54 protein-coding genes and 1 pseudogene (2 of these 55 only partly in view) are annotated in these 57,671 nt (G+C 46.6%); 39 read left to right on the top strand and 16 right to left on the bottom strand.

The features are described 5' to 3' along the window. The 4 genes from ACR1R9_RS21410 to ACR1R9_RS21395 form a co-directional block, all read left to right on the top strand. On the top strand, positions 1–664 hold the 3' portion of the coding sequence (locus tag ACR1R9_RS21410; protein WP_433922771.1) for an alpha-L-fucosidase. It extends 623 nt beyond the left edge of the window; only the last 664 of its 1,287 coding nucleotides appear in the window; its start codon lies off the left edge, out of view; its stop codon occupies positions 662–664. Between the two features lie 61 nt (positions 665–725). Then, entirely contained in the window at positions 726–1,748 is a 1,023-nt protein-coding gene (locus tag ACR1R9_RS21405) for a carbohydrate-binding family 9-like protein (protein ID WP_099855732.1), read from the top strand. 7 nt (positions 1,749–1,755) lie between these two features. Next, on the top strand, positions 1,756–4,389 hold the full coding sequence (locus tag ACR1R9_RS21400) for a transglutaminase domain-containing protein (protein ID WP_433922773.1): 2,634 nt from the start codon (positions 1,756–1,758) through the stop codon (positions 4,387–4,389). A 6-nt stretch (positions 4,390–4,395) separates the two neighbouring features. Continuing rightward, positions 4,396–5,442, top strand: coding sequence for a glycoside hydrolase family 18 protein (locus ACR1R9_RS21395; RefSeq protein WP_099855736.1), 1,047 nt, complete (start codon positions 4,396–4,398; stop codon positions 5,440–5,442). Between the two features lie 113 nt (positions 5,443–5,555). Here ACR1R9_RS21395 and ACR1R9_RS21390 read toward each other — a convergent pair whose 3' ends face one another. Further along, positions 5,556–7,856 carry a helix-turn-helix domain-containing protein gene (locus ACR1R9_RS21390; RefSeq protein ID WP_433922774.1) on the bottom strand — a complete coding sequence of 767 codons (2,301 nt, stop codon included), beginning with the start codon at positions 7,854–7,856 and terminating at the stop codon, positions 5,556–5,558. A 390-nt stretch (positions 7,857–8,246) separates the two neighbouring features. Between ACR1R9_RS21390 and ACR1R9_RS21385 the strand changes: the two are divergent. Together ACR1R9_RS21385 and ACR1R9_RS21380 are read left to right on the top strand one after the other, a co-directional pair. Continuing rightward, positions 8,247–8,351: pseudogene (locus tag ACR1R9_RS21385) on the top strand (helix-turn-helix domain-containing protein); the annotation flags it as partial. A gap of 43 nt (positions 8,352–8,394) precedes the next feature. Next, positions 8,395–8,754, top strand: a complete 360-nt coding sequence (locus tag ACR1R9_RS21380; RefSeq protein WP_076290174.1) for a winged helix-turn-helix transcriptional regulator — start codon at positions 8,395–8,397, stop codon at positions 8,752–8,754. Positions 8,755–8,839: 85 nt separating this feature from the next. Here ACR1R9_RS21380 and ACR1R9_RS21375 read toward each other — a convergent pair whose 3' ends face one another. Both ACR1R9_RS21375 and ACR1R9_RS21370 read right to left on the bottom strand, forming a co-directional pair. Next, positions 8,840–9,367, bottom strand: coding sequence for an NAD(P)H-dependent oxidoreductase (locus ACR1R9_RS21375; RefSeq protein WP_179087183.1), 528 nt, complete (start codon positions 9,365–9,367; stop codon positions 8,840–8,842). Between the two features lie 307 nt (positions 9,368–9,674). Continuing rightward, a complete protein-coding gene (locus ACR1R9_RS21370; RefSeq protein WP_076290172.1) occupies positions 9,675–10,592 on the bottom strand; it encodes an ArsR/SmtB family transcription factor in 918 nt (305 codons plus the stop codon). 351 nt (positions 10,593–10,943) lie between these two features. Between ACR1R9_RS21370 and ACR1R9_RS21365 the strand changes: the two genes are divergently transcribed. The 7 genes from ACR1R9_RS21365 (at position 10,944) to ACR1R9_RS21335 (ending at position 19,305) form a co-directional block, all read left to right on the top strand. Beyond that, on the top strand, positions 10,944–11,903 hold the full coding sequence (locus ACR1R9_RS21365; RefSeq protein ID WP_179087193.1) for a glycoside hydrolase family 43 protein: 960 nt from the start codon (positions 10,944–10,946) through the stop codon (positions 11,901–11,903). 132 nt (positions 11,904–12,035) lie between these two features. Beyond that, positions 12,036–13,376 carry an ABC transporter substrate-binding protein gene (locus ACR1R9_RS21360; RefSeq protein WP_076290171.1) on the top strand — a complete coding sequence of 447 codons (1,341 nt, stop codon included), beginning with the start codon at positions 12,036–12,038 and terminating at the stop codon, positions 13,374–13,376. Positions 13,377–13,624: 248 nt separating this feature from the next. After that, positions 13,625–14,515, top strand: a complete 891-nt coding sequence (locus tag ACR1R9_RS21355) for a carbohydrate ABC transporter permease (RefSeq protein WP_062324023.1) — start codon at positions 13,625–13,627, stop codon at positions 14,513–14,515. Between the two features lie 26 nt (positions 14,516–14,541). Further along, positions 14,542–15,384 carry a carbohydrate ABC transporter permease gene (locus ACR1R9_RS21350; RefSeq protein ID WP_076290170.1) on the top strand — a complete coding sequence of 281 codons (843 nt, stop codon included), beginning with the start codon at positions 14,542–14,544 and terminating at the stop codon, positions 15,382–15,384. Positions 15,385–15,440: 56 nt separating this feature from the next. Next, positions 15,441–16,862: an arabinan endo-1,5-alpha-L-arabinosidase gene (locus ACR1R9_RS21345; protein ID WP_433923671.1), complete on the top strand. Its 1,422-nt coding sequence runs from the start codon at positions 15,441–15,443 to the stop codon at positions 16,860–16,862. 415 nt (positions 16,863–17,277) lie between these two features. Continuing rightward, on the top strand, positions 17,278–18,258 hold the full coding sequence (locus ACR1R9_RS21340) for a glycoside hydrolase family 43 protein (RefSeq protein ID WP_433922775.1): 981 nt from the start codon (positions 17,278–17,280) through the stop codon (positions 18,256–18,258). 198 nt (positions 18,259–18,456) lie between these two features. Beyond that, a complete protein-coding gene (locus ACR1R9_RS21335) occupies positions 18,457–19,305 on the top strand; it encodes an EcsC family protein (RefSeq protein WP_413027606.1) in 849 nt (282 codons plus the stop codon). A 230-nt stretch (positions 19,306–19,535) separates the two neighbouring features. On the opposite strand, the gene ACR1R9_RS21330 is transcribed toward ACR1R9_RS21335, so the two are convergent. Continuing rightward, on the bottom strand, positions 19,536–20,810 hold the full coding sequence (locus ACR1R9_RS21330) for an MFS transporter (protein ID WP_433922776.1): 1,275 nt from the start codon (positions 20,808–20,810) through the stop codon (positions 19,536–19,538). Between the two features lie 528 nt (positions 20,811–21,338). On the opposite strand from ACR1R9_RS21330, the gene ACR1R9_RS21325 reads away from it, so the two are divergent. Together ACR1R9_RS21325 and ACR1R9_RS21320 are read left to right on the top strand one after the other, a co-directional pair. After that, positions 21,339–22,223 carry a hypothetical protein gene (locus tag ACR1R9_RS21325; protein WP_433922777.1) on the top strand — a complete coding sequence of 295 codons (885 nt, stop codon included), beginning with the start codon at positions 21,339–21,341 and terminating at the stop codon, positions 22,221–22,223. Positions 22,224–22,236: 13 nt separating this feature from the next. Next, entirely contained in the window at positions 22,237–22,449 is a 213-nt protein-coding gene (locus ACR1R9_RS21320; protein WP_408894262.1) for a hypothetical protein, read from the top strand. 150 nt (positions 22,450–22,599) lie between these two features. Here the strand turns inward: ACR1R9_RS21320 and queF are convergent, their stop codons facing one another. The 6 genes from queF to ACR1R9_RS21290 all read right to left on the bottom strand — a co-directional run bounded on the left by queF (position 22,600) and on the right by ACR1R9_RS21290 (position 26,674). Next, on the bottom strand, positions 22,600–23,091 hold the full coding sequence (gene queF, locus ACR1R9_RS21315) for a preQ(1) synthase (protein ID WP_063564570.1): 492 nt from the start codon (positions 23,089–23,091) through the stop codon (positions 22,600–22,602). 121 nt (positions 23,092–23,212) lie between these two features. Beyond that, the gene (gene queE / locus ACR1R9_RS21310) at positions 23,213–23,965 is read right to left on the bottom strand and encodes a 7-carboxy-7-deazaguanine synthase QueE (protein WP_433922778.1); all 753 of its coding nucleotides are present in this window, start codon (positions 23,963–23,965) and stop codon (positions 23,213–23,215) included. After that, complete coding sequence (queD, locus tag ACR1R9_RS21305) at positions 23,958–24,449, bottom strand: 6-carboxytetrahydropterin synthase QueD (protein ID WP_099855749.1); 492 nt, start codon at positions 24,447–24,449, stop codon at positions 23,958–23,960. Before queD ends, queE begins: the two co-directional genes overlap by 8 nt. Beyond that, positions 24,446–25,135: a 7-cyano-7-deazaguanine synthase QueC gene (gene queC / locus ACR1R9_RS21300; protein WP_099855951.1), complete on the bottom strand. Its 690-nt coding sequence runs from the start codon at positions 25,133–25,135 to the stop codon at positions 24,446–24,448. The genes queD and queC overlap by 4 nt, the downstream gene beginning before the upstream one ends. 360 nt (positions 25,136–25,495) lie before the next feature. Then, positions 25,496–26,200, bottom strand: coding sequence for an AIM24 family protein (locus tag ACR1R9_RS21295; RefSeq protein WP_063564567.1), 705 nt, complete (start codon positions 26,198–26,200; stop codon positions 25,496–25,498). An 18-nt stretch (positions 26,201–26,218) separates the two neighbouring features. Further along, positions 26,219–26,674, bottom strand: a complete 456-nt coding sequence (locus ACR1R9_RS21290) for a hypothetical protein (RefSeq protein WP_024632428.1) — start codon at positions 26,672–26,674, stop codon at positions 26,219–26,221. Between the two features lie 340 nt (positions 26,675–27,014). On the opposite strand from ACR1R9_RS21290, the gene ACR1R9_RS21285 reads away from it, so the two are divergent. From ACR1R9_RS21285 to ACR1R9_RS21275, 3 genes are all read left to right on the top strand, one after another. After that, positions 27,015–27,182, top strand: a complete 168-nt coding sequence (locus ACR1R9_RS21285; RefSeq protein WP_433922779.1) for a hypothetical protein — start codon at positions 27,015–27,017, stop codon at positions 27,180–27,182. A 207-nt stretch (positions 27,183–27,389) separates the two neighbouring features. Next, a complete protein-coding gene (locus ACR1R9_RS21280) occupies positions 27,390–28,094 on the top strand; it encodes a hypothetical protein (RefSeq protein ID WP_125477267.1) in 705 nt (234 codons plus the stop codon). 162 nt (positions 28,095–28,256) lie between these two features. Then, on the top strand, positions 28,257–29,222 hold the full coding sequence (locus ACR1R9_RS21275) for a helix-turn-helix transcriptional regulator (RefSeq protein WP_076291440.1): 966 nt from the start codon (positions 28,257–28,259) through the stop codon (positions 29,220–29,222). A gap of 55 nt (positions 29,223–29,277) precedes the next feature. Here the strand turns inward: ACR1R9_RS21275 and ACR1R9_RS21270 are convergent, their stop codons facing one another. Further along, the gene (locus ACR1R9_RS21270) at positions 29,278–29,949 is read right to left on the bottom strand and encodes a 3'-5' exonuclease (RefSeq protein WP_076291441.1); all 672 of its coding nucleotides are present in this window, start codon (positions 29,947–29,949) and stop codon (positions 29,278–29,280) included. 442 nt (positions 29,950–30,391) lie between these two features. On the opposite strand from ACR1R9_RS21270, the gene ACR1R9_RS21265 reads away from it, so the two are divergent. Both ACR1R9_RS21265 and ACR1R9_RS21260 read left to right on the top strand, forming a co-directional pair. Beyond that, on the top strand, positions 30,392–32,338 hold the full coding sequence (locus ACR1R9_RS21265; RefSeq protein ID WP_433922780.1) for an FAD-dependent oxidoreductase: 1,947 nt from the start codon (positions 30,392–30,394) through the stop codon (positions 32,336–32,338). Positions 32,339–32,753: 415 nt separating this feature from the next. After that, entirely contained in the window at positions 32,754–34,523 is a 1,770-nt protein-coding gene (locus tag ACR1R9_RS21260) for a proline--tRNA ligase (protein WP_433922781.1), read from the top strand. A 586-nt stretch (positions 34,524–35,109) separates the two neighbouring features. Here ACR1R9_RS21260 and ACR1R9_RS21255 read toward each other — a convergent pair. The 3 genes from ACR1R9_RS21255 to ACR1R9_RS21245 form a co-directional block, all read right to left on the bottom strand. Next, on the bottom strand, positions 35,110–36,909 hold the full coding sequence (locus ACR1R9_RS21255; protein WP_433922782.1) for a 5'-nucleotidase C-terminal domain-containing protein: 1,800 nt from the start codon (positions 36,907–36,909) through the stop codon (positions 35,110–35,112). 191 nt (positions 36,910–37,100) lie between these two features. Next, positions 37,101–37,508 carry an ImmA/IrrE family metallo-endopeptidase gene (locus ACR1R9_RS21250; RefSeq protein WP_062323893.1) on the bottom strand — a complete coding sequence of 136 codons (408 nt, stop codon included), beginning with the start codon at positions 37,506–37,508 and terminating at the stop codon, positions 37,101–37,103. 42 nt (positions 37,509–37,550) lie between these two features. Then, positions 37,551–37,997 carry a helix-turn-helix domain-containing protein gene (locus ACR1R9_RS21245; RefSeq protein ID WP_076291444.1) on the bottom strand — a complete coding sequence of 149 codons (447 nt, stop codon included), beginning with the start codon at positions 37,995–37,997 and terminating at the stop codon, positions 37,551–37,553. Between the two features lie 942 nt (positions 37,998–38,939). Between ACR1R9_RS21245 and ACR1R9_RS21240 the strand changes: the two genes are divergently transcribed. From ACR1R9_RS21240 to ACR1R9_RS21210, 7 genes are all read left to right on the top strand, one after another. Then, the gene (locus ACR1R9_RS21240) at positions 38,940–39,422 is read left to right on the top strand and encodes an ArpU family phage packaging/lysis transcriptional regulator (RefSeq protein ID WP_064640192.1); all 483 of its coding nucleotides are present in this window, start codon (positions 38,940–38,942) and stop codon (positions 39,420–39,422) included. A gap of 95 nt (positions 39,423–39,517) precedes the next feature. Further along, complete coding sequence (locus tag ACR1R9_RS21235) at positions 39,518–41,188, top strand: GAF domain-containing sensor histidine kinase (RefSeq protein ID WP_433922783.1); 1,671 nt, start codon at positions 39,518–39,520, stop codon at positions 41,186–41,188. Positions 41,189–41,206: 18 nt separating this feature from the next. Next, positions 41,207–41,929: a response regulator gene (locus ACR1R9_RS21230; protein ID WP_433922784.1), complete on the top strand. Its 723-nt coding sequence runs from the start codon at positions 41,207–41,209 to the stop codon at positions 41,927–41,929. A 181-nt stretch (positions 41,930–42,110) separates the two neighbouring features. Further along, complete coding sequence (locus ACR1R9_RS21225) at positions 42,111–42,686, top strand: NADPH-dependent FMN reductase (RefSeq protein WP_310852153.1); 576 nt, start codon at positions 42,111–42,113, stop codon at positions 42,684–42,686. An 18-nt stretch (positions 42,687–42,704) separates the two neighbouring features. Then, positions 42,705–43,175, top strand: a complete 471-nt coding sequence (locus ACR1R9_RS21220) for a VOC family protein (RefSeq protein WP_433922785.1) — start codon at positions 42,705–42,707, stop codon at positions 43,173–43,175. Further along, entirely contained in the window at positions 43,172–43,807 is a 636-nt protein-coding gene (locus tag ACR1R9_RS21215) for a VOC family protein (RefSeq protein ID WP_433922786.1), read from the top strand. Before ACR1R9_RS21220 ends, ACR1R9_RS21215 begins: the two co-directional genes overlap by 4 nt. A gap of 105 nt (positions 43,808–43,912) precedes the next feature. Further along, entirely contained in the window at positions 43,913–44,899 is a 987-nt protein-coding gene (locus tag ACR1R9_RS21210) for a hypothetical protein (RefSeq protein ID WP_433956460.1), read from the top strand. A 55-nt stretch (positions 44,900–44,954) separates the two neighbouring features. Here the strand turns inward: ACR1R9_RS21210 and ACR1R9_RS21205 are convergent, their stop codons facing one another. Together ACR1R9_RS21205 and ACR1R9_RS21200 are read right to left on the bottom strand one after the other, a co-directional pair. After that, positions 44,955–45,437 carry a hypothetical protein gene (locus ACR1R9_RS21205; protein ID WP_433922788.1) on the bottom strand — a complete coding sequence of 161 codons (483 nt, stop codon included), beginning with the start codon at positions 45,435–45,437 and terminating at the stop codon, positions 44,955–44,957. 48 nt (positions 45,438–45,485) lie between these two features. Continuing rightward, complete coding sequence (locus ACR1R9_RS21200; protein ID WP_433922789.1) at positions 45,486–45,626, bottom strand: hypothetical protein; 141 nt, start codon at positions 45,624–45,626, stop codon at positions 45,486–45,488. A 391-nt stretch (positions 45,627–46,017) separates the two neighbouring features. Between ACR1R9_RS21200 and ACR1R9_RS21195 the strand changes: the two genes are divergently transcribed. From ACR1R9_RS21195 to ACR1R9_RS21140, 12 genes are all read left to right on the top strand, one after another. Then, the gene (locus ACR1R9_RS21195; RefSeq protein WP_433922790.1) at positions 46,018–47,871 is read left to right on the top strand and encodes a DUF4127 family protein; all 1,854 of its coding nucleotides are present in this window, start codon (positions 46,018–46,020) and stop codon (positions 47,869–47,871) included. A gap of 381 nt (positions 47,872–48,252) precedes the next feature. Next, positions 48,253–49,152 (top strand): hypothetical protein, encoded by a 900-nt coding sequence (locus ACR1R9_RS21190; RefSeq protein ID WP_310852158.1) that lies wholly within the window; start codon positions 48,253–48,255, stop codon positions 49,150–49,152. Between the two features lie 181 nt (positions 49,153–49,333). Next, positions 49,334–49,534 carry a hypothetical protein gene (locus ACR1R9_RS21185; protein WP_083679086.1) on the top strand — a complete coding sequence of 67 codons (201 nt, stop codon included), beginning with the start codon at positions 49,334–49,336 and terminating at the stop codon, positions 49,532–49,534. After that, entirely contained in the window at positions 49,534–50,997 is a 1,464-nt protein-coding gene (locus tag ACR1R9_RS21180) for a phage tail sheath family protein (RefSeq protein WP_433922791.1), read from the top strand. The genes ACR1R9_RS21185 and ACR1R9_RS21180 overlap by 1 nt, the downstream gene beginning before the upstream one ends. 177 nt (positions 50,998–51,174) lie before the next feature. Beyond that, positions 51,175–51,582, top strand: a complete 408-nt coding sequence (locus ACR1R9_RS21175) for a phage tail tube protein (RefSeq protein ID WP_064640174.1) — start codon at positions 51,175–51,177, stop codon at positions 51,580–51,582. A gap of 158 nt (positions 51,583–51,740) precedes the next feature. Next, positions 51,741–52,982, top strand: coding sequence for a right-handed parallel beta-helix repeat-containing protein (locus tag ACR1R9_RS21170; RefSeq protein ID WP_433922792.1), 1,242 nt, complete (start codon positions 51,741–51,743; stop codon positions 52,980–52,982). Between the two features lie 95 nt (positions 52,983–53,077). Beyond that, positions 53,078–53,512, top strand: coding sequence for a phage tail assembly chaperone (locus ACR1R9_RS21165; RefSeq protein WP_072734388.1), 435 nt, complete (start codon positions 53,078–53,080; stop codon positions 53,510–53,512). 183 nt (positions 53,513–53,695) lie between these two features. Then, positions 53,696–55,495 carry a hypothetical protein gene (locus ACR1R9_RS21160; protein WP_433922793.1) on the top strand — a complete coding sequence of 600 codons (1,800 nt, stop codon included), beginning with the start codon at positions 53,696–53,698 and terminating at the stop codon, positions 55,493–55,495. Positions 55,496–55,549: 54 nt separating this feature from the next. Next, complete coding sequence (locus ACR1R9_RS21155; protein WP_433948961.1) at positions 55,550–56,179, top strand: LysM peptidoglycan-binding domain-containing protein; 630 nt, start codon at positions 55,550–55,552, stop codon at positions 56,177–56,179. After that, complete coding sequence (locus tag ACR1R9_RS21150) at positions 56,176–57,162, top strand: XkdQ/YqbQ family protein (protein ID WP_433922794.1); 987 nt, start codon at positions 56,176–56,178, stop codon at positions 57,160–57,162. Before ACR1R9_RS21155 ends, ACR1R9_RS21150 begins: the two co-directional genes overlap by 4 nt. Then, entirely contained in the window at positions 57,155–57,565 is a 411-nt protein-coding gene (locus tag ACR1R9_RS21145; protein WP_433922795.1) for a hypothetical protein, read from the top strand. Before ACR1R9_RS21150 ends, ACR1R9_RS21145 begins: the two co-directional genes overlap by 8 nt. Next, on the top strand, positions 57,558–57,671 hold the start of the coding sequence (locus ACR1R9_RS21140) for a DUF2634 domain-containing protein (RefSeq protein WP_433922796.1). Its footprint extends 342 nt past the window's final position; 114 of the gene's 456 nt are visible here — the first part of the coding sequence; the start codon lies at positions 57,558–57,560; its stop codon lies off the right edge, out of view. The genes ACR1R9_RS21145 and ACR1R9_RS21140 overlap by 8 nt, the downstream gene beginning before the upstream one ends.

Raw genomic sequence — 57,671 nt, 5'->3', positions numbered from 1 at the left:
GCAATCTTTTAACCCAGATGTCATCATCAACTCCCGCCTTCAAGGTTATGGGGATTATAAAACGCCAGAGCAAGGCATCCCGATTACAAGACCGGAGGGACCATGGGAGTTCTGCACCACGATCAACACATCATGGGGCTATGTGCCAACAGACCATAAATACAAATCGTTAAATCAGATCATTCGGATGTTCTGTGATTGTATTTCGATGGGTGGCAACATGTTGCTGGATATCGGTCCGCGCGAGGATGGCACCATTGATAAGAGGCAGGAGGATATTCTGCTTGGACTGGGAGCTTGGATCCGAACCCATGAAGAGGCCGTCTTTGGAACGGGCGAAGGTATTATGCCTCGCTATTATCTGGGGGGAAGCACCGTATCCGAGGACAGAAAGACATTATATCTGTTTGTTTATGACGATCCAAAAGAGAATGTATGCATCAAGGGACTATGCAACAAGATCAAGAAGATTACTGTGCTGCACTCGGGCAAAGAACTTAACCATGAGATTCATGGGGGTGTGCCTTGGTTCAATATCCCGGGGACAACGTGGATCAAAATGACCCCGGAGGACACACATGAGCAGGTGACGGTTCTTAAGCTCGAATTCGACGAGGAACTGGAAATGTACGGCGGTTCAGGAGCCGTTGTTACCCATAACTAACATTACGGGAGGGCATGCACTTATAGATGCATGCCCTCCCTCATGAAGCGGAGAGAGCGATATGAACCAAAGTGGAGTACCTGAGCCGAAGATTGAGTATGCTCCCAAACATTATATATGCAAGCGTGCGCAGGAACCGCTGATGCTGGACGGCCGCGTAGATAAGGCATTCTGGGATGCAGCTCATTGGACGGATGATTTCGTTGATATCGAAGGGGATCTTCGTCCGAAACCAGCAAAACAGACTCGGGTAAAAATGCTGTGGGATGACGACTATTTCTACTTTGCTGCCGAACTGATTGAAGATCAGATATGGGCTACGTTGACCGAGCGGGACTCTGTTATTTTCTATGACAATGATTTTGAGATTTTTATCGATCCCGACGGGGATACCCATCAATATTATGAGTTCGAGATCAATGCGCTGAATACGGTGTGGGACCTGTTATTGGTGAAGCCGTATCGGGATGGTGGACCTCCGGTCAACGGTTGGGATATCAGCGGTCTTAAGACGGCCGTACATATCGATGGGGAGCTGAACACACCTGGCGCCGATAACCGAAAATGGAGCGTCGAGGTCGCGATTCCGTGGACCAGCCTAAAGGAATGTGCAGAAGGCAACCGTCCTCCTGCACCGGGTGAGTTCTGGCGTGTCAACTTCTCACGGGTGGAATGGCAGACCGAGGTGCAGGATGGTGAGTACCGCAAGGTGGTGAATCCGGATACAGGCAAACCTTATCCGGAGGACAACTGGGTCTGGTCACCCATGGGTATTATCAACATGCATTATCCGGAGCTATGGGGATATGTCGTATTTTCGGATGACGGAATGGATCAGCCCTTTGAGCTGCCAGAAGACGAACGAATCAAATGGGAACTTCGCAGACTCTACTACCGTGAACGCAATTATTTTGAAGCACATGGTGAATTTACACAGGATGTGAAGTTACTTATGGGTGAGGAAACATTGATTTGCCAGCCTGTAATTGAAACGACCCGTAGCCTATTCCAGATTAGTACGCCTTCCTCGGACGGCACCACCTTAATCTGTATTCGGGAAGACGGAAAGCTGTGGAAGGAGTGAGCTAGCGATGACCAGCCAAACCTTAGTGTTCTCGATGGATGCACAGTCCCTGGAGCGGATCGAGCAGAAATTCCAGGAGAAGTTAAACTTTGCGGATACCCGCAAAGATAAACTGTTTCATGTGTTTCAGCAGCCATTAACTGAAGAAGAGGCATGGGCTTTAAAATATGTGTATGCCTACATGCCGGTGAACGACCTAGCTGATTATGATGGGGAACTGTTCCTCAGTCATGTGCGTCGGGCACTGGACATTCGCAAGCGTGTGCCTTGGGGGGAACGCGTACCAGATCATCTGTTTCTGCATTTTGTGCTCCCCTATCGAATCAATACAGAGAATATTGAAGATTTCCGTGGCATTATCTTTGACGAGTTGGCCGACCGGACAGCGAAATTATCCATGGCGGATGCCATTCTGGAGACCAATTACTGGTGTCATGAAAAAGCGACTTATATTGGCAGCGATCTGCGAACGATATCGCCGCTGACGATGATTCGGAATGCCCGCGGCCGTTGTGGAGAAGAATCCACGCTGGCGGTAGCCGCTCTTCGTAGCATTGGCATACCTGCCCGTCAGGTCTACACACCACGCTGGGCTCACTGTGACAGCAATCATGCTTGGGTAGAAGCCTGGGCGGACGGCCAGTGGTATTACATTGGGGCATGCGAGCCGGAAGCCGGATTGAATCAAGGGTGGTTCAGTCCACCAGCCCGCAGGGCCATGCTGATTAATACAAGGATATTTGCCGACTATCCGGGACCGGAGGATATAACACTCTCCGAGAAGGGATATACGGAGATCAATTTACTGGAGAACTATGCGCCAGCGCATACCATCTGCGTGAAGGTGGTAAATGAGCAGGGAGCGCCCGTGCCTGAAGCGAGTGTCCGCTTTGAGCTATACAATAGTGCTGAGTTTTATCCCATTGCCGAAATCAAGACTGATGAGCAAGGAGAAGCTTCCTTTAAGACAGGCCATGGCGACCTAGTGATTCGTGCGGTTAGTGGTAGCAAGTGGGGTGAAATTCTATTCAAAGCTCAGGACGGTGCTCATGTTGAGCTTGTGTGGAAATCGTTAGAGCAGCCATCAGGGATCGTGGATTTTGATATGGTTCCTCCTCCGGAAGGGGAGGGAGAAGTAGTGGCTTCGTTACCAGAAGAGAAGATCCGGGATCACAACCGCCGCCTGGAGGAAGGTACGAAGATTCGGAGTGGATATGAGGATACATTCCTGAGTGAGGAAGATGCATTTGCATTGGCTCATACAACTGGACTGCCTCCGGAGCGCGTATGGGATATTCTACAGAAGGCACGAGGTAACAGCCGCGAAATCGCTGCTTTCCTAGAGGAACGTTCCGGTGAATTTGGAGAGTGGCCACTACAGTTGCTGGAGTCGATGAACGAAAAAGACTTGATTGATACTTTTCGGCCGACACTGGACGATCATCTTATAGGTGCACTTTCGCAGCGTGGACGATGGGCAGAAGAGACGTTTGTGAAGTACATCCTGTGCCCGAGGGTCTCTTATGAAATGGTGGTGCCTTATCGATCCGTATTCCAGAATGCTTATTCCGAGGAAGAAGCAGCGGCGTTCAGGGAAGATCCTTCGATGCTTGCATGCAATCTGGAACAGAGCTATTCGTATTATGAGGATCTCCCTAACCTGAAAGGCAAGGGAAACCCTGTAGGTACGTACAGCCTGATGAAGGGAGATCCACAGTCGCTCGATATACTATTTGTCGCTGTGTGCCGCAGTTTGGGCATTCCGGCCCGATTGCATCCGAGCGAGCAGAAACCGCAGTATCTTAGTGACAAAGGCTGGGAGGATGCGGTGTTCAGTCTCACCTCTTCGCGAAATCAGGAGAGCTCAAGCTGGGGAATGCTGCAACTTCTCAAGGATTCAGAGGCTCGGGAGGATGCGCCGTCAGCATCCTATGCGGAGAATTTCTCGTTGGCCCGTCTGGAGGATGGCGTGTACAAAACGCTGATTTATCCATATGGTCACACTGATATCTATAGCGATCCATTTGAGGTTGAACCGGGAGCTTATCGCTTAACGACTGGCATCCGTCTGAAAGATGGAACGGTAAGAGTCCGTTTCATTTACTGCATCGTGCGGGCTGGAGCCACCACGGAGGTAGTACTGACTTATCGCGAGACGGTGGTAGACATCCCTGTGCTGGGTAAACTGGCAACCGGCAATGAACTGACTCGTTTGGATGGTTCAGAGGTGGTGCTGAAGGACCTTCTGGGATCAGAGGGGGCCATTGCCGCGTGGATTGAACCAGAACGGGAACCGACCAAACATCTGATTCGTGAGCTGTGTGAGCTGGCTGAGCCGTTGGATAAGCTGGGCGTGCCAATCGTGCTGGTGATCGGAGATACAGAATGGAACGCCTCCTTTGACTCTGGGGCTTATCCGAAGCTGCCGGTACGTACGATTTTTGTACGGGATTCAAGCTATGCGGCCTTGTCCGGTTTCATTTCGAAACCTGCCGCTCACGAAGCGGGCTATCCGCATCTGTTCGTGTTGGATAATCAGGATCGAATCCGATACTCGGCCTCAGGGTACAAGATTGGTACAGGCAAGGAAGCTCTGCAGATTGCTGCTGCGATATCTCAATCATTGAATGGATCGGAGTGAAAGCGGATGACGAAATATATTGCTGCTGGTTATGTCGTCGATTCTGTTCTTCCCGACATGACGGATAAGGATCTGTTGAAATTAACACATCTGAATGTAGCCTTTGGACATGTCAAGAATGATGAAATCTCCACCGAGCATTTAAAAAACGGAGAGGTTATCCGTAATATTAAGCGGGAGCATCCGAATCTAACGGTGCTGCTTTCCGTAGGCGGATGGAGCGCTGGTGGTTTCTCTGAAGCCGCCTCAACCCAGTCGGGAAGGGACAGTATGGCCGCATCAGCGGTTAGGGTGCTGGAGGAATACCCTTTTGACGGAATCGATCTGGACTGGGAGTATCCTTGTTACGGTGAAGCCGGTATCGCATCCAGTCCTGATGATAAACGGAATTTCACCTTACTTCTCAAAACGATCCGGGAAACGCTGGATGCCAAGGGCTCCGAGGATGGCCGTCATTATCTGCTCACCATTGCGGCAGGGGCTGATCAATACTACGTAGACGGTACAGAGATGGCTGAGGTGCAGCAGTACCTGGACTTTGTGCAGTTGATGACCTATGATATGCGCGGCGGTTTTCAGGTTCTGACCGGACATCATACGAATCTGTATACACCAACCGGTGATCTGTTCCGAATTAGTACAGATGCTTCCGTAAATGTGTTCGTCCGTGCCGGCGTTCCGAAGGAGAAGATCGTTATCGGCGCTGCGTTCTACTCCCGGATCTGGACTGAGGTTCCTGACCGAAACCACGGCCTTCACCAAATGGCCGGTAGCACAGGCGGCTATGGTCCGGCATTTGCCGAACTGGAAGCGAAGTACATCAACAAGAATGGTTATATCCGTTATTGGGATGAGGAAGCCTGTGCACCGTTTCTGTTTAATGGGTCGAGCTTAATATCTTATGATGATGAAGAATCGATTCAGTGCAAATGTGATTACGTGAAGGATCAGGGACTGGCCGGCATCATGTTCTGGGAATACGGCTGTGATCCGACTCATCGTCTGCTGGGTGCAATACATCAAGGGCTTCAAGATGTTCCTGTAGAGAAATAGAAGAAGAGAGTCGGTTGCGAAGGATCGGCTTGCCTATATGAGCCGAAAACATACAAAACCTCCCCTAACCAAAAGGTTGGGGGAGGTTTCTATTTATTTTACGAATCCATCCACTAACCAAGGCATTCCTCGTCATCGTCATCCGGGGAATCGGAGGAGTCGTTGGGACGGTGCATTTTGCGGTACTGCCCTGGGGTATAACCCGTCTCTTTCTTGAATTTACGGATGAAGTTCGGTGTGTCCAGATAACCGACGCGAGTGATGATATCTTTTAACGGGTCGGTCGTATGCAGCAGCAGTCGGATAACCTCATCCATCCGTTTCTGCCAGATATATTGGGTGAAGTTCATACCGATCTTCTCTTTGAATGAACGACTGAAATACGATGAAGAGATCGTGAATTTCGATGAAATCGTACCCAGGCTGAGGTCATAATCAGAGAAATTGGCATCAATATAAGCAACGATTTCATCCATCAGGGAGCTTTCTTCCGTCTCGCTCTTCGCCTCGACATGAGCACAGATCTCGGCGGCAAGTCCTGTCAGTTTTTTCTCCAAATCCTCCAATGAATCGTAGGAAGTGATTCTTGGAAGTTGATTAACCACGTGATGTATGCCAAGCTCCGAGGCCGTTTTCAGCATCGTATTCAGAATATCGAAGCAGATGCAGCGCAGCAGCGGTACAGATGGCATTTCGGATTTCAGGGTATTTAACGCAGTCGATACCATTTGAACCGCCACATCGTAACTGCCCTGTTTCAAGCTCTGAACTAGTTTCAGCAGAACATCCTTAGGGACCCAGAAGGAAGAATCCTCTTCACTAGAGCCGAAAAGGGCGTTGAAGAAGGTGCTGCTGCCTTGTCCGTGCAGCATGGACGCTTCCAGCGCGGTTGATGCCTCGATATAGGATTGGTTCAGCTGTAATGGAGAACTATAGCTGTTGCCAATCCCGATCGCGGGAGCAACTCCGACGTGCTCTGTTACCATCGATTGTAGTGATTCAACAATAGGCTCCATACGAGCATTCAAGCTGGATTCATGCCCGACTTCGGCATTAAATCCAACGATAAGGGCCACTTGGTTTGGCTGTGGAAGCTCCACGCCATAAGCATAAGCAGACAACTCTGGCAGTTCCATATCGTTGATCAGCTGCATGATAGTACGCTGTTCAGGATGATCTACGATGGGAAAAGCATGCATTTCCCATCCCAAGGTCATAACAAAATAATGGGATCGGTTAAAGCGTATACCGAGATTATCCGTAAACTCAGAGGGGAGCTCTCCGGTATGACCATGTTTCAGTAACATAAGCAGAATATGATTACGAGCGTAGGGCTCCTGAAGGTCCACACGCTGGCTGTAATCATGCAGCGTTTTCTTGATCCATTCCAGCTCGTTGCTGGTTGTGGAAGGTTCAGGATTATTCTTTAAACGGATAAACTCCATCAAGTCTGAAATCGGATGGTATTGTCTTCGGGCCAACAAAATGGCGAGGAAGGTGCCCATCACCACCATGAAGGAGAAAACAAGAACAACAAAGGTACGAATATGGACGATTCGGCTGAAAAATTGATTGCTTGGCATAGCGGTTACATAAGTCCAGCCCGCGTCTGATTTGACGGATACCACCGAATGCGGTTCTTGATTCAAGGAGAGGCTGTGTGTTCCCGGCTCAAGTTCAAACAGGGATTTGACTTCCTGTTCGGTAATGGTTTCCCCCTTATAATTAGCGGCCAGCACCTGCCCATAATTATCGAAAATATAAGTCATCCCATGGTAGTCGCTGAGAATGGAATCAATCAATCCGGTCAGATTGGACTCGTGAATCAGGTACATGACAGTGCCGTGGGCGGGTGTATTGTTAGGTGCAATCGGTACAAGGTAGGCCAGCATGGAATTGGGTACTTTGGTTCCTTGAACGACTTGTTCAGCTGGTCGTATCGTGGGAAACTGAACGTTATTCAAATCTCGGATCATATCCGTTTTGTTCCATGTATTAAATTTGTAGCGGCCCGTGAATACATCCAGGTTCTCAGAGCCCTGAGACGAGTAGATGCTATCATCTCCGCGGAAGAACAGAAATAGCTCATCGATAATGGAACTGGTGGCTTTGTATTTGACCAAGGCAGCAATTGATTCCCGGCTATAGTAGGGATGGTGAGTCCAATAGCGGGTCAGCTGCTCATCGTAGGCGATACGAAATGCGATGTCCTGCAATTCCTTCATGCGGTCATCAATGACCGTTTTGGCTTGGGTCAACTGATTAACATTAGTCTGTTCAATCTCTGAACGGAGCGTGTCCACAGCATTGTGATAAATAATAATAGTTAATATAACAAGAGGGATAAGGAAAATGGAGATATAGGATAGTGTGTACTTAAACAGAAGCTTGGACTTGAAGTGGTTCCATTTCATATCTGCAACCTCCCGTTTTTCTTTAGAGCTGCAGCGATAGCGCTCTCATAAAGACAGTGAAGTATTACCATGATGCCGAGCTGCTGGGTGTTCCTACTAAAAATATTAGGAGAACTTCTCTAATAAATCAATGAATCTTTTCTGAGTTTCAGAGCAATCAGGAAGAAAGTCACATGAAAGAATAGGAACTCGGTGAGAATAACAGGTGTAAAGCTATAAAAGGGCTTTTTTTATGAGAGGTTCATTTGCTTCAGTACATGAGGAATTATATCGATCCAAGGATCAGCAAACCTTGATTTTTCGGCCATGGAGTAGCATGATATAGACATTCATTCCAACATGAATCATTGAGGGCGAATTGTTGAGCAACGCCTATTTGAATTAGTTTAAAGCCAAATTTCTTATGAATGCGGCTTTAACGATAGCAATTATTTTACCCGGCAGTTCACAAAGGTGTATGGCGTGTCTCCCAAAACGTATAGGCAATCTCTATAACATGCCGCTGTGGTGTGATTGAACAAAAGAAGGAGGGGTGAGTGTGAGAGAAACCTGTGTTCCAACTGGCGTGGCACTAAAAGATACCGGCTTTGGATATACGCTTTCCCTGGTAAACGGTAAATATAAAATGGTTATTCTATATTGGCTGTCTGAAAACAAAGTGATGCGACATAATGAGCTGAAGCGAAGTATCGGTACTATTTCCTACAAAACATTGAGCGTCATGCTTAAGGAGTTAGAGGAACATGATCTGATTCTACGCAAAGAATATCCCCAAATTCCGCCCAAAGTTGAATATTCATTGTCGGAACGAGGAAAATCAATAATGCCACTGTTAGATATGATGTGTGACTGGGGAGAAGCCAATATGGTGTCTGCCCCGGGGTTAATGCAACGCTAACGGTCAGATTGTGAGATGAAAAAGCAAAAAGCAGTATCTTCCTGAATCGGAGATACTGCTTTTTTTGATTTGCTTGAAGTGAGTGTTACAGGTTATCCATGAAACGTAAGTAGTTTTGTACGTTTTGTTCTAAATCACTTGCCGCAGGCTCGTGTTCTGCCCCGTAGAAGGCAAAAAATGATCGATAATCCGCACCGCAGTAAAGGAAGGTCGTCTCCAAAGGAGATAACATTTGTTCAACGGTATAGCGATATTTGGCCTCTTGCGCGTAATCCTCTTCTTTGATTCCGGCAGATACGGCCAAGGCAACTTTGCGTTGTTGCAATTTGTCCCCCTTGGAGCCGTAAGCCCAGCCATACGTAAAAACTTCATCCAGCCATTGTTTAAGAAGAGGTGGGCTGCTGAACCAATAGAACGGAAATTGCAACACAAGATGGTCATGACTTTCAATGAGCTGCTGTTCTTGCTGCACATCAATATGTCCATCGGGGTAAACTTTATATAGTTCATGTACCGTATATTTTTCCGGATATTGTTGGAGTTCTTCTATCCACCGTTTGTTGATGACCGACGTTTCCAGGTTGGGATGTGCTACGATGACAAGTGTTTTCAAAATGAATTCTTCCTCTCTAAGCTATAATGTTTCTTGAGTATAAAGGGAGATTTCCAAAGATGTAAGTATGCACTTTTAGTTCAGGTACTTACCTTAAGGTAAGCACCATCCGTCGTTTTATATGTTCCATAGAGGCCTCCAAACAGTCATGGATATGGGATTTTGCAAAGAATTGCGGAAACATGGGTCCGTCTCGCAGAGCGTCTAGGCAGGTTTAGTAATCGAAATAAAAATAGCCGCCAGGCTTATGCTTGGCGGCAGTTTTTGATGTTTAAGTAATAACACGGGTGTGTTCGTAATGGCGTCATTATTCTTCTTGCACATTATAGAGCACACGGGCAAGCAAGTTCTGACCGTAATTGCCGAAATTTTTGCCAAAGATCGTCAATCCGCGTTTGTTCACTGGTCCGTCTGTTACAGCGATTCGAAAGTGGATATCGCTTTTGTAATCCAGGCCAATCTCGTCCAGAGTTACATCGGAGATACGGCATCCATCAATGTAGCTGCCCTCTTGGGTGATACGGATCAGCTTCAGCATCCCGTATTGATTCAGATGCGGCGGCCACCAATCCGGATTGAACGTACCCCGGGTATTGCCAAAATCTCCTGGGCTTGTCCAACAGCCAATCTCAATGCCGTTAACGTAGAAATAAATATCCGAAGGGTAGTTATCGCAAAAACCTGGTGCTTCCGAACCCAATTCCATGGACAACTGGATTTCGCTGAACGTCTGGTTAGGCTTAAGGTAGTTGGGAATTCGATATTCCAGATAACCTTCGGCCAGCCAAATCATCTCCGCATCAATACGGAGCGGGTCAGCAAAGTAGCGCGGATCATCGAACTCACCGACAATGCTGTCTCGGGTAGCGAGACCACATGTAGGAGCTGCCTGATAATCGCTATAATGACCTACCTGAATTTCAACCTCGTATCGGTTATAAATCTCCTGTGAGCGCAGGTCTACCATTAGTTTTTCCTCATTGAGATAACATATCTTCTGAATTCCATGTTTGCCAACCGCAGTATTGATCTCAATCAGGCCGCTTTCTTCCAATTTCTTAATATGCATTGTAATGGCGCCATTGCTGAGCCCCAGTTTGGTTGCGAGATCATTGAGGTTAAGACTCTGGTTCTTGGCAAGCAGTTCAATAATCTGGATCCGAATTTCTGAACTGAGTGCCTTGAAAATATTAACGCCAGACATCAGATCTTTAATATAAATCATAAGTGGTTTTCCTTTCCACGTTCTGAACAAAGCCCTTCTGATCCAGGCTTCTGCACATTTATATGGTTTGTTTTAGATAATTATAAATGATTCCCCGTTGGAAGGGAAGGGCGGAGTAAAGGAAGCCAAATCCCTTATATACATAGCATAAATGGGCGGGATATTCATAAATTGATGAATATTTACTTTAGAAAATAACTTGAATCATTTCATATATATTTGAAATATACCATTGAAATGTGATGTAACCGCTTTTATAATCCTAGTATACCTAAATTGATTTAATACTTCATGAACCAAATTAACTATTTGATCAGGAGAGGTGGACTCGATTTGGAAAAGGTCAAAGGAATGACAGGATTCAGGAAGAAACGTTGGGCATTACCTGCACTACTTGTACTTGTGTTGCTATTGGCGGGTCAGTCCCGGGCATTCGCGGCATTTTGGAATCTGAGCGGAGATATTGCCGTGCACGATCCATCCATCATCAAAGAAGGAAACTCATGGTATACCTTCTCAACAGGTCCTGGCATTCAGGTACTGAAATCGGATAACGGGTCCTCATGGTATCGGGTTCCGCAGATTTTTCTGAGCAAGCCATCCTGGTGGGCCTCTGCTGTTCCGGGACAGAGCGGTCTGGATGTATGGGCACCTGACGTTGAGCAGTACAACGGAAAAGTGTGGCTGTATTATTCCATCTCTACTTTTGGCTCCAACAGATCTGCGATCGGGCTTGCGTCTGCAACCAGCATTGGGGCAGGTCAGTGGAAGGATGAGGGATTAGTACTTCAAACCACAACCGCCAACAATTATAACGCTATTGATCCGAATCTGGTCATCGATGCTTCAGGCAATCCATGGCTAGCTTTCGGTTCTTTCTGGAGCGGTCTGAAGATTGTGAAACTCGACAAAAACACAATGAAACCGACCGGAAGCATATCCTCCATTGCGGCGCGTCCGAATAATGGTGGTGCCATTGAAGCTCCAAGTATTGTGTATCGAAATGGCTATTATTACTTGTTTGCCTCCATTGATTCTTGCTGCCAGGGCGTAAATAGCACGTACAAAATGGTCTATGGACGTTCAACGAGTATTACAGGTCCGTTTGTGGACAAAAACGGTGTGAGCATGTTGAATGGCGGAGGAACTATATTGGACTCTGGGAACGTCAAGTGGAAGGGACCCGGTGGTCAGGATGTGTATAACGGTAATGTGATTGCGCGCCACGCCTATGATGCTGATGATAATGGCAATCCGAAATTGCTAATTAACGACCTGCTGTGGGATTCCAGCGGATGGCCAACCTACTAATTTATTTTAAATAAATATAAAATGTTTTAATAAAGCATTGACTAAAGTGATCTGGATTTGATAAATTTAACAACAGAAATCTTATTTTACTGAATTGAATACGGTTACAAATCCAGATCAGGAGGGGTTCAGATGGTAAAGAAAAAAAGATTGGTCACACTTATGCTTCTAATGCTGGTAAGTGCACTTGTGTTTGCGGGCTGCGGAGGAAGCAGCGGATCAAGCGGGGACAAGGAATTGACATTCATGTTCCGGGGGGGCACGGATGAACAGAAGGCATATCAAGCCGTTGTTAAAAAGTTTGAAGAAGAGCATCCAGGTGTCAAAGTCAAAATTATCGTAACAGCTGCGGATCAATACGCAACCAAATTGAGAGCTGCCATTACAGGCAACAGCTTGCCGGACGTATTTTATTTTAACCCTGGTGATATAAAAGCCTATGTAAACAGCAATGTGCTAATGAACCTGACACCTTACATTGAAAATAATGCAGACGTAGATTTGGATAACATCTGGAAATATGGTGTGGACCTGTACCGCTATGATGGCAAAATGGCAGGTCAGGGTGATCTCTACGGCATGCCGAAAGATCTGGGTCCGTTTGCACTCGGTTATAACAAGACATTATTTGAAAAAGAGGGCATCCCATTCCCTGATAAGGACAAGCCTTACACATGGGATGAATTCATCAAGGTCAACCAACAAGCAACCAAGGATACGAATGGAGACGGTAAACCGGACGTATTTGGTACAGGCTTCAACGTACAATGGGCGCTGCAGTCCTTTGTATGGAGCAATGGTGCAGACTGGTTGGATGATAGCAAAACAAAGGTAACCATTGATGATCCGAAATTCGCGGAAGCACTGCAATTCTTTGCGGATATGCAAAACAAATACAAAATCACGCCTTCCATTGAGGAAGCGCAAACATTGGATACGTACCAACGCTGGATGAAAGGGGAAATGGCTTTCTTCCCAGTAGGTCCGTGGGATATGAGTACATTTGAGAAACTGCCTTTCGAATATGATTTGCTACCTTTCCCAGCCGGCTCTACCGGAAAATCCGCAACGTGGATCGGTTCCCTGGGTATCGGTGTATCGGCCAAAACGAAACATCCGGAAGAAGCAGCAGCGTTGGTTAATTACCTCACAGCTTCCAAAGAAGGCATGCAGCAGTTGGTTGATGCCAAAGTGCAAATTCCGAATCTGCTTGATATGGCAGACGAATGGGCCAAGGATACTTCAACGAAACCGGCCAACAAACAGGAATTCATTGATATCGTAGAAGATTACGGCCGCGCACTTCCAGGTAACTACACGTACAATGCGGAGTGGTATGACATGTTCTTCACCGACATTCAACCTGTTCTGGATGGCAAGATTACAGCCGCAGAATATGTGAAGCAACAGCAGCCAAAAATGCAAAAGCTGTTAGACAAAGCGGTAGAACAAGAGAAGAAATCTCAGAAATAAAACATTTATCAACATGCTGAAATAATGGGACTGAAAAGATTGAAGGGTAGGTTCTAGAGAGAAGCAGCCTACACCAAATGGATAGAGCAATAGATTCCGTGTTCAAAAAAAGGCGGTGCCAGCAGCCTGCTATCACGCTGCTGGCATCATTTTTGGATTCCATACGGGCATGTTGCATGAATTGATCAAGAATGCAGGCATCCATCGATTCATGCAACATGCTGATATTAGAAACAGGGGTGAGCGCAGTGATTACAAAATCTAGTTTGTATCGCAAAGAGAGGCTGTACGGATATTTGTTTATTTTGCCTCCGGTTCTTGGTTTGCTGATCTTTGTTTTGTTCCCTTTCCTTTATTCCTTGTACGGTTCGTTTACGGATTGGGATGGATTAGGACAAATGAACTTTATCGGTTTAGCCAATTTTAAGGATTTGCTCACAGATGATCTTTTTTACAAAGCGATGTTCAACACCTTTTATCTGATGCTGGGTATACCGATTGGTTTGTTGCTTGCGTTACTGCTGGCGATGGGTCTGAATCGTAAAATTCCCGGCACAACGACGTTCCGTGTAATCTACTATATTCCGGTCATTTCTTCCCTCGCAGCGGTGTCCATCATGTGGAACTGGGCGTACAACGGGGATTACGGATTAGTGAACCAATTCCTTGATCTATTCGGTATTGAAGGCCCTAACTGGCTCGCTAACAAAGACACAGTTAAACCAGCCCTGATTATTATGACGGTGTGGAAAGGCCTCGGTTACACGATGTTATTGTATCTGGCTGCATTGCAAAGTGTATCACGTACATATTACGAAGCGGCAGAGCTCGATGGAGCGAACGGGTTCCAGATCTTCCGCAACATCACCTGGCCAATGGTGAAGCCGGTTACCTTTTTCCTCGTCGTTACGAATATTATTGGTGGTTCCCAAATCTTCACCGAAATGAACATTATGACGCCTACGGGTGGTCCTGAATATTCTTCCGCATCTATTGTCTTCTACATCTGGCAGAAAGCATTCAGTAACCTGCAAATGGGTTATGCCTCTGCGATGGCCATGATTCTTGGTATTTTCATTTTTGTCATTACCTTGGTGCAATTCAAAATGAACGAAAAATCAGCCTATGATGGGGATTAATGGTCTAGGAAAGGAGTGAACCGGAGATGTCTTACAGTCAAAAGAGGAAATTAACGAACTCTATCATTTTTATCGTTTTGGCGCTTGGTGCGATTGCGATGATTGCACCACTGATCTGGATGTTATCCACTTCCGTGAAGGAGAAACAAGATGTGTTCGCACTTCCACCTGTGTGGATACCTGAAGTGTTCCAATTCGGAAAGTATAAGGAAATCTGGGAAGCAGGTCCGCTTCTCAGCGGGATCAAAAACAGCTTGATCGTGGCGGTCAGTGTTACTGTTGTCGGGACGTTTACGTCGAGTATCGCTGCCTTTGCTTTTGCTAAATTGAGATTTCCGCATAAAAACAAACTGTTTCTAGCATTGCTCGCATCGATGATGATTCCGTATCCGACAGTCATGATTCCGCAATTCATCATGTTCTCGAAGCTCGGGTGGGTGGACACACTGTTACCGCTTATCGTTCCAGGATTATTTGGTAACGTCGTCATGATCTTCTTCCTTCGTCAATACCTGCTTAGTGTACCTGATGCCATTATTGAAGCAGCGAAAATTGATGGTAGCTCCTATTTCCGACTGTACTCGAGCATTACGTTCCCGCTCATTAAACCGGCGATTGCAGCTCAGCTGATTCTCTGGTTCATGGGCATCTGGAACGATTATCTGGCACCAATTATTTATTTGAATTCACCAGAGAAGCAGACCTTGCAGCTCGTTATAGCGAACTTTAATGCCACGTATGCGATTCAGACGGATTATCCGCTTATTATGGCAGCGTCCATTGTTGCTCTGTTACCAGTATTGATCATCTTCCTGATCTTCCAGAAACAGATTATTGAATCGGTAGCGATCTCTGGAGTAAAAGGATGAATCAGCGGAGAACATTCCGCGGGTGGATGAATTCAGGAAAAGGAGTTGTTGCTTCCATGTTGCTTATGCTGCTGGTTGGGGCTACAGGCTGTTCTGGAGATGGAGCAGGGGAATCAGTTTCCCCGCCAGTCTTTCCGGATGCTCCCCAAGATACTCAATTGTATGACACCTCCATTCTGGACGACGAATCCCGTTGGACGGTGAACAATGCGCATGATCCGGCCATTATCAAAACAGATCAGGGATATTACGTTTATTCCACAGACGTTCGTGTAGCAGGGGAAGCGAAACCTGGTGTCATGGTACGCAAATCGGATGATCTGATCAACTGGTCATGGGTAGGTCAAGCGTTGCCAGGCATCCCCAAGGAAGCCCTCGATTGGACAGGTGCAGTTAACCTGTGGGCACCGGATGTGATTCAGGTTGGTGATACCTACCGAATGTATTATTCGGCATCGACCTTTGGTAGTACGCGGTCGGCTATTGGTTTGCAGACATCCTCGTCCCCGGAGGGGCCTTGGACAGATGAAGGGCTGGTTGTTAAAACATCCGAGAATGAAAAGGATAAGCTGAATGCTATTGATGCCAATCCAGTCTTGGATGCCGAAGGAAATTCATGGATGGTTTACGGTTCCTTTTTTGACGGGATATACATTGCACCTCTCGATCCGGAAACCGGAAAGTTCAAGGAAGAGGGGTATGGTACCCGCATTGCCGTCCGTGATCGTGCTACGGAAGAAGGTGCGGTGGAGGGTCCATATATTGTGTATAACCCGGAGTTCAAAAAGTATTATCTATTCGTCTCGTATGATTCCTTATTCGAAGATTATAACGTGCGTGTAGCCCGTGCTGATTCCATTACAGGCCCCTACACGGATGTAAATGGCATGAACATGCTGGATACGGAGCATCTGCCGCAATATGAAGTGGGGACCAAAATTCTAGGTGGTTATCGTTTCACCGAAGGTGAGGGCTGGGTTGCACCTGGACATAACTCCGTCCTTAAGGATGGCGACGATTATTATATCGTGCATCATGCGAGAGGTGAGACGGATAAAAACTGGCCGTATCTGCATGTACGTAAAATGCTGTGGACCAAGGACGGCTGGCCTGTTGTGTCACCAGAACGTTATGCAGGTGAGTACGCACAGGACATTCCGAAGTCGATGATCGCCGGGGAGTGGGAAGGCCTGGCTGTTGACCCATCGGTGGACGGACAGGTGCAGGCAGTGCCTTACACTTTGCAAGCCAACGGCAAATTGAAAAGCGAAAACGGTTCAGGCAAATGGACGTTTGACGGCAAACAAACACTGACGCTGGAGTGGAAAGAAAGCCCGTGGGGCGGAGCTTCCACAGAGGAGCTCAAGCTGCTCCCGTCCTGGGACTGGGAGCGAAGCCAGCCTGCGCTTGTGGTTACTGGCCTGAACGACCACGGCATTGCCGTCTGGGGCAAGCAGATTAGCGCAGCGGAGAAGTAGAGAGCCGCAGATATGGCTCGAAGTTTGGAATTGGAGCTGGCCAAGAAAATACGGTCAGCCAAGCATTTAGTGGGGAGAGTCGACCGGGCAAAGCGGTCGACCCCATAGAGACAGAGCCACACCGATGGCTCGGAGTTTGGATTTGGTTCAGCGAGCGCGGGAAGAGCGAAGCTGTTGCTTTTGAGGTGCACAAGCAGCGAAGGGGGAGGAAGGAGCCGAAGGAGCGACTTTGGCATCCGATTTCAACCGCCAAGAGCGGTGGGAAAAAGAAATCGGAGGACAAGAGAGCGACAAGGCCCTGCCACCCCCGGAGCGTCCGCGGTGCACCAGCAAAATAGTCTTTGCACTTTATCCATCAGCTTTTACAAATCTTCACTCCGAGCCATACACACACATTTGAAAGGGGAGCATTCCCATGACTGATTCCATTACATTTACCAATCCCATCCTGGAGCAACGTGCTGATCCGTGGGTGTACCGTCACACCGACGGGTACTATTATTTTTCAGCTTCGGTGCCAGCCTTTGACCGGATAGAGATTCGGCGTGCACAAACGCTGGAAGAGTTAAGAGAGGCTGAGCCGGTAACGGCATGGCGCAAACGTGATACAGGACCGATGAGTGCCAACATATGGGCACCAGAAATTCATTATATCGATGGAAAATGGTACATATATTACGCAGCAGCTCATACCAGCGAGACGAATGAAGGCCTTTTCGACCACCGGATGTATGTGTTGGAGAATGATTCTCCGAATCCACTGGAAGGTGATTGGGTGGAGAAAGGACAGATTCATACGCGCTGGGAGACATTTGCATTAGATGCAACGACTTTTGAGCATAAGGGAATTCGTTATCTGGTCTGGGCACAGAAAGATCCGGACATTGTGGGTAACTCGAACTTGTACATTTCCGCAATGGAAAATCCGTGGACGCTGCGTGGAGAACAGGTCATGATCGCTACACCAGAGTACGATTGGGAGATCATTGGCTTCAAGGTAAATGAAGGGGCAGCAGTGTTGCATCGCAATGGCCGGATTTTCATTGGTTACTCTGCGAGTGCGACGGACTATAATTATTGTATGGGTTTGCTTACTGCGGATGAAGATGCCGACTTGCTTGATCCAGCGAGTTGGGTGAAATCGCCAAAACCAGTATTCCAAACGTGTGAAGCGAATGGTCAGTATGGTCCGGGTCATAACAGCTTTACGGTATCACCGGACGGCAAAACGGATATTCTGATCTATCACGCACGAAACTACAAGGACATCGAGGGTGACCCTCTCTACGATCCAAATCGTCACGCCCGCGCGCAGGTCATTCACTGGAACGAAGATGGTACGCCTGACTTTGGAGTCCCTGTTCCAGATGGGAAGGCTGCGTCTGAAGCAAAATAATAATACTGCTAGAGTTTTATAGTAAGCCCTTAGTCAGCGAGCCATGCTGATTAGGGGCTTTTACTTATGTACACATTGAAAAGGGAGACATGAAGACATAAAGACGGATACGAGGGTCTGCATATTAGCAACCATCCCCTGACCTCTGCGTATGAGGAGTATACAATTCGCTATACACATAACATTAGGAGGCCATATATGGATTCGCGCGAGACATTGGACCGGGAGCTAGAACAGATTTTAAAATGGGAAAAAGGGCAGAAGGACTTGTTTATTTGGGACAAAATTGGTCGTTTGCCATTTGCCATGCTGGATAAAGTTATGCCCAAAGCGCTGAAACAGAAGATTGGAGACTCGCTGAACGAAGTCGGTCAGTATGTGCAGAATGGTGGGAAATTTCTCGTTCAGAAAAAGAAGGTGGCGGAGCTACTGCAAGAGGAAGCAATCAAATCCGGTTATTCCATGAAGGCCGATACCTCTTACGATGAACAGGATGGAGAGGCAAAGGATACGACGAAAATTCACAGTGTGGAAGGATTACCGCTTGAAGTACTGGATCGCACTGCTGATAACATTACGGACAGTCGAACGAGGTTTGCTGCTGCACAAGGGGCCGCAACAGGTATCGGTGGCATTGTAACGATTGCGGCGGATATTCCGATGGTGATGGGGCTTTCCCTGAAGGTGCTGCAGGAGATGGCGTTATGCTACGGATATGATCCTGACGAACCTCAAGAGCGCATATTTATCGTCAAATGTCTGCAATTCTCCTCCGCCGATATTGTGGGCAAGAAAGCAATTATTGATGAACTCGCCGATTACGATAACCCGGACAAGCAGGTTGAGGTTATCTCTCAAATGCAGGGCTGGCGGGAGGTTTTTAATTCTTACAGCGAATCTTTTGGGTGGAAAAAGCTGTTCCAGCTCATTCCGATTGCCGGTATGGTATTCGGTTCGGTGAGCAACAAAAATACGATTCGTGATGTTGCCGAAGCAGGAAAAATGTTGTACAAAAAACGACTAATCCTTCAGCGCCTTTCACAATGATGTCCATCACCAAAATTGGCAATGGGATGACAGATACTTGGCTCTGATCCTACGCTAACAAAACAAAAACGGGATGAAGCCCTAAAGGTATAGGCTTCATCCCATTTGCATTTGCATATGCTGGCGTTAATTCCAGCTTGGTTAACGATCTGACGTTACTTTTCATTAGGCTGTCTTAACAGCGTACTTTTGTTTCATTGTATATTGGAGCTTAGATTATATAGGATCTGTTATTCTTCGCTACCGTTCTCTTCCGCCCAACGGTTCAACAGCTTATCCGATGGAAGCAGGAAGGTGAAGATACCGATCAGTGGCAGGAAGCTGCACATTTGCATAACTGGAGATACGCCGAACACGTCGATCCAGTTCCCCAGCACGAGTGCCCCCAGACCGCCCATACCAAATGCCAGACCAGTAATCAGGCCGGAGACGGTCCCGATTTTACCTGGAATCAGCATTTGTGCATACACAACGGTCACCGAGAAGCTGGACAACATGATGAACCCAATAATACTCAGCAACACGGCTGTCCAGAACAGATTCGCATAAGGCAGCAGCAGCGCCAGTGGAGCGGCTCCAGCCATTGACAGGAAGATCATGTTGCGTTTACCGAAGCGATCTGCCAGTGGACCACCAAAGAACGTACCAAGAGCCCCAGCCGCCAGGAACAGGAAGATATAGATCTGTGCGTCCTCTGTGGACAAGTTAAATGTATCCTTCAGGTTAAACGCATAGAAGCTGCCGATCGAAGCGACATACCACGAACGGACAAAGACGAGCAGAATCAAAATGGTTATGGCAGCAGCAATCTTTTTACGTAATGCTGGATTGGGAGCACGACGAGCTGCAGCTTGTCTGCGCAAATATCCTCCCGATTGCAGCATGCGTCCATACCAGCGAGCAATGTAGATTTGAACCGCGATTCCCGCAGCTGCAATGCCTGTGAATCCGATGGCACCGAACAACCCAAACGGGATGAAAATCCATCTGGTGAGCAATGGAGCCAAGGATTGACCGGCGTTACCACCCACCTGGAAGATTGACTGAGCGAGACCCCGACGAGGCCCTGCGGCCATATGGGATACCCGTGAACCCTCTGGATGGAAGGCCGCCGAACCGAGACCCACAAAGATGACAGAGATCAGGACAGCCATATAACTGTCGGCGAAGGCAAGCAATAACATACCGGTAAACGTAAAGCCCATACCGATGGGCAGAATGGATGGTGTCGGTTTTTTATCAGCAAACCAGCCTACAACAGGCTGCATGATGGAAGCAGTAAAGTTAATAGCAAACGAAATCCATCCGATCTGCGTATACGTGAGATGCATGGAGTCTTTCAGAATTGGAAAAATAGCTGGAATGACAGATTGGATTGAATCGTTGAACAAATGGACCAGACTGATGGCAATTAAGATCCGGTAAACGGTACCTTGAGCATCCAATCCGGGTGGAGCTTTCGAACGCGCAGCGGCGTCTTTGGATAATGCATTTTGCATGGACATGAACAGTTCTCCTTTGGTCGCGGTCACGAGGGATCAGCGCCTGATGATGTGATGTGCCTAAGCATATTGTTACATAATAGGACAGATTTGAAAGGTCGACAAGGGGAACAGGTGAAATTAACGTTCTCTTTATAATGTAAACTATTGATATTCTTTAAAAAATCTACTATTAGAACTCTACTGAAGATTAATAGATTTCACGAAAACTTATGAAATGTGGATTGGAAAAGTAGGGGACTACACAAAAGTTACTGAATTTCTGAAGTACTTAAATTATAGAAAGAAAATGCTGCAGGATCTTAATTTATAATTATAAAAATGTGAAAAATTCTTATATGAATTTTTACAGAGGCAAAGGTCTTATAAGGAGGTGCTACAATTTCTAATTAATAATTATTTATAGTTATATAGTACCTTTTATGGTTTATTTGTTTAATATAGGATTTTTTTCGTGTAACATCGTATCTACGATCGGATATTCTGTATTGGCATTCCGACGAAAAATACAAGAGATAAATAGGAGGCTCTATGAAAAAAATAGCGGTTGCTGTTTCTTCTGTCCTGTTGTTATCCACGTTATCGTCATTTTCTGCAAATGTTTATGCTGAAAAAATTATAAGTTTTCAGGATGATGAAATTCGATATAATGTTTCTGAAAGTGGTAATAGGGTAGAGTATAGTACATCTTATGAAGAAAAAGAAACGGGTCTGGATGTTGAACTGAAAATTACTGAAGAAGGTAACATTCGTACTGTAGAGCATTATGTTGATAATAAGTTTTTTTCTGAAGCAACTTATAATAAAGCTGAAGATAAAGTGGTAACTACAATGGCAAATGGTGATGTAATAGAACAAAAAGCAAGTGACCTCGTTAAAGAGATATCTGAGCAAGAAATTCCTTTGGAAGAGCGATTAAGATCAGATTCTAATGAAGATGGGAATACAATTGATTCAATGACAGAGTTTGCTTTAAATGCATCCCCAGGCTACAATTTTGTGAGGACAAAATATAATACAGCTTGGAATCAGTATGGTTCAATATATCAGAAGCAGTCACTTGTTGATACAAAAGTTTATCGATTGAATATTTCAGCAGGGACAGTTGTATCTACCATTGCGTCGATTATAGATATTTTTGCAACCAAAGGTAAGGTGACAGCTTTATTTAGAACATTGTTATATTCAGCGTCTGGAGTAATAGTAGATTCAGTTGTTGGCCAAATGGATGCTAAAAAACATTTGACGCAAGTTGAAGTATATTCGCAAGGCTTGCTTGGTCTTAGATCAGAAAGGTATATCGTCACTGCAAATATTAATGGTAGGACAGCACAGATTATTGATACTGGGGATGAAAGAACGTACGACGAGTTGATCGATATTGGTGTATATAATGTGGTACTTCAGAAATTATAAAGGACTGATCAATATGAAATCGCTATCACCATATGTTCTTGCCAAACGTAATTTGGCGATGACCATTCTATTTATGGCAGTCATGACTTTTCTGACTATCTATGTTGCCTCTACGTCTCTGTACTTTGCTATCGGATTTTTTGTGGTTGTTCAGTCTATTGGTGTACTTATGCTGAGACATTACATCAAAAAAGTGAAAGAACTGAAGGAAGATCATAGTACTTGAATGCTAGTCCAATCATACGATTGATTGCTAACGCTCACGTTCCATAGCATACAAAAAAACAAAAGCCGAACTTCTTCGGATAGAAGAGTTCGGCTTTTGTTTGTTCTATAATTTTATTTTGCACAAAGCATAATTGATGTATCTGCCAAATTAACGATTATCAATCGTCTCCGGGTACATATCATGATTCATCATGCGGTGTTCAGCCATTTGCTCATATTTCGTACCTGGTTTGCCGTAGTTGGTGTACGGGTCGATGGAAATGCCGCCGCGCGGCGTAAATTTACCCCACACTTCGATGAAGCGTGGGTCCATCAGCTTGATCAGGTCGTTCATAATGATGTTCACACAATCCTCGTGGAAATCACCATGGTTGCGGAAGCTGAACAGGTACAGCTTAAGTGACTTGCTCTCCACCATTTTCACATCAGGGATGTAGCTGATATAGATCGTTGCAAAGTCCGGCTGACCCGTGATCGGGCACAGGCTGGTGAACTCCGGGCAGTTGAATTTGACAAAATAATCCCGGTACGGGTGTTTGTTATCGAAATTCTCCAAAATTCCCGGATCATATTCAAACGTATATTTTACGCCCTGGTTGCCCAGCAACGTTAGATCTTGCATTTCATCAGGTTGTCTCATGAATTCGTAAACGCTCCTTATTTCCGGCGAGCACGAAGCTTACCGGTATATATGATAGGCCATTTTAGCCTCTGGTTGTTCCCAAAATTACATCATGCCGCCCATTCCACCCATATGCCCATCAGACGCCGCGCTTGTTGCCCCACACAAGGGTATGCAGCTGTGGCAGCACACGAACGTCGTTCAGATCATCGGAAGCACTGACTTGGTCAATCAGCCACTCATAACGGGCAAGCAGCGAAGACGCCAGATCTGGGGTATCAGCAGAAGTGACATCCGGGTTCCCGGTCTGCAAAAATAAATCCGTGCCCGGATACCGTGCATGCACACGGCGGGCATAGTCCAAGTCTGTCTCATCGAAAATCACGATTTTCAGACTGTGGCTTCGTTCCACCGGGCGAGCAGCCAGTTGGTGGATCAGATCATCCAGCACAGCCCAGTCAGTGTTCATGCCTGAGCTGGGAGGCTTGGGCGAGATGGTGACTTCGTCAATGTCCGCCAACCAAGTCTGCCAACGGGAGCCCTGCGTTTCTACCGCGGTGCGGATGCCGTTTTTTCCAAGCAGCTTAACCAATCCCCCCAGCGAAGCGAGCAGGGCAGGGTTGCCGCCTGAGATGGTCACATGGGAGAAGCGCGAGCCGCCAACGCGGCGCAGCTCGTTCCACACGTCCTCCGGCGTAATCATTTGAATCAGATCCTTGCCACTGCCGTCCCAAGTAAAGGCCGAATCGCACCAGGAGCACCGATAATCGCAGCCCGCGGTGCGGACGAACATCGTTTTCTGCCCAATAACCATGCCTTCACCTTGAACCGTCGGGCCGAAGATTTCCATCACAGGAATACGAGCCTCTTTGCTCTGTTCCACACTACTCATCGATCATCCACTCCCGTCTAGCCTCGGCGTAACTGGTTGGCGTCTCGTATAAGCGGACAAACTCTGTTCTACCACCCTCAGTCAGTGCGGAATACGGTTCGGTCTGCAAGGCATGTTCCATCTGCTCGAACAACCAGACGACCATATTTTCAGCTGTTGTGTTCATGAGGGGAAGGGTTTCGTTCAGATACTGATGATCGAGATACCCTTCAATTTGTGTTTTCCATATATCCTTGATATGGCCAAAATCAACCGTAAGTCCGGTCTCACCCGGATAACCGCTAATGCCAAAAACGACTTTATACGTATGCCCGTGCAAATTTTTGCACTTGCCTTCATAACAATGCAGATGATGCGCAGCGTCAAACGTAAACTCCTTGCTGACAAGCACACGTTTGCGATGATAGCGAAGCTGTGCAGGGAGGATATCTTCTCCAATCCGCTGCAACCGTTCCACAATACGAAATGTTCCCGGTTCTCTCATCGTACGTCCGCTCCCGCAGTTCCAACAGTAGCTGAATTCGTGCGTTGCTCCAGATAGCGATCCAGTCCGGCTTTGCGCAGTTTGCAGGCAGGACATTCTCCGCAGCCATCGCCGATAATCCCGTTATAACAGGTCAGTGTGCGCTCCCGCACATAATCGAAGGCACCAAGCTCATCCGCCATTTTCCATGTTTGGGCTTTGTCCAGCCACATCAGTGGGGTGTGAATGACAAACGGGTAGTCCATGGACAGATTCAGCGTTACATTCATCGATTTCACAAACGAATCCCGACAATCCGGGTAACCGCTGAAATCCGTTTCGCATACACCTGTAACGAGATGACGAGCCCCTTTTTGCTTCGCCATAATGGCTGCAAAACTGAGGAACAGCAAATTCCGTCCATCCACGAACGTACTCGGCAGTTCGCCTTCCTCATGCGTAATCTCCACATCTGTACGGGTGAGTGCATTGGGCGCGAGTTGGTTTAACAAGCTCATATCCAGTACCGTTTGCTGCACACCCAGATCGCGAGCGATTTCTGCGGCGCATTCAATCTCCAGCTTGTGACGCTGGCCGTAATCGAAGGTAACTACCTCAACCTCAGCAAATTGCTGTTTGGCCCAGAACAAACAAGTTGTACTGTCCTGACCGCCGCTGAATACAACGACTGCTTTTTCTTCGTTCAACATAAAAAAACCTCTCCATCTTCTTAAGATCAATCCATGCACATAGGCACAGAGTGTCGGAAGAACAGAGAAGTTCATGAACTGGCATCCATCAAAAAACACACCTTCTCGTAGGCTGCTTCAAAAAAGCAGGCACGATCTAGTGTCCTTAGTTTTTTACGTACGTTGTTACCTAAAATGTACGCAAGACTTATTGACCTTTTAATGGTCGAGTCTTATAGAGGGAGTTCGCGAACCTCTCCCATGCCATAGGCATGGATTTTCTTCTTCAATTGTCCGGTACAGTATATCACATTTCCAATACGGTGAGCATGCTTTCCATGAGAACCCATTTATAACCGAGCCTAACGTCATCTGGACTTATTTGATTAATACATTTCCAAAAGGAATGACTTCTTTCAGAATCCGCTTAAATAAGCCTTCATCGTTCATATCCTGTTCCAGCCTATGATTTTCACGACCAGCCTGAAAAAGTACAGAGCCATGTCCTGTCATCTTCCAATGATAGTTCATATGCTGGCTGGCAAGGTTGTTCCCGTATACGGTAAGTTCAAGCTGCGCGTTCTCAGGATAGGCGATAATACTGCCAGCATCCACGTACAGTGGTGCGGTAGGGTGCAGTTCCTGCTGGCAGACCTGACCTTGTGTCAGCAATCCAATTTTGCCTTTGCCCGAAAACTTCATTTTCACGGCATCCCGAGTGATGAGCATGTTTTTGATTTTTTGAATTTTGGTGTGCATCGTGACGCCGTCAGAGTAGAAGAAAAGATGGCGGAAGTCGTACAGCAGATCGCTGTTCTCACTCAGTTCAACTTCCTTCATGGTGAAGCCGGGAGGCAGGGCGGCCACAAATTGACAAGGACCGGTAATTTCGGATTTGATCAGCTTTTTTTTACGATAGATACCCGAAATATTCATAAATTTATCATTGCGACTGCTGCTTGGGCCGCGAAAAGCGACAATTTGCTGGGGATGGAGAATATGCAGGCGGTCGTCCTGGATCAACGAGAACGTGACCACTTGTCCGGCTCCGCCAGCTTCGGCATTATTCAGGTGTATGTGCATGCGGTTGCTCCTGTTCTTTTATACTCGGCCTGAACGGCGACGCATTCCCCAGCGCATCACTCGAATCAGAATAAAGTATCCCAATATGAGTGAAACGGCTGTGATAATCATCGTTTGAATGCGTTTGGCAGTTGCCGTTTTTGCATCCTGATCATTTTGCAGCTTGCTCACCATGTCGGTCAGTTTTTCGTTTTGCGCCAGCAGCAACTCGTTCTGGGCCTTGAATGCTTCGACATTTGCCTGGGCTTGTCCCAATTGGGCAGAAGTCTGATTCAACTGCTCCAGCGTCTGTTTATAGCTTTCCTGCAAGGCGTTCACTTCTCCAGGAAGCTCAGAGACTCTTTCCCATCCACTATAAATATCGGAGAATATATTGGCATTTGCTGCACTGACTGTAGAAGTCAAAGAAACAGTAAACAATACACATGTGGTGAATAACACCCGAATGAAATAACCCTGAATGGGTTTTGGCATGAATGGCACCTTCTTTCGGTTACATAATCGTTTGCCGATTTCGTCGTCATTTGTTGAAATACGGCTCTTACATTATACGTCAAAACCAGGACAATGGGTTCAAGATGATGTAGTTTTAATTACCCTATATGAGAATAAATCAATACATGTGGACAGGTGTTTAATTTCTAGGCCGCCGGGGTAATAGAAGGACAGAGCAGCACTGCGGACGGTCTTGACATCATTCTTTTACTTCAGCTCCGGGTGCCTGCTATTCATATTAACGAAATTTGTAATTTAATGAGTGAAAACAATATATCCGATTTTTAAGAAGATCGTGAATACGAAGGGGTAGAAACATATGTACACAACTAAACAAGTTGCAACAACCAAAACGATTATGATCACTGTAAATGGTGAGCCAATCGGGCGTGAATTGATTATCGACAGTATTACTTATGCTCCGATTACAGAACCTGATTCTATACAAAATTCACACAAAATGGGAATGAATACTGCTACGATTTAAGTTAGGACTTGTCATATAAAAGTGGTCTAAAAGCTTGGCATACTGCCAAGCTTTTTCGTCGTTTATTGTCGTAATTACACGGATTTAGGGACGAGAAACTAATATTATGGAAAAATTTCCTGCGAACATATGTTCCGTGACAATATAGTGTCCATTTACCCTGATAACTTAGAAGATAATACATATAAATCGGGGGAGAGACTACCAGTGAACTCAGTCTTTGAAGTATCTTATTCGTGGAATAGAGAGGCCATACCGACAGGGGGAGCGGACCCCGTATATATGATGGTAGAGTGGCGTAATGGATCCCCTGCCAAAAGACTCAGGAAAATAGCACCCAAAATTGTGTCGCGAGACTTGGAACTTTTGCTCAAACCGGAATTTGGAATTCAGCTTAAAGGCATCTACGGCTGTCGTTCCAAAGAAACGGATATCGGTTGGGTTCTAAGACTTGGAGATGTATACAAGGGAGAGAGTAAACAAATTTTACTCGAATTCGCCATGGGACCTCGTGTATCGGGGAAAAGTGCCGTATGTTCAGCTTATTGGAGTACGCGAAAATTGAAACAAAGCCAGAGAGTACTGCTGCGCAGAGAACAGTTGTACATTCAGTACACCAGTCATCTGGGCATGCTGCGCCAGCCGGTAGATCCCAAGGTAGAGAAGACAATCAAATTAAATGAAACCGTTCCTTTGATTAAGCAAGCTTTGCGCGCTTATGAAAGAGGTCGTACACAAGAGGGCAGCGACATGCTGCGTCGTCACGCAGATGCTCTGTTAATTGAAGCGGCACGAAAACAGGATCTGGATTATTATGCGGAAGCCGAAATTGTGGAGAAACTTCGGCACCATTACGGGATTACTTTTAATTCCATGGTTCATAATCGCGGAAAAACGATGTTAGGTGAATAGGGATAAAGAACTAGGGAAGTTGGTACGGAAAGGAATGTTTCTACATAAATTTTTGAAGGTGAAGTCAAGGAATAAGTCGAATGTACTAAACAACATAATAATAAAAAAATGGATGGAGTTGTATCGAATTTATTGAAACAACATCGTGGAGGGTCCGGCAAAATGACAGACCGACTGATCCGATTAATGCGCATTATTACTCTTGTGCAGGCCAAGCCGGGTATTCTGGCCCGTGAGCTTGCCGAGCGGTGCGAGACAACGGAAAGGACGATATACCGCGACATGGAGGCCCTCAGTGCAATGCATATCCCCATCGCCAATATGGGACACGGGAGAGGATACATGTTTATCAGCCATTTTGCCATGTATCCGCTGAATTGGTCTGATGAAGAAGCTCAAGCCTTTATGCACCTGGCAGAAGTCATGGAGAATATTCGTCCGTTGCTGAAGCCTGCTTTTGAGAGCGCGTATGAGAAAGTGGTTGCTTCGAGTCAGAAAAACAAAACAGAGCGAGTGGAATGGTCTGAGCAAATTGGCGGGTTGTTCAAGGTGGGTACTTCTGCTTGGCAAAATGAAAGTACCGAACTTCTGAATCATTCACTGGTGACCTTGCTTCAGGCCGGAATTTCCCAGAACACTATTGAAGGAGAATATCTGTTTCAAGGTAAAAAGGGGATTGCACGAATGGACCCCTACTGTCTTATTCCTCGTGAATACCGATTTGATCTGTTGGCGTATTGTCACCTGTCAGAGAAACTGAGAATATTTCAAGTGAACCGTTTGTACAGGGTTCGGATTTTGCCACGCACGTTCCGCAAAGATGACTACCTTTTACAATCTCACTTCCGTACGCCACAGGAACTTAGCGGCAGTACGGAGTGGACTGCTTTCAAAATCAGATTCTCACCGCACGCTGTGGAGCGTGTCATGCAGGAGCAGTTTTTTGCACGCCCCATCTTGACGATTGAACCGGAAGGCACGTTGTTGTTTGAAGCCATATTGAGTGATGAAGAAGGGTTTCTAACGTGGTTGTCTCAATATGGACCCGATGCCGAAATTCTGGAACCCGAGAAATGCCGCCTCATGATGAAAGAACGTCTGGAACGTTGGAGGGAGATCTACAACTGAACTTCAATGCAGATCATGGCTGGTCTGCCTTTGTTCAACATGCAATCGTAGTCCATTATTCTTTGGTCTTGAACAGGTGTGCAAGGTTACCGAAAGGGGAATCTTTCTCGTCATCTTCTACACTACTGGAATAGACCACTTTGGATGTGATGCCCTCATCATCTGCGGCGCAATTGGTTTCCAGTTTGAACTGATCAAATTGATGTATGAATACTTTGGCTGTATTAATCGCATCATCCAAAGCGCGGTGCTGAGTGCCATCGAATTCAATACCACACAGTTCAAGAGCCTGAGCGAGTCCAAGCTGACGGAATTTTCCTTCCTTGCGTACTGTGCGTGACCATTGCTGTTGAATATCATTGTGGTTGGTGATCCAGGCTACATCGAGTTGATGAGTGCGACAATGAGAAATAAGTTTGGCGCGGTCATCCGGTCCCCAGGAGCACATGTAATAGGATTCAGTTCCCATCCAGGCAATAAATTGATTCAGTGCTTCCGGAAAAAGAGGGGCTGCGTCAATGTCTTTCTGCGTAATACCCGTAAACTGAATCGTATCGGCGGACAGCACCGATTTATTGGATGGACGAACATAAGTGTGGAACGTGTCCGATACGTACAGGCCGTTCTCACCTTCCGTTACTTTGACGGCACCGATATCTATAATTTCAGAAGAGTATCGTGTATTGCGACTTACCGTGAATTCAAGATCGTAAATAATATATGGCATAGGACAAACTCCTTTATCAATTAATACATGGTTTCTATTTCTCTATATTACAGGGAACGCACGGCCATGTCAGCCATCGCCCAGCAATTCATGGAGAGTGAGTAATAACAGTTGGGGAGTGTTGAAGTTTCTTTTTATATGAAGTGTATAGGTTTGATATGCCTTTACATTGCAAAAAGGGGTCTTTATAATGGATAAAGTTAGGATGCAGTCCAAGTTTTTGTTGTCATTGTTATGCAAAATCGTAGGATCTTAATCATGACATGAGGCCGATATAATCAACATTTCCTGACATGGTGCAAACCGTTGGGGAGTGTTTTTTTTATGGACATTTTTATGGTCAGAGAGGAGGGGATAATAGCATTTTGTTGGAAGAATATCAGAGTTAGTGCTACATTATAGTTTTTATGAATTTACATTACATAGTGGAGGATTAATTATTTTGGTTAGCAAAAAAATGAAAGCAACAGCAATTACGGCGGCTGTATTTATTATTTTATTTAGTGCAGCTTATGCTGCCTTTTATATCTGGAACAAGAACTATAAATTCAATAATAATTATGTATGGCAGCCATTGGAGACTGTACAATCTAGCACAACGCTGTCCGATTCTTATAACGTTATTGTTGCTGGAACTGATCCGGAGGGAATTACGGCTGCGTTATCTGCTGCCCGCAATGGGATGCGGGTATTGTTGGTTGAAGCAAGAGATCGCAACATGATGGGAGGGTTGATGACCGAAGGGGGACTTAATACGTTAGATTTGAATTACTCTCCTGATCAGCCGCAATGGTTGAGCAGTCTTCGACAGCCTGATTTTCTGAATAAAGGGATTTTCCAGGAATGGTTTGACCAGATTGAGGGCAGTTCGTTTGATACCCATACAGCGGCTAACGTATTCTATCGAATGATTCATTCCGAACCTAACATTGACCTTCTGATGAATGTCAAACATTTGGAGCCCATTACTGAGTCTGCCTCGGAAGGGCGAACTACAATTATGGGAATGAACATCACTAAAGAAGACGGAACCATTATAAAAATTGCAACACGTTCAATCATTGACGCTACTCAGGATGCAGATATTGCAGCTGCGGCTGGGGTCCCATATTCCATAGGTAGACAGGACATTGGAGATGGCAAGGCCAAGATGGTCTCTACGCTTGTATTTAAGTTAAGTGGTGTTACAGATGAAGTATGGCAGAAGTTCAGGGAAAGAGAAGGTACGGGCGTGGATAAAATGAGTGCCTGGGGATACGGTGATGCGCGAAAATATGAATCGACCGATCCGCAACGTATCAAGATTCGTAGTCTGAACATTGGGAGACAAAACGATGATACCATCTTGATCAATACGATGCAGATCTTTGGAGTAGATCCGCTGAATCCTGCCTCTGTGAAAGATGGACTGGAAATAGGGCGGAAGGAAGCTCCTTTGATCGTTGATTTTTTGAAGAAAAATTACGAGGAGTTTGCAGGGCTTGAATATGCCGGAACGGCGAATGAGCTCTACGTGAGAGAATCACGTCACATCTATGGTGAGTATCGTCTGACACTTGCTGATGTTATGGAGAATCGAGATCATTGGGATGCAATTGGTTATGGTTCATACGATATCGATATTCAGAGCACGAGTGTGGGCAATCCCGGTACCATTATGCTGAGTCCAGTTCAATATGGTGTACCTTTCCGTTCGCTTGTCCCATTGAAAGTTGATGGTCTGTTAGTAGTAGGACGAGCAGCAAGTTTTGACACGATTCCACATGGAAGCGCAAGAGTCGTCCCTCTGGGGATGGCTACTGGAGAAGCTGCTGGAGCAGCGGTCAAACTGGCATATGTACACAAAGAGTCCTTCCGGGAACTCTCAGCTTCCGAGGAGCGTGCAACCGAATTGCGTAAGATGCTGGAGAAACAAGGCATGGATCTCTCGATGCATAATTTTGAGAAGCCCGAGTACATGGAGCATAAAGATTATAGGGGGTTACTTGCTGCCGCGAGTATGTACATGGCCTCAGGTAATTATAATAATGATGGTTGGGATCTGGATACAGGTATGAATCCGGAACGATACTTAAGTAAATTGAAAAGATTGCAAGCCATGTTTCCAAACTTTTATACAGGCAGTGCTGATAAAGTTGTTGTGAGTATGAAGAATGCTTCCGCTTTACCTTTAACTCTGGATCAAGCCGCGTATATGATATGTTTGGCAATGGGAGCTACTGAAGCTGAAACTACACCTGAATTGGCACTTACTCAATTGCAAATGCAGAACTTCGTAAGCGAGGACACGCTTGCTGGTATAGCAAACAAAAACGAGCTTACGAATGGAGACGCGTACATGCTCATCCGTGATGTGGTGGAATATTATTCGGGGGTAGTATTTGAGTGAATGGTTGACAATTTCTTGTAAATACACTATTGTGATCAAAATGATAACAGCGATCAACGAGGACATAATTACGTCAGCCAGCTTCTACAGAGAGGAAACCGCTTAGTGCAAGGTTTCTGTTGCTGTTTCGTTATTCCTACCTCGCGAGCTGCGGAGGAGAAGGCCCGAACGGCCTGTAACCTTCGCCGGATGGGCCCGTTATGCTCTGAAGGACTGCATGTTCACGTTTTGTATAGGTTGCAAACGGAGAACCGGTTTATGGTCAATGCCTTGATGATTTGATGGCAGAGTCGACCGGCAAAGTGCAGTTAAATAAGGGTGGTACCACGACACATTCGTCCCTTGACGGATGTGTTTTTTTGCTGTTTACAACCAAATTAACAATAATGAATAGAAGAATAAGGGGTGTGACAAGATGCGTCAAAGTGAAATGCTTGTTCCAACATTACGTGAAGCACCAGCAGAGGCAGATGCAGCAGGGCATCGCTGGTTATTGCGCTCGGGAATGATTCGCCAACTTGCAGCAGGGATATACAGTTACCTACCCTTGGGACGTCGTATCTTGCTGAATGTCGAACGAATCGTTCGGGAAGAAATGGACCGTGCAGCATGTCAGGAAGTATTGTTGCCAATCATGCAGCCTGCTGAGCTATGGGAAGAATCCGGAAGATATACACAGTATGGCCCTGAGTTGATGCGTCTGAAGGATCGCCATGCACGAGAATTCGCCCTGGGTCCTACCCATGAAGAGGTTGTGACTGCACTAGCTCGTGACGAGGTTAATTCTTATCGGAAGCTGCCGTTTACACTTTATCAGATTGGAACCAAATTCAGAGATGAACGTCGTCCAAGATTTGGATTGCTGCGGGGACGGGAGTTCATCATGAAGGATGCGTACTCTTTTGCTTCCGATTGGGAAGAGCTGGATCGCACCTATCAGGCCATGAATACGGCGTATTCGCGTATTTTGGAGCGTTGTGGACTGGAATATATTCGAGTGGAAGCCGATGCTGGCACCATTGGTGGTCAGGGGGAGACCCACGAATTCATGGCACTTGCTGATGTGGGAGAAGATACGATCGTAACCTGCAAACACTGTGGATATGCCGCAAATCTGGAGAAGGCGGGGTATCAGACTTCTAAATCTTCTGCTAAGAATCCAGGAAAAGCGGAAGCTTCTGCTGACCTAAAAATGGTTGAAAAAGCTGTTGGGAATACCGAGGGTGACACGTTGGTTCGTATCCAAACGCCAGGTGTACGTACGATCAATGAGTTAAGCGCCTTTGTGGGCAAGGATGCCAAGCACATGATCAAAACATTGCTTTATCAGGCCGATGGTCAACTGGTCGCTGCACTTGTTCGTGGGGATCATGAAGTGAATGATATTGCGCTGAAGCAGGTATTGGGTGTAGAGGAGCTAATTCTGGCTGATGAAACTGCCCTTGCAAGTCATCCGAAATTAACTGTAGGTTTTCTGGGTCCCATTGGACTGGATCTGCCGATTGTAGTAGATGCGGATGTAACTGCAATGGAACGTGCCATTACAGGAGCGAATGAAGTTGATGTACACTATTCGAATGTAGTTCCAGGTAAAGATTTTGCTTTGGACAAAGTAGATCGAATCCGTTTCGCTGCTGAAGGTGACGGCTGCCCAACCTGTGGAGAAGCGCTTGTATTCACAAAAGGAATAGAAGTGGGGCATATCTTCAAACTGGGAACCAAGTACAGTGACGCTATGGGAGCATCCTTCCTGGATCGCAATGGACGGCAGTGCGCACCTGTAATGGGTTGTTACGGTATCGGTGTGTCTCGTCTGATGGCCGCTATTGCTGAACAATATGCCGGAGAAGATGGTATCCGTTGGCCGTCAGCCATCGCACCTTATCATGTACATCTGATCCCAATGAGCTGGAAGGATGAACAGCAACGTGAGCTCACACTGGAACTGGAACAACAACTATTAGATGCCGGATACAGTGTACTGGTAGATGATCGTGATGAACGGCCAGGGGTGAAGTTCAAGGATTCGGAATTAATCGGTTTGCCTGTCCAGATTGTTATTGGCCGAGGTGCAGCAGAGGGACAGGTAGAATTTGGATCGCATGTTCTTGCAGCACGAGGTGAATCCAAACGAATCAGTCTGTCGGCACAAGAGGCTGTAAGTCAGGTGAAGGAACAGCTATAGTCCGGAATTAAAAACATATATCCTTATGAAACCGTGCTACGTGCCTCTATATAATAGAACGATGTATAATAGGTCCGGATATTATGCGGTAAGAGATGTTTGTGGTTATGTAACGGATTAAAGCATTAAAAAGAGGGCTATAGTCATGTAAGAATGCAACACTATTTGCGTATTGTCATACCAAATAACTAGAATTTGAAAAACTGTATTCTGTATACAGTCGGTTTGTCCATAAGAGCTTCAAGCGTACCATGTCAGGAATCTATGCATGTGCAAATACGCAAATCATGGAACGAGAAATATAGCGTTTTGAATGTGAAATAACCGCATGAGAGTGGCAATTTGGGATATTTCTTCTATAGTCCATGGTAGAGGGCATGGGATGAAGGGATTTCTTAAAGTGGCTTTGGGGATTTATTTTTGCAGCAAAGCTATATTCATGAAAACATGGAGTGTACAACTCGGTAGGTTAACTACGGAGTGATGTAATAAGTAAAATAGAAAAGGGTGTCCATCAGCCGGTTATGGCTTGAGGGACACCCTTTTTTTTGAATCTTATTGTGCAAATATCTGCTCTTCTCAGAACTTAAGAGGCTGCAGGCAGTTTCAATTGCTGACCTGGATAAATCCAGTGTGGATTTTTGATCTTATTCAGCTTTTGCAGAGCTTGCCAAGTGGTACCGTATTGTTTGGAGATGGAATACAAGGAATCTCCGGATTTTACAACATGCACTTTGGCTGGAGCTGGTTTGCTTGGCGTCGGTTTCGACGGTGTTTCTGGTTTTGGTGTCTCTGGTTTCGGTGTAGTTGGAGCTGGTGTTTCCGTTACTGGAGCTTCCGGTTCAACCGCAGGAGCTTTTGCTTCCTTAATTCGACCATCTGTTTTAATATCTACAGCGCCCAGTTTTTGCATGTATTCGATCAACGCTTCATCCATAGCACCGTACATGCCGGACGTTGTGTATTTTGCAAACATCGTGTACTCATCACCGCCAACAGCAGTGAAATCATTCGTAGCCATGGTGTACGTTGCTTTTGGATCAAGGGCTTTATCTCCGATCATGACGGAGTGTACACGGCTGCCTTTTGCAGCGGAAGAATCAATGCTGAATGTCATTCCGGATACTTGTGGGAATCCGCCACTTGGTTCTGGATAAGATCCTACACCGTTTTCAAGGGCTGCGATTACATCGGAGCCTGTTACTTCAAGCGTTACAACCTGATTACCAAAAGGAAGGACAGTAATGATATCACCTTTAGTCACGATACCTTTTTCAATAGAAGAACGAATACCGCCACCGTTGGTGAGTGCGATATCGGCTTTGCTGACGTCACGGATGGCATCTGCCAGCAGGTCACCCAGGTTCGTTTCACCTGCGCGTACTTGTTCACGTTTGCCGTCCAGCAGAATAGCTGTATTGGCTACTTCTTCTTTCAGAATGGGTTCTTGTTCTTTCTGAATGGAGTTCACCAATGTGGCAACTTTCTCATTTGGTTTGATGTCTTTTGCTTCCGTTTCATCAATCAGTGTAGCTTGTTTTTTCGTTACTTTGCCGCCGTCAACCCACAGGTCGATCACGCCTACAAAGTTTGTATATTCTCCAGCGCTGGCGATCAATGTTCCGTTATCGGATACAAGTCCATCTTGCAGAACCGTATGGCTATGACCGTCGATGAATACATCAATGCCTGGCACTTCTTTTACAACTTTGAAGCTAGTATCGGTGCTGGACGCGTCTTGTCCAAGGTGTCCCAATACAACAACAACATCTACTTTGCTGCGAATTTCGTTCACAAGAACTTTGGCTTCCGCAGTTGGGTCTGTAATATCAAGACCTTCCACATTTTTCGGATTTGTTTTGTACATCGTTTCCGGTGTAGTCAGTGCAATGATACCGATCTTCACGCCGTCTACTTCTTTAATGAGGTAAGGCTCGAAGAGACGAGTTCCGTCTTTCTTTTTCACATTGGCACTGAGCATGGGGAAGTTCATCATATCCGCAAGTTCAATGAGGCGCTCGGAACCGTAGTTGAATTCGTGGTTACCCGGTACAATCGCCTGATAACCAATTTCGTTCATTACTTTGACAATGCTCTCACCGTTAACGAGTGTAGCAAAGGTTGTACCATGCACTGCATCTCCGGCATCCAGCAGAAGGGTATTTGGGTTTTCGCTACGGTATTTGTCCGCAATTCCAGCAACTTTGGCGAAACCCATCGCAGGTGAGGACTCAACTGCGCGTGCGTGCGTGTCATTCGTATGTAGAATAGTAATGTGCTTACCTGTGCCCGGAGTGGTATCCGTTGCAGCAGCGGCAATGCCTACACTGCCCAACAGCAAACAGAGCGTTAGCATAAGTGAAACATAAGTCTTCCAGATTTTCATATAAATCAGTAACCTCCCCAAAATAATAATCTACGTGAGCGTTTACACAACTCATGTTGTATTTTACCAGACTACTATTAGGAAATCTCGCTATTCACGTAAAAATAGGTAACCTGAAAGTGACATCTGATTTTCAAAGTGGAAGATTAAGAGAGAATTTCATTTCGAAGGAACGTATGTTCTTAAAAAGACTAAAAAAAATGCTGCACTTCACGTGGCAGTCCAGTACGCAAACAAAATTTCTCCAGTGATTCATCCGGCTCTGGCATCACCCCTGAAGTTAGAAGCTGTATGGCAAAACGATTGGCCTGTCTTTCCAGCTTGCCTGGGGCAAAATAGGAGTGTTCCTCCAGAAAGAAGCGGTTTATGCCTTTGTGCAATCGGTCATGTCCAAGTTCATGGGCACACACGAAACGCTGCCATTCCGGCGGTAAATCATTGTGAATGACGATAAATCTGCGACGGAGCTTTCGGAAATACAGTCCTTTGGTAGACTTGCCCAGATTGGTGAACCGGATCTGTATTCCAATGGCTCTGGCAATGCTGAAAGGGCAGTTGGTCCGGTGTTTTCGAATCAGCTTTGTTACAATGTCATCCATATCATCTCACCTGCTGCTTTAGTTTGTTCAGCTTGAAATGCTTCATGGGCGCTCGTCCGGATCGTTCGTTTTTTTGCGTTTGTTCATCTGTTTGGCTTCCCAGAACAGACCTGTCAGGACATCCTTGATTCGTTTCTTATCCTCATTATCCAGCGGGATGCCGTCAAACATCAGATCATCCTCGTCCTCGAGCATCTTTTTGAAGTCTCGACGGTCCTTGTAAGTTGCCCATTCTGGAGCGTCATGGAGCTGACTTTCTGTATTTCCGTTTTCCAGATATCCGGCCTGTTTCATCATATCCGCGTAGGGAACCGAGAGTGCATCGGAGATTTTGCGGATGGTAGCGGGCTTGGGAACTCCGCGAACCCCATTCTCAATGCGTGAAATTTGCGAGTTGCTGATTCCTGCTGCTTCGGCGAGCTGATTGATGCTGTATCCCTGTTGCTCGCGCAGTTGTTTCAGATAAGGACCAAAAGCGTGCTCCACAATTCATGCCACTCCTTTGATTCGTACAAGTGCTTGAATTATATATTAAGAGAACTTGTCTCACACGAGTCACTCCGATGGCAGAACAACCTTCCATCACTGTTATCCCCAGATTTCTTTGATTCCCTTCTCAAAAGGGAGAAATCCGGTGATAAAGGTGAACGCTACGCTTCTCCAGGTTTTTTCTACCCTCTCCGTAGACGTGCTAATCTAGCATTCTATCTTAAGATATAAAAATCAAATGACTTATACGAGGATCTTTAATTATCTGTACTATATCGTATATATACCATTAGGTAAAGGGATATGAAACAATTATGCCAAAAGGTAAAGGAAATGAGAGCGCGGGTTTTATTTTATAGTTAAAACGACCCAAAATGAAGGTTTACGCCAATCCCCAGAAAGTGGTATCCTCAAATAGAAATACGAACAAAATGAGAACAAAATGTAAAGTTGAGACAAGTTGGATAATGAGGAAAATGAATTATTCCTACTTCATAGCTGATCTTGGTTGATTCCAAAAGGCAACAGAAAAAAGTTGAAAAATGTCGTTACTATTTCAGAGAACTGGATAACTCTAATAAAAGGAGTATTTTGTATTCATCCAGAGAGCGATTCAAATCAGCAATAGGTAGATCGAAAAGCTTCTATTCGTCTATCTATTGTACCCGTAAGCGACTGGAATCGAATAATACAAAATACTAAAGATGAGATGAATGCGAGTTTAACTTTTATAGAATGAACTTTAAGTTACGCATACGAAGAGGACAGAAAAAAGCTGGAGAAGCGTAGCGTTCGCATTTATCACTAGATTTTTACATTAGAAAATATAATCAAAAAAATCTGGGGATAACAGCGATCGTAAGATTTTTCTGTCATCAGAGTGGAACATGCGAAGCTAATAGACTTTCATTCTATAACGAATGTTTAAGGAGGAGAATGAATATGGAACTGATGCTGCCCGAATTGGATCGACGCAAAACACAGACTGCTGTTGAAGCCGCGCTGGAAAAATACCGGATTTATAAAACGATTGCTTTTGAAGAACGAGAGGTAATGGTGACGGCGAGTTACGCAGAGCGTTTCCATGGTGCAACGAATGTGACCGGGGATTCCACTGCCAGAACGGCAATCTATAATGTGGATGTACAGCGCGCACGTCAGGCGTACTGCGATACAATTGATTTTGTGGTATCTCGACTGAGCGAGAAGGAACGTGTACTTGTCAGAGAACGTTATCTGAAGGATGACGATGTATTTGACTATAAAGTGTATAACCATGTGTTTGACCCGCCTGTCAGCAAGGATACGTATACGAAGATTCGGACACGTGCTTTCTATAAAATGGCGCTGGCTCTGTCGGATCGGGGTCTCATTAATATGGAGCCTTTATCTGCATCTCGCAAAGAGCGACAGAAGCTGGGCTAGAGGTGAAGCTAGAAGTTCATCCTTTTATATCCTTCGCTGATTGTATACAATAATTGAAAACAACACTAAGGATCAGTCAAAGGAGAGGAATCCGCATGACGGAACAAGCCGGAATGCAGGAGATGTACACACTGAAGACGATCGCGGAAACCCTCAACACATCCAACGACCTGAATCTGATGCTGGATACGGTACTCGGTAAATTGTTGGAACTGACGGGATTGACTACGGGCTGGGTGTTCCTGATCAATAATCAGGGAGAGTACTCCTGTATTGCTGATTACAGTCTGCCTCCTGCTCTGCTGCATCATGATAAGGAGCCGATGCGCTGTGGGTCTTGCTGGTGCGTGAATCGCTTCCGGGACGGGAGATTGGATAATGCCGTCAATATCATTAATTGCAAACGCCTGGAGGATGCCGTCGATCATCAATGGGGAGATACCCGTGACATCACCCATCATGCAACGGTTCCGCTCCGCTCGGGGGAGAAGATGCTGGGACTGCTGAATGTTGCGGCACCAGGAAAAGAGCATTTTAGTGATAGTGAGCTGGCGCTTTTGCAGGCTGTAGCTTATCAGCTAGGTAGTGCAATGGAGCGGATGCGATTATATAGCGCAGAGCAAAGGCGAGCGGATCTGTATGTCAGGCTGGGGGAGTTCAGCCGATCGCTGGGCGTGACGGTCAACGATTGCAACAGTGGAGACGATATGGCCAAGACGGTTGTAAAGCTGCTTGGACATCATTATGACTGGCCATTTGCCGCACTGTTATCCCAGAAGAATGGAAGCTTTATGGTACAGGCCGCTCATGCTCATGGCAAGTCCGAACTGATGACACTATCTGGGCTCTCTCCAGAGGTGGAGACTCGTATGCATCGTGTGATTGATTCTCATCGGGCTATGGTATTGTCGGCAACAGAAATTCGAGATATTTCTGCCATTTGTAATACCCGACTTCCTATGTCTGTTTTGGCTTCGGGCTTGGCTGCACCCATCCCATTAAGTTCTCCTGGCGAAACGGCAGTACTGGTGGTTGGATTGGGTTCGGCCAATGACTTCCTTCAGGCAGATCGTGAGGTTTTCGATGCACTCGCTGAACATATTACAGCCTCGTGGGAGAGTCTGAGACTGGTATACAAACGCCGGGAATTAACCCGACTGGAGGAACGAAACCGACTAGCTCGAGATTTGCATGATTCGGTGAACCAAATTTTGTTCTCCCTGTCCCTGACAGCCAAAGGGGCGGAGAGCATGTTATCCGGATCACAACAGCTGCATCCGGCTGCGGAAGCGATGAAGGATATACGTTCCTTGTCACAGGAAGCATTGAAGGAAATGCGTGCCTTGATTATGCAACTTCGACCGGCGGGGTTGGAGTCTGGACTGCTCAGTGCCTTGCAGGAATATGGTACAGGACAGGGATTGCAGGTCGTTGTACATCGGACGGGTATGCGCTCCTTGCCTCAAAGTATCGAGGAAGGCTTATGGCGTATTGGACAGGAAGCGCTCAATAATGTACGTAAACATGCGGGAGTCCCTTCCGCTGAGATATCCCTCCAGCTAAGCGATCAGGAAGCGGTCTTAATCGTTACAGATCGTGGGAAAGGTGGAGCCAAAAGGCGTGAGGCCTTGCCTGCCAGTTCACTTGGTCTGTCCATCATGAGAGAACGGGCCCAATCGCTGGGCGGCAGACTTGAACTTGTGAGTTCATCCCGTAAGGGAACATCGGTAACGGTCGTCATTCCACTTCCGTCCGAATCTGTATAAAATCAGGGGGAAGAAGACATGCCGATTACGATTTTACTCGCGGACGATCATGCAATGGTGAGGCGTGGGTTGCACGTTTTTTTGTCCACACAGCCAGATATGGAAGTCGTCGGAGAAGCCTCGAACGGACAGGAAGCACTGGAACAAGCAGAACAGCTGCACCCGGATGTGGTATTAATGGATCTGCATATGCCAGTGCTTGATGGGATTGAGACGGCGAGAAGGCTTCGTGCGATCTTGCCTGGAATCCGTATCATCGTACTTACGTCCTTCTCGGATCAGGATCATGTCGTACCAGCCGTACGCGCTGGGGTGAAGGGATATTTGCTGAAAGATATTGAGCCAGAGGATCTTGCCGCTGCCATTCGTAATGTGCATGCGGGTCAGGTAGAACTTCATCCAGCGGCAGCAGGACAATTAATGCATGTGATGGCTTCGTCTGAACTGTCGATGAATGAAGCGCATGGTCGTGCAAATCCACATACGTCTACTCGGCTTCCGGAGCAGGAGCGGATTGGGCTGGGAAAAGAAACTTCTCATGGCCCGGACATGCTCACCCGTCGGGAACGAGAGGTTCTGGGGCTGATCGCACAAGGATTGAGTAATAAAGAGATCGCCATCAAACTAATCATTACCGAGAAAACGGTGAAAACCCATGTCAGTCATCTTTTGGACAAATTGGGACTGGCAGACCGCACGCAAGCTGCGCTTCATGCCGTAAGAAATGGTTGGGTCGTCTGATCCAGCTTCAATATTCTAAGACTAAAGTCGTAGAAACTCAACCTAAAGGTTGAGTTTTTTTGTGCTGCAAGTTAAGTCTATCTGCTGACGATTCCGAGGTAGAAGCAAGGTAAGATGAGAGTAGAGAAAGTTGAATCGAAGAGAAAGAATGTTTTTATAAAATCGAAGGAGAGTGACATAGATGAATATTATCATTTTGGCAGGCAGTAATCGGAAAAATGCAACCAGTACACGTTTAGGGGAATATGCTGCGGAGGTAATCAGCGGTCAGGGGCATGAAGCCAGCTTGTTCGATTTATATCAGACACCGCTCCCATTCTATGCACCGGATGAAAAACAGAATGAAGATCAGAATCTGTCTGACCTGAACACACGTATGCTCGCAGCAGATGCCATTATTCTGTCTACGCCAGAGTATCACGGTAGCATCAGCGGTGTACTCAAAAATGCATTGGATCACCTGAGCCAGGCTCATTTCAGTGGTAAACCGGTATTGTCCATCAGCTCAGCAGGAGGTGCGGTGGGCGTAAGTTCGCTTTTGCAGCTGCAGGCAATTATTCGTAATTTGCACGGTATTAACGCGCAGGAGTGGATTTCCATTGGTGGTGCACAGCGCAGAAGATTTGAAGCAACGTTTGACGGATACGAAGAATTTGAAGGCAGTCAGGACATTGAGGATCGGATCAAACGCGTGATTGGTTCATTTTTGCACCTTGCCGAGACGTTAACTGCAGTACGGAAGCCGTCCGGGAGTTAAGAGAAAGAGGTTTTCATCATGATTAAAGGCATATTTGAGACTCATCTGAACGTAACGGATCTGGAGAGATCCCATCATTTTTATGAACAGATCATTGGATTGCAGCATGCTTATGGGCAGAAGGAGCGTGGGAACTCCTTTTACTGGATTGGCGGTGAAGGCAACGCGATGCTCGGACTATGGCAAAAGGACCCTTCCGAGGTGAAGCGGCAGCATTTTGCTTTTCAGGTATCGTTGGAGGACATGAAGAAAGCTGTCACTTACCTGGAGGATAAAGGGATCAAGACGCATAACTTTCTGGATGATGATATTGGCGAGTTGTATGTATTTGGATGGATGCCAGCTGTGTCCGTGTATTTTACCGATCCGGATGGTCATTCCCTGGAATATATATCGATGCTCCCGGATGAAGCGAAGCCGGAACTCGGCATGGTGCCATGGAGTGAGTGGGAGAAGATGCACGGTCGGGTGAAGGAGGACACAGCATGATTTTTGAAGAGGTCAAATTATATACAGCACCATTGGAGGACATCAAGCACTTTTATATCAACACTCTGGGGTTGAACATGGCTGAAGAGTCCGAGCATTCCTTTACGCTACAGATTGGTTTAACGAAAATGATATTCATGCGAAGTGAAGCAGACCAGAATCCATTTTACCACTTCGCCTGGATGATTCCAGCGAATCGTTTTCAGGAGGCCAAAGCATGGGCAGCGGCACGTATCCGTCTAAGCAGGCATGAAGGTGAGGATGAGACCTATTCAACCAATTGGAACTCGAATTCGCTCTATTTCGAAGATCCTGTCGGTAACATTCTGGAGCTGATTGCTCATCATACCGTTCATAACGAGAGTGACCACGCCTTTTCGGAGAAGGATCTGCTGCAGGTGTGTGAGGTGGGACTTGTCACGGAAGATGTGCTTTCTGCGGTAGATGAACTTGAGCAGATGGGATTGAAACGATGGAGAGCGATTAGCGATACATTTGCCCCTGTTGGGGATGTGAACGGTCTGTTTATTGTGGTGAAGAAGGAGCGAACCTGGTTCTTTTCCGAGCAAAAAGCAAACATATATCCACTGGAAGTGTCCATTCGTGATGTTGGGAGACTTCGAATCGGCTAAAATGCGCGGAATAGCAGGTAAAACGGTCATATGTGCACCATTTGAATCATCTTATAGAAGTAAACGCTTTAAAAAGAGTGTTTTGCTAAAAAACTGTTGCTGGTCGTGTGTGTATCAGGATTCGCATCGATGAAGGGTGGTGGCATGTTGGATCGACGTTTGTTGGAAGAAGGGCTGGCTGTTATTGTGTCCAGTCGGGAGCGTACAGGAGATTTGTGGCACGCCCACTATGGGGCGGGAGCTATTGCGGCTTATTTTTGGGTGCGTGAAAATCGTCTCACTGCTCTTGCGGCGGGCAGTGTTACGGCTGAAGCGAAAGCCATGCTTCGCCAGCACGGGTTGAACGATGGCTCCCGGAATGGAGAGGTTTTGCCAAGGGAAGAGGCCGAAGCGCGTATTACAGCAGCGCTGGATCGAACCATCGGAGAACTGCACTGGGTTGGCCATCAGGCCATCTATGGTGCCCTTAGTCTGAAAGCCATTCGTGAACTGGATGGTTGGGGTACAGAACATGACATGAACCAGATGGTTGAACTTATTGATTCTTTTGAACGAACCATTCCAGGTAGATCCTGGGTAAACACAACTGTGAAAGAAATTCGCAGCTTGAAGTTAAGTGAGGCAGACGGATTCCCTGATATAGATCGACCGGAACAATTGTCCCGGCTGATTCTGGATGAGCTTGGCGCATTTCGTACCATCTATCAGGCAGAAGCACATCATGATCTGATCGGCCACATGCTAACCTACGGGCACGCGCTTAATATATTATTTGAACTGGATTATCCTGCTTTGTTCCATAAAGGCATTCCGCCTTTTCTCAGGATGGTCAAGGCGCTGCGACTGAGCCGGGATGTGGATGTTGAACAGGAGATGCCAACGTTGCAATCTCCAGTTGACCGTCTGCCATTGATTCGTGCAGAACGCTCTGTTGCACTTCCACATGAACTGGAATATTGGCTCACCGACAGACGTTCCCGCGATTGGCATGGAGGTCATGTGTTCAAATTTCCATTCAGCTTCTACCATCATGCCAGAAACGGAAATTCGGTTCCGGAAAGCTGGGAAAACTTCCGCTATATTATCGCGTGAGCAAAATACTTTTAAGAGAACACAGCCTGAGAAGGCTGTGTTTCTTTTTATCTTTTTAAAGGAGCCAAATTTCAAGGATAAACAGGATTATAATGACTCTGGATATCAGCATGAATGGTGATTTTCGTATGGGCTGACGCGTTGTCCATATTCCCCAGGAACTCATAAGTGCAATACTGCCCCAGAACACCCACAAGGGAATGCCTTCGGGCGTAAATGGAAAGGACAGCGAGGGCAGACCTGTATTGCCAGCCCCAAGAAGAACAGTGGTCATATAGACGAGCACAAGGAAAAGCAACTCGAATAGCAGGGTTTGTAGCCAGAAATAATAGATGTGGAGCACTCGAAGCAGAATTACTGTGACCAGGATAAACAGGATACCAACGGAAGAGAATGTTGCAGCGGTCCATCCAATGAGTGAAGTAGTTAGAACATCTGTTTCCTGATAAAAGGTGTACATTGTCAAAGCATACATAATAGGGCCGGCCATATAACTGGTAATAGCAATCCATAGATAGAACCAGAGCTTTTTATTCATGATCGTATCCATCCTTTATTGTAAATAAGGTTAGAAATGCCACTTATATCATATAAACAGCATCAGGAATAGATTTGTTGGGTTATCCGGCAGAAGTCTCAGCAAGAAACCGACATTTAACCGCCATGATGGCGACAACAAATAGACGTAATCCATGCGGATAACCGTCAGCACGACCAATTTATACATGTAAGATTGTATTATCGGATCAGTAGCAAGTGACATATCCCGATAAGCACATACGCTAATGTACATGCCGGCCAGGGGCTGTTTTTTTTATGCGGTGATTGCACACTTGCTCTGATCGGGTACTAAAGAAAGACTGAATATATCATTATAAGTTGAATTTAATTTTTACACCAAAACGGAGAGTGCAGAACCAATCTGAAGAAGCGAAGTTAAAAGCTTTCTGCAAGAAAGCTACTTCGTAAGCATACTCTCGCCTTTAGCACCGGATTTTACCCTTGAACGAAGGGAGCAAGAAAATCTGGGGATAAGAGCGATCGGAAGATGGTACTGCAATCGCAGTGACAAGGTGTAACATCTTTAGTTCAATTTATCTAACAGGAGGTTTTCGGATATGAAAACAGTATTGTATGTTCCACTGGATGATCGTCCAGCGAATCTGGATGACGTCGTTGTACAAGGAAAAGCAGCCGGTATCCATATCATTACACCACACCTGGGTGACATTCAAAATCGTCTGGATTCCGAGAAAACGGTAGAAGGCACCACATTGCTTGGAACGTCTACGCCTACGTACGGTAAACCGTCCAACATTCATGATTTCATTTTGAAAAATGCCGCCAAAGTGGATGGATTCATCATCTCTTCGGATATTCTGGCTTATGGTGGTCTGATTGGCAGTCGTCAGCTTCGTGAAGATGGAGGGGGCACATATCCTGATTATGATCAGGACACAACCCGTTTGCTCGATGTGATCAAAGCGATTAAAGGAAAATATCCACGCAAACCGGTGTTTGTAATGGATACCATTATGCGACTCGCCACCACCTCATTTGCAGATGGTCTCGCATTGGATGCCTACAACGAGTCACGTGCATTGATGCAGCAGCCACGCCAGTCTTTTACGGCATTCGAGGATATTGTGAACGGGTACAACCTTTCTCCAGAGTCTACGGAATATGGGGAAACGACGTATTTTAATAAAGAACAGTACTACAACACCAGACAACATAAATTTAAAACCAATCTGTACATTTTAGATAAGCTTGCTCGCAAAGGATACATTGACTTCCTCGCCGTAGGCGTCGACGATGCGAATACGCAAGGTGTTCAGATTAACGAGATCAATTATGTGGAAGCACGAATCAATGAATGGCTCGGTGGGACGGATGGACAAAATCCCGATCGGGCGATTATCCTTCCAGATGCGGATGGCCTGGGTCACGCTCTGGTGGCACGTATGGCTAACCAATTGCTGCGCGGTGGGACGAAGACGCGTTATGCAGTGAAGTATTTTGGCCCTCATGGTTCCACGATTATCAATACCTACGAATATATGAATGTGCACGAGAATGTGGTGCGTCATGTGGATATTGTTGGTGGTGTGGTTGTAGCGGATTCCGCTTATCCAGGGCCTGATGTGGTAACGGATACGACTTCCGATGTGGAAAATGGAAATGAATTAACGAATGCTACATCTGTCGATGAAGCTTCTTCGTTTGATATGGCGTCTGAGTTGGATCGCATGACGAACCGTCATCCAGGCAAACCGGGTAAAAAACCGGTGCACATTGAGATTATTGCCATCACGGCGCTGGATCAGGTGCAGGCGGCTGTGGCGCAATTGACGAGCAATAGTGAGAAGGGGCTTCCTTCGGTGTTGATTGATTTTGTAGGAAAAGGTCCGGCCAACGTCGATGTAGCCGAAGCACTCCTGAACAGTCCGTATACGGGTCGGGTTTTGGGTTACAGTGCATGGAATACGCCGGGGAACAAAATCGGTATTGCTGTGGGTATGGGACAATCCCGTTATGCTCTGATCACAACAGAAACACATGCTCATGCGTTGCGAGATGCCATGAATGCACATGGTTCATTGTTGTTCAAACGCTTCCTGAAAGATTACTACTATAAAGCTGTAGCTATTGCAGATATCCGCACGTATTCTAGAGCACATGCGCTATATACCAACGTGGCAACCCTTGCGGATCAGAATATGGTGTTGTTTAACTCAGAAGAAGATTATGCTCATTTGCAATCTTTACTCAGGGATCTGATGCAGACCCACACCACGGCACTGGCGAACAAAACCGCCTTTGCTCAAGGTAATGTAGCGATCAAACAAATTTGTAATGGCGAAGCAGCTTATGCGGAGTATTGCAGTGCACTGCTGGAATATGCGAATCCCGATTTCATCTGGGGACGTGCGTTTGAGATTACGTTGAATCCGAAGGTTACGCTGAAATAGGGTGTTAATGGCATGAGCCACGCTGAGTCGTCTTTTTTCCACCCCAGATACACTCTTATTCGCACCGAAGTCGTACGAATGACCATCCGCGCTAGGAATGAAAGGGTGTAAGATTGTATTATCGGATCAATAGCAAGGACACACACCGAAAGCACATACGCTAATGTACAGATCGGCCACAAGGGGCCGGTCTTTTTGTTGCGGTGAATGGTGTCCAGCTTTGGCGCCGGTGGAGAACCGTTAGCACAGAGACGTACTGACGATGATTTCCTTTTTCCATTAGCAGATCGGTTAAAGGGGGAATTCGCTGCTGCAACATTGTTGCTGCACAATGCGGGCAGATCTCAAACTTGCAGCTGAAGGGGCGAAATAAATGTGTCTATGAGTAGTGACTTAAACAACACGGACAGCACAGGGCAAGTGAGCAACGTCATCAGGCGAACGCTGAAGCAGAAGCTGGAGGCTCTTGTCCCGGCATGGAATGGCCGAGTACAGGACATCCCTGCACCGGGAGAGGTGTTAGCAGGACCCTGTGCCGTGATTGCTTTTGCAGAAGAAGTACCGAAGTCTGCTTGGGCGGGGTATAGGAGGATCATCAAAATCTCTCCATACGCACGCCCCGAAGATGGAGGTGCTGAACAAGTAGAGACTTGGTCAGCAGCGCTGATGGAAGGACTACATCAGGTCCGGCTGGAGGATGAAGAGGGCGGGGCATTTACCTGTATTTATCTGGGTTCTTCGGATGGTGATCGTGTGGACGCCAGTTCTGGACTGGTTGCGCGCAGCCTACGGTTTGGGGTGTATGTTCCGGAAACGGTGGAATACGCTCAGGCTGAAACCACAGATTCGTGGATGGATGCACTTCGCGGTTGGACACGAACTCAGATCGGACAGGAATGGTCCGTATATGGGGATGTGTGGCCTGGAGGTTATAAGGCCAAGTCCGTACTGTGGCGATTGACGGGATGCAGTACAACCACCGCAGGGACTTCTGCGCTGGAGGTTCGTAAGCAATGGATCGGGCATGTGCTGACTGCGAATGTGGCAGATGTCCGTCAAACGGTCACACATCTGGTTGAACAACTGGCTGTGCAGCCCCGTATAGCTCTGACGGATACAGACGGTACGCGATATGTGACGGTGGACGAAGTTTCAGCCGACTTGCAGGCAGATGCTTACTTGAACGGACAGATTCGTCTAACGCTGCAGCAGCGTATTCGCCGTCCGGGTACAGAAGCGCCATTGATCCGTGAGATTCACCATAACAAAGGGATAGAGTAAGCGTTAATCGAGAGGAACTGTTGATGGGGTTCCAGATGAGAAAGTCGATATCATACTTTAGCTTCAAAATCATAGGTTCATAGTTTCGTAGGTTCATAGGGACAAAAATTCATAGGTCAAAATTATGGTGCAAAGATCAGGTTCAACGAATTCAGTAGTCAAACAATGAGGTGAGATGGTCATGGCAAGCTCAGTGAAAAAAAATAAACAGGCTGCCCCGCAATACACGCGGGCCGAGCTGATGAATCATGCCGAAGCCCTCTTTGCCGTTAAGGCAGAGGTGCTGTATGGTGCGCTGTACGAAGCAGCGCAAGAGACGTTTTCCATTGAGGAAGCGAAGGAACGCATCAACCAATTTATGAAAGCGAAGGTGAAGGGATAATGGCAGGCGGAACTTGGGAGCAAACGAATCGTCCGGTACTTCCGGGCTTATATATGAATTTTCAGGCGGCGGCGTCTTCGGCCATTCAGGCTGGTAATCGCGGAACGGTTGTTGTGCCGATCAAGGCCAACTGGGGTCCGGTGGGCACTTTTGTAGAAGTCGGCAGTGAAGCTGCAATTGAGCGTATTTTCTCGGCGCATGCCCTGGATAATGGGACGGCCTATACATCCTTGAAGCTCGCCCTGCTAGGAGGACCGAAAAGGCTGCTCGCTTATCGGGTAGCCGGAGAATCGGCGAAAGCAGCGACTCTTACGCTGAAAGACAGCAGTGATGCAGCCGTTCTGCAACTGGACGCCAAGTATCCGGGTGACCGAGGTAACGGGTTCTATGTCACCATTCAACCGGGTGTAATTGATATTACAAAGCATGAAGTACGCTTGTTTGAAGGCAACCGGATGCTGTATGCACTGCTGACTGCGGATATTTCGGCAGCGTCGCTGGCGAAAGAGATCAACGCGGATGAAAGCAATATTTGGATTAACGCGCAGGCGATTGGCGAGGGTACAGGTGTTGTTGCAACCGTTGCGGGAGCGGCGTTCAAAGGTGGTGCAAGTGGCAACGATGGACTGACCAATGCGGAGTATATCGCCGTGCAGGGCGCGCTGGAAGGTGAGCAATTTGACGTTTTGGCATTGGATCATGCGGCGGATGCGCCTTTGCTGGCGAGCTTTGCAGCTTGGGTGAAACGTGTGCGCAATGAGGGTAAACCCGTGATGGCTGTATTCGGTGGTACTACGGCAGACGACACCTCTGCGACTGCAGCACAGAAGGCAGCAGCACGTTCACTTACGTTGAATCATGAGGGTGTGATTAATGTTGGTACGGGTGTGCGTCTGGGAGATGCGTTCTACAGCTCGGCGGAAACGTCTGCTTATGTTGCGGGTCTGATTGCCGGACAACGTCTGAATGAATCCACCACATACGCAGCATCTCCGTTCGATGACGTGACGCGTCGCTGGACTCGTGCAGAACAGGAGCAGGCGGTACAGAATGGCGTATTTATTTTCTTCCATGATGGACGTCAGGTGAAGGCGCTTCGCGGAGTGAATACACTCGTGACCCCTGCCGCAGGACAGAATAATGCCTGGAAAAAAATCCGTTCCATTCGTGTGATGGATGCAATTAATACGGATTTGCAGCGCTCTGCTGAAGATACGTATATCGGTAAAGTAAACAATACGGAAGAAGGACGTCAGGCGCTGATCGGTGCGATGAAAGCCTATCTGGCGCTGCTCGCACAGAGCAATGTCATTGAAGCTGAAGGATACGATGTTGTTCTCGACCCGGCGTATTATGGTGCTGCACCCATTCTCAAGCCAGAGGCAGATCAGGTATTCCTGCAATGGAATGTGAAGCTGACGGATGTGATGGAGCAGTTGTTTGGAACGTTTTACGTGCAATAAGGTTGTGTAGAAGAGAAGATCGGTTATTAGATTGACTAAAATTATTTGAGCTGGTGTTTTGCACGATAACGGAGAGGGCAGAAAAATCTGGGGGATAACAGTGATCGGGAGATTGTTCTGCCAGCGGAGTTATATCGTGTAACAATGAACAGCCAACCATTCCAAGGAGGAATTGTCATGTTGGATGCGTCAAGAGTCATTCTCGGTACCCATGGTCAGCTGCACATCGATGGTGTGTGGCAGACGAATATTAATAAGCTGGAGGCCAGCGTTGAAATCGAGAAGCGTGAACTGAATCTGGTCGGCAACGATTGGAAAGTGCACAAGAATGGTGCGAAAAAAGGAACAGGCACGATGACGGGTTACAAAGTCACTTCGGACATGATCCAGCGCGGCTTCACCAAGTTTCAGATCATCTCGAAGGTAGACGATCCTGAATCCTATGGACATGAGAGTGTCCTACTGAAAGGTTGCATGGTGGACAAAATCCAACTTGCTAACTGGACAGCGGGTGAGGAAGTACCGGAGGAAACAAGTTTTACATTCGAAGGATTTGAATTGTTAAATCCGATTGTAGCGAATTAAAATTTTTCAGAGCCGGCTTCTGCAAACCTCGTAGTAGAAACATTTATTTTCATGTGATATCTAGTTTCTGTGTTATAGGCCCGAAAAAAAAACTTTTTCTCAACAGTGCATACTACATCATGGGAATATAAATCTTTATTACTGAGGAGACGATTGATATGTTATCCATTAAAGATTTTGAAAGTTTGGTACCCGATAAAAGTTTGCCTGTTTCCCAATGGGACTGGACCAAGGCATTTGATAAGCTGATGCATAGTAACGAGATAAATGTAATGATTCCTTCGGGCACATATCTGCTTAAATACACACTTAAGATTACTAAGCCGAAGAATATTTATGGGAATGAAGCAATTTTAATGCTTGAAGCTCCTTTGCAAATTGAAGGCTCCAATATCAATCTCAACGATCTTAAGTTTAGGAGTGAAAAGCAAGTTCGGGCCATTCATCTGCATAATACTATGAATGTAAGTGTTCATCATTGTGACTTTGAAAATATCATGGAAACGGCTATTTATTTTGAGAACAAAAGTCATCAAAATGTTAGTATCACAGACTGCAATTTCGAAAATATAGGTAGAAACATTACCAATATTGTTGTTCAGGGTAATGCCGTTTATGTTCAAAATGCTGCTACAGTATTTATCGAGAATTGTGAAATGCATGATATTTGGGGGCAATCTGCCATTACGGTACGAAGTTCAAGTGATATCAAGATCACCAATTGTATCATTGAGGATACTGCTTATCGTGGAATTCAAACGTATGGTTCCGATTCGGGCTCGGCAGCAGATTCTGTGCGTAACATGGAGATTACGGAATGTGAAATCAGAAGAACAGGGGAGTTAAACCAGACCCTACAAGGTGATGCTACAAATGGGATTTTTGTTCGTAATCCGCAGGGGACTGCCGCTGACGTTAAAATTTCCAACTGCACTATTGAATATTGCGGAGAGAACTTCATCGAAGGGAACTTTCACGCATTCAACAATACGATGAAATATTCTGGTTATTATCCTCATTTCACGACGCCTTCGAAAGAGGGATTGTTTCCTCAGACTAACTCGGTAATTGAAGGAAACTCTATTTATTACTCATATTTAGAAGCGATCAAATTATTTTTCAGCCGTAACAATATTGTGATCAATAACAATACAATTCATGATTGGGATATGACAACAGCATCCAAATCTTCCTACTTACCAGCGATCACGATGCAAACGAAGTTATCTTCGGATGTAATGAATAATATTACAATTCAAAATAATACGATTACTGGTCCGGCAAGGAAATTGATGAATGGAAATACGATTAAAGGAGAACAAGAAGTAATCAAAAAGATTCCGTCCCCTGGAACTTTTGGTACGATTACTTATTCCAATAATCAGATTATTCTTGAATAATGATGTGTGTTTGTAGAATTATTATTGAGCAGCCCTAGCCAGGGCTGCTTTTATTTTAAATTGAAACTATGTAGCTAAGAAGGAGATCGCACCCCATGAGTATGAATGAGAATATGTCCGAAGAACAAATTTTGGATCAGTTGTTTGAAGCAGCAGAACGTTTGCCGGAAGAGAATGTACGCATTCAACGTTTGGATCTGTTGCTGACCCTGCGTGGATTGACGTCCTCCAAAGTGGATCAGATTCGCGAACGCTGTACGATTCGAAAAACAGTCAAAGGCCGCACCGAGGAAAAGGTGGATACCGAAACGTTTAACGCGCTGCTGATTTCCGAAGCAACGGTAAAAATGAATGTACGCAGCCTGGAACTGTCCGGTTGGGGAGATAACCGCATTACCGGTCGCATGAAGCTGTCCGGTGGGGAACAAGCGGTTCGCCGCATGTTACTCGCGGGTGAACTTGATGCTGTTGGCGACAAGGTACTTGAACTGTCCGGCTTTGGTGTGGAGATTGAAGATCTAAAAAACTGATTCACTCCGGCGGGATGACCACGTTCCTGTATCACATGTGGGTTCGTCATCATCTACGGCCCGGAGAATTCTGGTCTTTGCCACGCGGGGAGCGTTCGCTATTGATTGCTTTTTCGGAAGAGGAAATGGCAGCGATCACCTCGCAAATGAATCGATAACTAGATCAGACAGGAGGTGAAAGAAATGGCAGAAATGATTGTGGGTTTATCCAAATCCAATGCGGAAATGCGAACGACCATCCGATATCTGGATCAGATCCAGCGTTCTACCGAACGTCTGGGCAGAGTTCGCTATCAGAGTTTGATCAAGGTGAACAATGAGCTGAGAACGACCGGGCGCAGGTTGGAAAGCATATATAGCACGGCTGTGCGATTGAGTAGGTTGCGGATCACGCCGAAGATCGGGCTGGATGATCAATTGAGCCCGGCCTTGGACCGTGCACTCGCGAAACTGAACCGTTTCCGAAACCAGATGGTGAAGGCTTCGGGAACGGTGTCGGTGGAGGTGAAGAAGAAGGTAGAAGTGGCGATGGGGAAGATGAGTCTGGCGAGCGTACCTTCGCTGTCACTTAACATTGGGAGCAACAATAATACGGTAAAGAACGCACCAAAGGAAGAAGAAATAAGTTGGATACGGGAAATGGCACAAAAAAGTAATGATTTTCTTGATCCATTAAATAATGCAACGGACTTGCTCGGAAAGCTTGGGAGTGGTGTTAAGTTCTTCTATGAAAAAATCAAAGGGAAATCAAGTCCAGGCAATACTTCCCAATGTTGCTGCTGCTCTGGTGGAAGCCTTGTAGGGAGGATTTCAAAAGGCGGGGCTAAAGGTGGAAAAACCAAAAATGCAGGTGGTGGCAATGCTAAAACTGTAGCATCAACAGAGGGCGGAAAAAAAGGTCCATACAAGAGCGGTTCTAGGTCCTACCAAGAACGTGCGACTAGAACTTTAAAAACGCCTGTTTCCGATCCTGCGAAAAAGATTATAACCAACATCTCTTCGGCAGAAGAGAAAAAGCTGAAAATGGACTTTGATCAAAAATTGAATTCGAATCGACATGGCTTTAGCGCAAATTTGCCTGGTTCGCCAATGTCCAATATGTTTTCGGGTAATGGTATGTTTGGCAAACTGAGCGGGGGACTTGCGAAGGGAGCGGGTAAACTGCTTGGACCGATTAGTATGCTCGCTGATGTAGCGAATGTTGCCACTGCTCCTCCCGAGCAGCGTGGGAGAGCTGTTGGATCCATGATCGGTGGGACTGCTGGTACCGCGATTGGTAGTGCCATTGGCAGTTTTATTTTACCTGGAATCGGCACGTATATTGGTGGAGCTTTAGGTGGATGGGCTGGCAGTTCGGCGGGAGGCTGGATTGGGGACAAAGCGAAAGATATTGGAAACTTCATGTCCAATGCCACGGAAGGTGCAGGCAAAGCGTTGTCGACTGCAGCCGACTTTGTTTCTGAAAAAACGAAGAACATTGCAAGTGGCATAACCAATTTCTTCGGCTTTGGTTCCAGAAAAGAAGAAAAAACCGTCTCGGCAACAACGGCGGTTGCTAATCCAACACCAGTACCCACTGGTCCGTCAATGCCACCTGCCTATATTCCATCTGTGCTCACAACAACTGGGCCTATGGCTTATGCGAACAGCAATGGCGGTCAATCTACGACAGCCGCTTTCCTGGGAACAAGCGTGATGCAGTCCCAAGCGATGGCGCTCGGTAACGGTGCACAGACAAATGGAAAATCATCTACGATGACGGTACAAATATCCGAAGACCAGATGAGCAGTCTGTCCAGTTACCTCAAGGATTTTAAAACCGAGACGACCAATCAGATCTCCGTAAACGTACCACAAGGAGCTGTGCAGGTGACTGTCCGTGAGAACGCCATCGACTACGATGCGATCTCGCATCAAGTTGGAATGAGATTTGCAGGCGAAGTGCGCCGTGCGATGGAAAATCGAAAAACGATTATGGCCTAAGCAGAAAGGAGGCCTGTCATGACTGTATTTAAGGATAACGTGGAAGGTGTAAAAATGGAATTCACCCTGATCGACGGGAAAACGAAGTTTCAATTTCCGGTTAAACCGGAAGAACTGACGATCTCCCGAACCAAAGGATACGAAACGATTAATATGCTGGAGTATGGCGAGTTTGATTTTGCGCAAGGGGAGAAGGTGAAGGAGATCACCTTCTCTTCTTTTTTTCCTAAAGAATATGATGCGTCCTATTGCATGTACGAGCCTTTGCCTGATCCACGTGTAGCGATGAATATGCTGAATACCTTTCTGGTATCGAAAAAACCGCTGCGCTTCATCATTACCAACACGGGGGTGAACGTGCCCGTGTATCTGATCTCGCACAATACGACCTTCCGGGGCGGTGAGAGCAGGGATATCTACTTTGACATTACGCTGCGCACATGGCGAGATTCCAAAATGGAGAAGGTTGGCGGTGCAACATCTGCGAGCAAGTCGGGTTCCCGTACGGATCTGAAAACGAGCAGCAAGACCTACACCGTCAAATCTGGCGATTCCCTGTCCAAAATAGCAAAGCTTGAGCTGGGCAGCAGTTCCAAATGGAACGAGATTTACAAGCTCAATGTGAAGACCATCGGCAGTGATCCCAACCGGATCAAGCCCGGACAAAAGCTGGTGATGCCATGACCTACAAGGTCATTGTCGACGACAAATATGACATCACCAAGCTGGTGGAGACGATTACGTTGAAGGATTCGCTCGACCAGATTGCCTACCAGGCCAACATCCGGCTGGCGGTGTCTGCGTCTTCGGGTCTGCCTGCGATATCACCGGGTATGGCGGTGCGGATCAGTGGGGTTCCTTTTGGCGAAAAATCAATGGTCCACTTGCTGCACCCTGCGGTTATCTGGGAAGTGGAAAGCTCCAACAGCGGCACCAAGCGATTGTCCCTGACCGTCTACGACCGGATGATTTATCTGGAAAAATCGGAGGATGAGTTTCTACTGCCCAAAGACCAGACTGCCACGCAGCGACTCAAAACGTACGCCAAGGAATGGAAAATCCCATACGCTGCGCTGCCGGATACCAAAACGAAGCTGAGCAAAGCGGTATATCGGTCGCAGACGATTTTTTCGATGATGTTTGCCGATCTAAAGGAAACGGTGAAATCCGGTGGGGATATGTATCATCCGCGGATGACGCCGGGCGGGTTGCAGCTGTTTAAGGTGGGCAGCAATGCGAAGGTACACGAGCTGGATCGACTGATCGATCTGACCCAGATGCGTACGCTCGAAGGTGCGGTCACCAAAGTTAAAGTGATGGCGGCCTCGGAGTCCAGCAGCGGCAAAGAGGTTCCTTCCAAAGTGCTAGCGATTGAGCAGTCTGGTGTAGCCGAGCTGGGCACGCTGCAAAAGCTGATCGAAGACGATCAGGTCAAAACAGCGACTGCGGCCAAGAAGCTGGCGAAAAGCCGTCTGACGGGTATTCAGGAGACCTTTACCGTATCTGCACCAGATGTGAATACGATTCGTGCTGGAGACGCGGTGCTGCTCAAAGGGCTGAAACTGATTGTCATGTCGGTTAGCCGTGATCTTTCCGCTGGTCCTGGAACAATGACGTTGGAGCTGGGGACAGCCGAGCTGGTGAAAAGGAGGTTTTACCTTGAATAAAGATGATCCGTATGGGCATTTTGCCGAGGTCATGCGCGGCGCGATGAGTACCCATACCCGTCAGGCCGTGAGCGGCATGGGCGCGGTGCTGGGAACGATGACTTCATCCGGCGTAAAGCTGGATGATTTCAAGCACGAAGTGCAGGACTATCTCGTGGCCGAGCTGCCGGGCACGCTTGGACTGCCGGAGCGCGAGGCTGCTGGCGCGATTTCCGGTATACCTGACGTGGCAAACGGCGGAACGACGGGCACGGGACGGTTTCTTTTGCAAAAAGGGGAAGTGGAAGAAGCGGTGTGGTCTCTTGGTAATGGATTGAAAGCCGGTGACCGTGTGCTGGCGATGCGAGTGAATGGCGGTAACGACATTGTGGTGCTGTGTAAGGTGGTGAGTGCGAATGCCTAGTTTGTTCCCGGAAACGGGTTTGGTATGGGGAGATGAGGAAGATCTGTCGGGGGCGGCTTCGGAAGAGGTGAGGTTTGGACGGAGCTGGCGATTCGATTACGATGCG

The sequence above is a fragment of the Paenibacillus taichungensis genome (assembly GCF_050994985.1).
Taxonomy (GTDB): Bacteria; Bacillota; Bacilli; order Paenibacillales; family Paenibacillaceae; genus Paenibacillus; species Paenibacillus taichungensis.
Note: the sequence above shows the minus strand (reverse complement) of the source record. Positions and strands in the feature narration are given on the sequence as shown.

Bases quoted from the DNA above. Each gene is read 5' to 3' on its own strand.
- ACR1R9_RS21405 (WP_099855732.1), top strand. From the start codon at position 726: ATGAACCAAAGTGGAGTACCTGAGCCGAAGATTGAGTATGCTCCCAAA.
- ACR1R9_RS21400 (WP_433922773.1), top strand. From the start codon at position 1,756: ATGACCAGCCAAACCTTAGTGTTCTCGATGGATGCACAGTCCCTGGAG.
- ACR1R9_RS21395 (WP_099855736.1), top strand. From the start codon at position 4,396: ATGACGAAATATATTGCTGCTGGTTATGTCGTCGATTCTGTTCTTCCC.
- ACR1R9_RS21390 (WP_433922774.1), bottom strand. From the start codon at position 7,856: ATGAAATGGAACCACTTCAAGTCCAAGCTTCTGTTTAAGTACACACTA.
- ACR1R9_RS21370 (WP_076290172.1), bottom strand. From the start codon at position 10,592: ATGATTTATATTAAAGATCTGATGTCTGGCGTTAATATTTTCAAGGCA.
- ACR1R9_RS21365 (WP_179087193.1), top strand. From the start codon at position 10,944: ATGACAGGATTCAGGAAGAAACGTTGGGCATTACCTGCACTACTTGTA.
- ACR1R9_RS21360 (WP_076290171.1), top strand. From the start codon at position 12,036: ATGGTAAAGAAAAAAAGATTGGTCACACTTATGCTTCTAATGCTGGTA.
- ACR1R9_RS21350 (WP_076290170.1), top strand. From the start codon at position 14,542: ATGTCTTACAGTCAAAAGAGGAAATTAACGAACTCTATCATTTTTATC.
- ACR1R9_RS21345 (WP_433923671.1), top strand. From the start codon at position 15,441: ATGTTGCTTATGCTGCTGGTTGGGGCTACAGGCTGTTCTGGAGATGGA.
- ACR1R9_RS21340 (WP_433922775.1), top strand. From the start codon at position 17,278: ATGACTGATTCCATTACATTTACCAATCCCATCCTGGAGCAACGTGCT.
- ACR1R9_RS21335 (WP_413027606.1), top strand. From the start codon at position 18,457: ATGGATTCGCGCGAGACATTGGACCGGGAGCTAGAACAGATTTTAAAA.
- ACR1R9_RS21330 (WP_433922776.1), bottom strand. From the start codon at position 20,810: ATGTCCATGCAAAATGCATTATCCAAAGACGCCGCTGCGCGTTCGAAA.
- ACR1R9_RS21325 (WP_433922777.1), top strand. From the start codon at position 21,339: ATGAAAAAAATAGCGGTTGCTGTTTCTTCTGTCCTGTTGTTATCCACG.
- ACR1R9_RS21320 (WP_408894262.1), top strand. From the start codon at position 22,237: ATGAAATCGCTATCACCATATGTTCTTGCCAAACGTAATTTGGCGATG.
- queF (WP_063564570.1), bottom strand. From the start codon at position 23,091: ATGAGACAACCTGATGAAATGCAAGATCTAACGTTGCTGGGCAACCAG.
- queE (WP_433922778.1), bottom strand. From the start codon at position 23,965: ATGAGTAGTGTGGAACAGAGCAAAGAGGCTCGTATTCCTGTGATGGAA.
- queD (WP_099855749.1), bottom strand. From the start codon at position 24,449: ATGAGAGAACCGGGAACATTTCGTATTGTGGAACGGTTGCAGCGGATT.
- ACR1R9_RS21295 (WP_063564567.1), bottom strand. From the start codon at position 26,200: ATGCACATACACCTGAATAATGCCGAAGCTGGCGGAGCCGGACAAGTG.
- ACR1R9_RS21290 (WP_024632428.1), bottom strand. From the start codon at position 26,674: ATGCCAAAACCCATTCAGGGTTATTTCATTCGGGTGTTATTCACCACA.
- ACR1R9_RS21285 (WP_433922779.1), top strand. From the start codon at position 27,015: ATGTACACAACTAAACAAGTTGCAACAACCAAAACGATTATGATCACT.
- ACR1R9_RS21275 (WP_076291440.1), top strand. From the start codon at position 28,257: ATGACAGACCGACTGATCCGATTAATGCGCATTATTACTCTTGTGCAG.
- ACR1R9_RS21270 (WP_076291441.1), bottom strand. From the start codon at position 29,949: ATGCCATATATTATTTACGATCTTGAATTCACGGTAAGTCGCAATACA.
- ACR1R9_RS21260 (WP_433922781.1), top strand. From the start codon at position 32,754: ATGCGTCAAAGTGAAATGCTTGTTCCAACATTACGTGAAGCACCAGCA.
- ACR1R9_RS21255 (WP_433922782.1), bottom strand. From the start codon at position 36,909: ATGAAAATCTGGAAGACTTATGTTTCACTTATGCTAACGCTCTGTTTG.
- ACR1R9_RS21250 (WP_062323893.1), bottom strand. From the start codon at position 37,508: ATGGATGACATTGTAACAAAGCTGATTCGAAAACACCGGACCAACTGC.
- ACR1R9_RS21240 (WP_064640192.1), top strand. From the start codon at position 38,940: ATGGAACTGATGCTGCCCGAATTGGATCGACGCAAAACACAGACTGCT.
- ACR1R9_RS21235 (WP_433922783.1), top strand. From the start codon at position 39,518: ATGACGGAACAAGCCGGAATGCAGGAGATGTACACACTGAAGACGATC.
- ACR1R9_RS21230 (WP_433922784.1), top strand. From the start codon at position 41,207: ATGCCGATTACGATTTTACTCGCGGACGATCATGCAATGGTGAGGCGT.
- ACR1R9_RS21225 (WP_310852153.1), top strand. From the start codon at position 42,111: ATGAATATTATCATTTTGGCAGGCAGTAATCGGAAAAATGCAACCAGT.
- ACR1R9_RS21220 (WP_433922785.1), top strand. From the start codon at position 42,705: ATGATTAAAGGCATATTTGAGACTCATCTGAACGTAACGGATCTGGAG.
- ACR1R9_RS21215 (WP_433922786.1), top strand. From the start codon at position 43,172: ATGATTTTTGAAGAGGTCAAATTATATACAGCACCATTGGAGGACATC.
- ACR1R9_RS21205 (WP_433922788.1), bottom strand. From the start codon at position 45,437: ATGAATAAAAAGCTCTGGTTCTATCTATGGATTGCTATTACCAGTTAT.
- ACR1R9_RS21200 (WP_433922789.1), bottom strand. From the start codon at position 45,626: ATGTATAAATTGGTCGTGCTGACGGTTATCCGCATGGATTACGTCTAT.
- ACR1R9_RS21195 (WP_433922790.1), top strand. From the start codon at position 46,018: ATGAAAACAGTATTGTATGTTCCACTGGATGATCGTCCAGCGAATCTG.
- ACR1R9_RS21190 (WP_310852158.1), top strand. From the start codon at position 48,253: ATGAGTAGTGACTTAAACAACACGGACAGCACAGGGCAAGTGAGCAAC.
- ACR1R9_RS21185 (WP_083679086.1), top strand. From the start codon at position 49,334: ATGGCAAGCTCAGTGAAAAAAAATAAACAGGCTGCCCCGCAATACACG.
- ACR1R9_RS21180 (WP_433922791.1), top strand. From the start codon at position 49,534: ATGGCAGGCGGAACTTGGGAGCAAACGAATCGTCCGGTACTTCCGGGC.
- ACR1R9_RS21175 (WP_064640174.1), top strand. From the start codon at position 51,175: ATGTTGGATGCGTCAAGAGTCATTCTCGGTACCCATGGTCAGCTGCAC.
- ACR1R9_RS21170 (WP_433922792.1), top strand. From the start codon at position 51,741: ATGTTATCCATTAAAGATTTTGAAAGTTTGGTACCCGATAAAAGTTTG.
- ACR1R9_RS21165 (WP_072734388.1), top strand. From the start codon at position 53,078: ATGAGTATGAATGAGAATATGTCCGAAGAACAAATTTTGGATCAGTTG.
- ACR1R9_RS21160 (WP_433922793.1), top strand. From the start codon at position 53,696: ATGGCAGAAATGATTGTGGGTTTATCCAAATCCAATGCGGAAATGCGA.
- ACR1R9_RS21155 (WP_433948961.1), top strand. From the start codon at position 55,550: ATGGAATTCACCCTGATCGACGGGAAAACGAAGTTTCAATTTCCGGTT.
- ACR1R9_RS21150 (WP_433922794.1), top strand. From the start codon at position 56,176: ATGACCTACAAGGTCATTGTCGACGACAAATATGACATCACCAAGCTG.